Source organism: Gordonia sp. NPDC003585 (assembly GCF_040610755.1).
Classification (GTDB): domain Bacteria; phylum Actinomycetota; class Actinomycetes; order Mycobacteriales; family Mycobacteriaceae; genus Gordonia.
In genome coordinates, this window is record NZ_JBEXMX010000016.1 from 1 (window position 1) to 57,179 (window position 57,179).

Consider the following 57,179-nt stretch of genomic DNA (forward strand, 5'->3'; position numbering starts at 1 on the left):
GGGTGGGCCAAGCGCACCCCGGCGCAGCGTGCGGAGGTGCTCGCCGCCTTCTCCGAGCTGGTCTACGCCAACGCGCAGGAGCTGATGGACATCGCGCAGGCCGAGACCGGCAAGGCGCGGACCTACGCCCAGGAAGAGGTGCTCGACGTCGCGCTGACCGCGCGGCACTACGCGACCGCAGGGCCCAAGCTGCTGGCCGACCGTAAGGTCAAGGGCATGCTTCCCGGCGCCACCAGCGTCCGGGTGCGCTACCAGCCCAAGGGCGTGGTCGGGGTGATCTCCCCGTGGAATTACCCGCTGACGCTGGCCGCCTCCGACGCGGTGGCCGCGCTCCTCGCAGGCAACGCCGTGGTGATCAAGCCCGACAGCCAGACCCCGTACTGCGCGCTCGCGGTGGCCGAACTGCTCTATCGAGCCGGCCTGCCACAGGAACTCTTCGCCGTTGTTCCGGGTCCGGGAAGTGTTGTGGGACAAGCGATTGTCGCGCAGACCGACTATGTGATGTTCACCGGATCGTCGGCGACCGGGGCAACGCTGGCGCAGCAGGCGGGCGCTCGGCTCATCGGCTTCTCCGCGGAACTCGGCGGCAAGAATCCGATGATCATCACCGCCGGCGCCAAGATCGCCGACGCCGTGCAGGGCGCGGCGCGCGCGTGCTACTCGAACTCGGGTCAGTTGTGCATCTCCATCGAGCGGATCTACGTCGACAAGGCGATCGCCGACGAATTCACCGACCGGTTCGCGGCGTACGTGTCGGCCATGAAGCTGTCGGCCAGCTACGACTTCACCGCCGACATGGGATCGCTGGCGTCGGCCGCGCAGGTCGAGACCGCGGAGGCGCATGTCGCCGACGCCGTCGCCAAGGGCGCCAAGCTGCTCGCCGGCGGCAAGCGCCGCGCCGACCTCGGTCCGTTCTTCTACGAGCCGACCGTGCTCGCCGACGTCACCGACGAGATGACCTGCTACGGCGAGGAGACCTTCGGGCCGGTGGTGTCGATCTATCCGGTCGACTCCTCCGACGAGGCGATCAAACTCGCCAACGCGACCCGCTACGGCCTCAACGCCAGCGTCTTCGCCGGTAGCAGCGCCGAGGCCAACGCCATCGCCGACCAACTGCGGGCCGGGACGGTCAACATCAACGAGGGCTACGCCGCGGCGTGGGCGTCGACCGCGGCGCCGATGGGTGGCATGGGTATCTCCGGCATGGGCCGACGCCACGGCGAGGAAGGTCTGCTCAAGTACACCGAGCCGCAGACCATCGCCGAGCAACGGTTCCTCGGTATCGACCGGATGCCGGTGGTGCCGCAGAGCATCTATCGGGCCATCACCCCGGCCTTCGTACGTGGATTGAAGTACCTGCCCGGTCGCTGAGATCGGCCGCCCGATCAGCGCGTTCCGGGTGCATCGTGTTGGATGCAAGGGTGTCGCGTCGGTCGTGGGGTCTCGTGGGTGGTTGCGCCCTGACGGTGGTTGCCGTCGTCGGGCTCGCTGCGTCGTCGTCAATCGTTCCGCTCGGGGTGTCGCCCGCTGCGGTGGTGGCCGCTGAGAAGGCGCCGCCGCCTGCTCCCGTGGTTGCCGACCTGGTGCTGAGCTTCACCGGCGACAACATCCTCGGCACCGACGACAAGTTCTCCACCGCGTCGAGCCTGCCGACCCTCTGGCAGGAGAGCGGCCGCAAGCCCGACTACTTCTTCCGCAACGTCCGCCCGTACTTCGACGCCGACGATCTCACCGTCGCCAACTTCGAAGTGGCGCTGACGAAGTGGCCGGAGAAGCGGTACAAGGGCGAGGGCGAGGTGTACCACTTCCACGGTGAGGCCGCGCTCGCGAAGACGTTGCCCGCCGGTGGGATCGACGTCGTCACCGTCGCCAACAACCACACCTTCGACTATGGGCAGCGCGGATTCGACGACACGCTCGCCGCGCTGCGCGCCGCCGGGATCGGGTACTTCGGTGCCGGCGAGGAGAGCGAGGGGTCGGATTACGACATGTCGCTGCTGCGCACGGTCAAGGGCGTCACAATCGGCTTCGTCGGGTACCAGACGTGGACCGATTCCGACGCGGTCGTCGCGAAGATCCGACGCGACTTCGCGCGGCTGCGGGCCGCGGGAGCCGACGTGGTGATCCCGTTCTTCCACTGGGGCATCGAATCCCAACACACGCCGTATGAGGTGCAGACCCGGTTGGCGCACATCGCGATCGACGCCGGCGCTGCCCTGGTGGTCGGCACGCACCCGCATGTGATCCAGTCGATGGAGATCTACCGCGGCAAGCTCATCGCCTACTCGTTCGGCAACTTCGCCTTCGGCGGCAATTCCAACCCGACTGACAAGCGCACCTTCATCCTGCAGGCGCGCTTGCACACCGTCGACGGCGAGGTGCGATCCGTCGACTATCGGGTGATCCCGACGCGGGTGTCGCGGACCGAGAGCTACAACGACTACGTCCCGACGCCCTACCGCGGCGACGAGAAACAGCAGGTCCTGGCCTTCATCAACGGGTTGTCGCCGACGTTGGCCGGTCGTGCCGCGGATGCGTTCGTCCCTGTCGTGCCGCCCCGGCCGCGCCTGCCGAAGGCGACGCTGCAAGCGCGGCCCGCTGGTTGAGGGTGGTCGAAACCCTTCCCGATGCCGTACCCGGGGCATTAGCGTTGCCCCCATGACTCCCAGCAGAATTCGACGCAAACGGATCGCCATCGCCTGTGCCGTCGCAGCAGTGGCCACCGCGATGACGCCCTGGACTGCCCCGCACGCCGACGCGGCACCACGCCTGCAGGTGACCACGTTGGCCTCGAATCTGAACATCCCGTGGGATGTGGAGGCCGCCCCGGACGGGACCGCGCTGCTGACGCAACGGGCGGGTGGATTCGTCGCGGTACGGCCCGACGGTCGGAAGATCTCCGTCGCCGCCGATCTGTCGCGAGTCTTCGCTGTCAAGGAGTCGGGTGTCATGGGACTCGCCCTTGATCCTGGCTTCGCCCAGAACCGGCGGTTCTACACCTGCCAGGCCGAGGTGACCCGGCCCGGTGCCCCATCGATCCCGGGTGAGCTCGCGAATCTGCCTCTGCCATGGCCCAATACGGGACAGGTCGTGAATATCGTCGCGTGGCGGATCAGCGGGGACTGGATTCGCGCGACTCGGGAGCGCACCGTGCTGTCGGGAATCCCGGTCAACGCGTCGGGGCGGCACGCGGGTTGTGGACTGACCGCGTCGGGCAGGTCACTGTGGATCGGTACCGGCGACAACGCCATAGCCGGTAACCCACAGAGCTGGAACTCACTGGGCGGCAAGGTGTTACACGTCAATCTGAATGGCACTGCCGCAGCGGGGAATCCGAATCCGCGCAGCCCGATCTACAGCTTGGGGCACCGCAACGTGCAGGGCGTCGCGGTGCAGCCCGGCACCGGACGCGTGTACGCGATCGAGCAGGGCACCGACCGCGACGACGAACTGAATCTGCTGCGCTCCGGCGGCAACTACGGCTACCGGCCCGACCGCGCACCCGTCATCTACGACGAGTCGGTGCCGATGACCGATCCCGTCCGCGTTCCGGGCGCGATCGGGGCGGTGTGGCGTTCAGGGTCGTCGACGATCGCCACACCCGATGCGACGTTCCTGCCGTCGACCGGGTGGGGCCCGTTCAGCGGTGGCCTGGTGATCTCGGCGTTGAAGGGCAAGCGTCTCGTGTTCGTGCGGTTGTCCGCGGATGGTCGTCGGACGGTGTCGGTGGTCGAGGCCCTGCAGGAACGATACGGTCGGCTGCGCGCGGTGGCCGTGGCCCGCGATGGGTCGCTGCTGGTGACCACCAGCAACGGCGGCAGCGCCGACAAACTGTTGCGCGTGCGTTGGGTGGGCTGACGCGGATGTGCGACGACTCGGTGGTCCGTCACGCACATGACGAAGCCCGACGACTGTCTCGCCGACAAGCACTCCGTGTGGCGGCCGGGGTCGCGACCGGCGTGTCGGCAGCAGCGGTTGCGGGGAGCGCGGTCGGGTCACCGGCGATGGGTGTGCCGGCCGGGCGTGTGGTGGACCTGACGCATGTGCTGTCACCGTCATTCCCGAGGTGGCCCGGCAATGCTCCGTTCGCGTCGGTGCCGACATCGCGTGTCGGCGCGAGCAATTCGGGGTACGCGACCAACTGGGTGTCGTTCGCCGAGCACTCCGGCACGCATGTGGATGCGCCGGCGCACAAGATCGGAACCGGGATCACCGTCGATCGGATCGACCCGGCCGACCTGGTGGCGCCGCTGGTGGTGGTGAGCATCGCCGGTCGGGCACGACGAGATCCACGGACCGTGCTCACCGAGGCCGATCTGGTGGCATTCGAGAAACGGCATGGTCGAATCCCGCGGGGCTCACTCGTCGCGCTGCACACCGGCTGGCAGCCGCGGACCGGCGGGGCCGACGCCGCGGGCTTCTCCGGTGCGGCCGTGCGAATGCTTGTGGCCGAGCGAGCCGTGGTCGCGATCGGCACCGACACCCTCAGCGTCGACATCCGTGACGCCACCGCCGCGCACACCGCCATCCTCGGTTCCGGTCGGTACGCGGTGGAGGCGCTCGCCAACCTGACCGCGGTGCCGGCGGTCGGGGCGACGGTCGTGGTCGGGGCACCACGGTTCGCCGGCGGGACCGGCGGACCTGCGCGGGTGCTTGCATTGGGCTGAAGCCGTCGCACAGTTTGGGAAGTGGTTTCCTCGCCGGGGTTCAGAGTCGTCCTCGAGAAAATTGGCGGTGACGACTCCAAGGGTAGTGGACGAGTTCTCTTACCCTGCTATTTGTGTTGACTACGACGCACATAGTGCGCACCGCGCTTTTCTCCTCGTAGGTCGAGTTCTCCGGCGTCGGTGAGTCGTTTGAGGACCGTACGAGCTTGACCAGGGCTGAGATGGCAGAGTTCTGCGGTCTTCGCCCTGGTGATGCTGCCGAACTTATCGACATACGACAGGACCATGTGTTCCTGCTGTATCGGGTCGGTGTCTTGGAGCCGCACGTATTCACTGGATTGAGCCAGGCGGTAGAACGCTGCGGTGAGGTGGTGCCTTCTGTTGCGTCCGGGTCCGCGCGACTCGACGAGCCCCATCTCGATGAGCCGCGCAAGGTGTGTGCGGATGGTCGATTCGCTCTCCGTCAGTGCAGCCACAAGCTCGCCTGTCGTCTCTGGCCGCATCACCTTGAGTTCGTGCAGGATCTGAAGTTGGGGGAGGAGAAGGACGCGATTGTTGCGCTCTTCGTACTCCAGAACAAACCGTGCGATCTCCAGGTCGGCGTCGCTGGTACTGATACTCACGACTACGGCGTGCTCGTTGGTTGCCGAGTAGTCGGGTGCGCCACGGCCATTTCGTAGCAATTGGACATACATCTCCCTGATGCCGCGACCCGCGCGGTCGACGATTCCGGCGCGCTTGAATGCCTCTGCCAATATCGGGCTGCGTGGCTTCGAATCGTCAAGGAAGTTGCGGAGAGTGATACCGGGTGGGAAGCCGCCGGGACTTGCAACGCGGAGCGCGATGTCGCTGAGTTGTACTGCAACAGGCCCGTTCTCTGAATAGTCCCGATGAACGAGCGCATTGACGATCGATTCGCGAATGGTTGATGCAGGTACCCGGGGTACACCGAACCGATGCAATCCGATGATCAGTTCCTGTTCTGAGTTCCGAACGTTGATCAGGTCGAAAGCCGCTCAGCCATCCGGAACAGAGGCAGCCGAAGGGTTTCGTTGGCGCTGATGGTTGTCCCTCGAAGCTCCTGGAAGACGGCGTCGGCCGTCGGTACGAAGCGTTCAAGTGCCGGGATCGACGCAAACAACAGGATTGCGCCCAGGGTGAGAGCGTTGTCCTGCTCTGGGAGAACCAGGCGGAGGCTTCGGAGGATCTCTACGTTGCTCAGTTCTGCGAGTGCTCGGTCACCTTTCCCGGTCGAACAGAGGTGTCGGAACCGGTCGAACTCAGCTTCGTCGAGATCATCGAGCACGGCACCTCTCGCCGGGGTTGCGGCGTAGTCGCGGCCCTGTGCTGTCAGGCCGACCGAGAGCATTTCGTGAAGCGGGTACGCGACGCATTCAGGCTTGCCGTCCAGACGCAAGGATCGCCCCATATAGCGTCCGCTCTTCGAGCCGACGGGAACCGAGGCCTTGGGTACATCAATGACACCGACTGGGCGTTCATCGATCGTGAGCACATCGACGGTGGTTCTTTGGCTCACAGACTTCTCCCAGCGTCCCCCCAGCCCTGGGGGAGTCCGAGGCTCCACTCTGGACGCAACGATCCCAGAGAAGGAGCAACGATGACCGCAGTATTGGAGCGGACGCAGACGCCACCCGAGGTGGCGCCGCCGTCCGCCGACGACAGGCCGGACGGCCGCTCGCGCCTGATGCGCTGGAGCCCATTCGCCTTGACCGGCCTGCTGATCAGCACCGCCGTGCTCTATCTGTGGAACCTGTCGGCGAGCGGCTATGCCAACACCTTCTACGCCGCCGCCGCGTGGGCGGGTTCGGAGAGTTGGAAGGCGTGGCTGTTCGGTGCGCTGGACCCCGCGAACTTCATCACGGTCGACAAACCGCCGGCGTCGCTGTGGGTGACCGGCCTGTCGGTCCGCCTGTTCGGCATGAACAGCTGGGCCGTGCTGGTGCCGCAAGCTCTGATGGGTGTCGCAGCGGTTGCACTCGTGTACTGCGCGATGCGACGCACCTTCGCCGATCCGAAGCTGGGTACCGCTGCGGGCCTCATCGCCGGTGTGATTCTGGCGTTCACGCCTGCTGCCGCGCTGATGTTCCGCTTCAACAACCCCGACGCTCTGCTCGTCCTGCTGATGGTCGCCGCGGGCTACGCGCTCACCCGGGCCATCGCGACGAACTCTGGTCGTTGGCTGGCGCTGGTGGGCGTTGCCCTGGGCTTCGCTTTCCTGACCAAGATGCTGCAGGGCCTGCTGGTGCTGCCCGCCTTCGCGCTGGCCTACCTGCTGTTCGCCAACAACGGCTGGCTCAAGCGCATCGGCCATCTGGTCATGGCCGGTGTCGCACTGGTGGTGTCGGCGGGCTGGTTCGTGGTGGTGACCATGCTGGTCCCCGCGTCGTCGCGGCCCTACATCGGCGGCTCGACCGACAACACCTTCATGGATCTGGTGTGGGGCTACAACGGAGTCGGACGCATCAGCGGCGGCAACGGACCCGGCGGCGGTGGTCAGGCCGGCGGATCGTTCGGCGGCGAGACCGGCCTGTCCCGGCTCTTCAGTTCCGAGATGGGCAACGAGATCTCGTGGTTGCTCCCGGTCGCACTGCTGGCCCTCGCCTTTGCGGTCTACGCGATGATGCGCAGCTTCCCCGGCTTCCGATTCACCGGTCGGGTATCGCGGGTCGAGTCGGGAGCGGTGGTCGCGTGGGGCGGCTGGCTGCTGGTCACCGGACTCATCTTCAGCTTCATGAGCGGCACCATTCACCCGTACTACACGGTGGCGCTTGCTCCGGCGATCGGCGCACTGATCGGTATCGGCGCTGTCATGGCGTGGCGTCGGCGTGACCATTGGGACGGTCGCATCACGCTCGCCGGGATGATCGGGCTCGCCGCATGGTGGTCGATCGTGCTCCTCAACCGCAACGACTTCGGACCGCAATGGTGCCGGTGGCTGATCGGTACCGCGGCTGCGGCGGCGGTGATCGGAATCCTCGTCGGTGCCACCCTCGGCATGCGCAAACTGCTCGCGACCAGCCTGATCGTCGGATCGCTTGCCGGTGCGGGCGGAACGGTCGGCTTCGCCATCGCGACAGCCGCGACCCCGCACAGCGGCTCGATCCCGAACGCGGTGAACACCTCGATCGAGGGCGGCATGGGTGGTCCCGGTGGCGCTCGTGACGGTGGCGCTCGTGACGGGGGCGCTCGTGACGGGGGCCAGGGCGCAATGCCTCCCGGCCAGACGGGTCAGACCCAGACCGGTCAGACCCAGTACGGCCAGACCCAGCCGAGCGCCGACGGTGCAGGTCAGCGCCGTGGGGGTATGGGCGGTCCGGGTGGTGACATGTCGTCGAACACCGAGTTGGTGAACCTACTCAAGGCCACCGACACGACGTGGGCGGCAGCGACCAACGGTTCGCAGTCCGCGGCCGGTATCGAGATCGCCACCGGCACTTCGGTGATGGCGATCGGCGGGTGGAGCGGAGACCCCGCGCCGACACTCGACGAGTTCATCGCCTACGTGAAGGCCGGGAAGATCGGCTACTACATCGGTGGCGGCCAGGGAGGTCCCGGCGGCAATTCCGAGATCGCAACCTGGGTTGCCGAGAACTTCACGGCGACCACGGTCGGCGGGACGACGGTGTACAAACTCACCTGATCACGCTCACGCAGCGAGCCCAGACCACGGCATGGTCTGGGCTCGCTTGCTGTTCGGAACCGACGGTTCAGCAACCCACCCGCCGACGTCGTCGGCGATCGTGGAGGCGGGAAGAGTGTGGTTTCTGGGTTCGCGACACGCCGACGAGCACTCGGACGAGGGTGGTCGTCCGGTCGGGGGGTCGCATATGAAAATGGGGGAAGAAGCTTCGTCCCCTACCCCCGGAGTCCTCCCCTAGAAATTTCTCGGGGACGACTGTGAACCTCGCGGAAGAAACTCTTCCCCTAGATTTTGCTAGCACGACACCGATGCATTTCCCCAGTTCAGAGGCTAAACGCAGTACTCTTCACATCAGTTCAGGTCGTAGTGGAAGGTGATCGGGTACCCGTCGTCGCTGTGCCCGGAGATCTCGATCTCGGCGTAGCCGGTCGCATTGGCGAGGCCTCCGGTGCCCAGCCCGGGAATGATGTCGAGCCGTCCGCGGACCTCCATCCCCGCGTGCTCACCCACACTGCGCAGCACGAGGCTGCCCTCGTGTCCGTCGATCGACCCGTCGAACGCCAGGAACGCCATCGTCGGTGCGCTCGACTCCCGGTTGTAGGCGATGAGCGACGCCTCGACGCCGTGTCCGGACACGTCTCCGTGGTAGTCGTATTCGACGTCGGCGCGGGTGAATCCACGTGCCGGATAGGCGACACCACCCATGTCGATGGTCTCGTCGTCGGCCTGGTGCACAGTTGTCTCGTTCCACGAGCTCACGGTGAATTTGCCGGTGCTGATGTGCGTCATGATGTTCTCCTCTCGGTACTCGACCAGTGTGAAACGGCGAGTTGTGCCGGGTATTGAACAAACGCGACACTGGGATAATGGCGAACGGCCTCGGGCGGGGTGAGCGGGCGATCCTGCATCCGTCGCGGGCCGCGGCGATCGATGTTCGACGGTTCACGCCGCCTCCCGACCTCGCCCACTGGGTCGACTACTTCTGGATCGTGCGGTGGCAGGCCGAGGAACCCCACACGCAAGCGGTAATCCCGCAGCCGGTCATTCATCTGGCTGCAGAGACCAGCCGCGTAATGGTGCACGGTGTCGGCGACAATCGTTTCTCGCGCACCCTCACCGGTACCGGTCATGTCCTGGGTGTGGCGTTGCGGCCGGGCGGATTTCGGCCGATCTTGGGGCGTCCGGTGAACTCGGTGACCCGTTCGGTGACCCCGATCGGCGACCTCCTGGGGTTCGACGACCGACCGCTGGCCCGACGTCTGCTGCGCCGTGATGCGACCGACGAGGACATCGTCGCCGTCGCGGAGGAGTGGTTGCGCGGGCTGCGACCGGAGCGGGATCCGATGGTCGACGCGGTGGCCGGCCTGGTGGCCGCCGCCGAGCACGACCACACCATCACTCGAGCCGACCAGCTCGCCGAGCAGGCCGGGATGAGCCTGCGGACCCTGCAGCGAGTGTTCGGCGACTATGTCGGGATCGGGCCCAAATGGGTCGTCCGGCGGTTCCGTCTGCTCGATGCCGCGGCGGCCGCCAACAGCGGTGCCGACGTGGACTGGGCGACGGTGGCAGCCGACCTCGGCTTCAGCGACCAGGCGCATCTCACGCGGTTGTTCACGGAGGTAGTCGGAACACCTCCGGCGTCCTATCATCGGGGCGAGCGAAGCGACGGGGAATGTGACCGGGGCGAGCGAAGCGACGGGGAATGTGACCGGGGCGAGCGAAGCGACGGGGAATGTGACCGGGGCGAGCGAAGCGACGGGGAATGTGACCGGGTCCAGCGAAACACAGGAGATCAGACGTGACCGGACGCATCACCGAGTATCGCAGGGGCTCATGGACATTCGACGTCGTCGACGAGGGTCCGCTCGACGGCATCCCCATTGTGCTGTTGCATGGGTTTCCGCAGCGGGCGGCGTCCTGGGGCCGTGTGGCACCGCTGCTGCATGCGAAGGGTTTTCGGACCTACGCCCCCGATCAGCGTGGATACTCGCCGCGGGCGCGGCCGCGGCGACGTCGTGACTATCGACAGTCCGAATTGGTCGATGACGTTCTCGCGCTGATCGACGAGATCGGAACGCCCGATGTGCACGTGGTGGGTCATGACTGGGGAGCGATGGTCGCGTGGGCGCTGGCCATCCGGGAACCCGATCGGGTGCGCACGCTGACGACATTGTCGGTGCCGCATCCGGGTGCGTTCCTCGCCGCGATGCCGCGCGGTCAGATCCTCAAGTCCTGGTACATGCTGCTGTTTCAGATCCCGTGGCTGCCCGAGAAGTTGCTCGCCCTCGGTCTCCGGCAACCGGGTGCCGCACGGAAGGCTGGACTGCCCGAATCCGACGACGACCACCTGGCAACCGACATCGTCGCCTACGGGGCGTTGCCGGGAGCGCTGAACTGGTATCGCGCGATGCTGATCCCCGACAAGCGCCTGCGTATGCGACGAGTGCACGTTCCCACGACGTATGTGTGGAGCGACGGCGACGTCGCACTCGGACGTACGGGTGCCCGGCTGTGCGGCTCCTGGGTGGATGCGCCCTACGAGTTCGTCACGCTGCGTCGTGCCTCGCACTGGCTGCCCGAGACCCGGCCGGCCGAGGTGGCGAAGGCAATCATCGACCGCGCGGCCACGGCAGACGAACGTGCGATGCAGTCAGCCGTCGATCTGCCGGCGATGACGCCGACGAAGGACGACGAGGAGCGCGCCGAGCAGGCCGATTAGGGCGGCGACGACGACCGGCGCCGTGCGGTTCGGCGTCGGCAACTCGGTGGGTGCGCCCGATCGCAGCTGGGCGAAGGTTGCGCGCTGGGCATCCGACTCGGCAACCACGTCGACCGGACGCGACGAGACGGTCGGGGTGCTCACCTCGTTCGGCGGATTGGTCACCGCGGGTTGGTCGACTTCTGGTTGGACCCCGTCGGACCGCACTTCTGGCGGCGCGGTCTTCGGGGGAGCCGTCGACGCCGGCCCTGACGGTCCGCCCGCAGCCTTCTTCGCGGGTGCTTTCTTGCCCGGCACCGTTTTGGCAGTGGCCTTCTTGGCCGGCACCTTTTTGGCAGTGGCGTTCTTTGCCGGAGCCTTCTTGGCCGGCACCTTCTTGGCCGCAGCTTTCTTCGCGGGTGCCTTCTTCGCAGGTGCCTTCTTCGCCGGGGTCGCCTCCCCTCGGGGTTCCGGGTTGGCTGGTGGGTCCGGCTCGGTCATCTCGATGCGCTCCTCGCGTCGTTGCTGCGCGGTTGGTGCCGATCCTAGTGGTATGCCTCAGGCCCGGACACCGAGTCGTGCCAGGATATCCGCGTCGATGGCGGCCAGCTCGTCGTCGATGGATTGATGCGCGGTCCGCCGCTGATTCGGCGGCATGGATTCGGCGGCGTCGACCGCGACGGCCAGGTTGTCCAGCCGCGCCGTCATCGCCTTGACGAAGTCGTCGGAGTCGGCGCTGCGGTCGGTCGTGGTGACCTTGTCCAATGCGGTGCGGGTGGTGGCGATCCGGGCCGACAACGTTGCGCCGTGTCCTGAGAACTGCCGCAGCACCTCCGGGGACACGCCGGCCCGACCGGCCTGCAACGCGGTGATTCGACCACGGCCGGCCACCGCGGCGCGATACACGATCGGGACGGCGATCGGGGCCACGATCCGCGCGACGGTCAGGTACCGGCGCACACTCGCCGGGCTCAGCGCCTTCGCGTCGGCAGCGGCCTTGGCCGCGACCTCGATCTTCTTCGCCTCGGCCTTGGCCACCTTGGCCTGGTTCTTGCTGATGTGGTCGGAATTCTTGCGCTGGGCCTTGAGCTCCTTCTTGAAGTACTTGTGCTCGGCCTTGCGTCGATCCTTCTCCGAGCGACGCCGATCCTTGGCCTCGAGCTTCGCTTCGAGCTTCGCCTTGGCCTTGAGTGCTTTTGCCTCCGCCTTGCGTTGCGCGCGGCTCTTACCGTCGGACGAGAACACACCCATTCCAATGACCTTTCACTGCCGGCTCACGTTGCTGGTACAAGCATTACATAGGGTGGAAACGCGCCCGGACAAACGGAAAGAAGGTGCCGTGCCTGCAGTGGTGTTGGCGCCCCGTGATCTCGCCGGATGCGAGCACCGGCTGGCGCTCGACTTCGAGCATCCGGTGCTGGTCGGTGACCGACGCGATGCGCCCGGGGTCCTGCGTCGCAAGGAGGCGGCCGCGTCCCTCCGATCCGCGGTAGGCGAGCTGCTGCGCGGCATCCACAGCGACCACCCCGAGACCTTTGTCGCGATCAGCCCCGACGCCGACGCGGCGGCGCGTGCGCGGGCAACGCTCGACGCCTGCGCCGCCGGGGCGCGATGGATCTGGAACGCCACGCTGCCCGTCGACCTCGAGGCCGGCCGACGCGGACACGCGGAACTGTTGATTGCTCACGGCGACGGCTACGTGCCGGTGATCGTGGTGAATCACCGAGTCACGCAAGCGGCCAAAACTATACTGTCAGAAGAGGTTCGCGCACCATCGCTGGTGACGAGTCCGTTGTGGGTGTGGGCGCCGAACCCGGATCCGTACCGGACGGGTCGCCCCAACCGGCGTGATGCACTGCGTCTTGCGCATCTGGTCGCGATGCTCGACGAACTCGGCTTGGGCTCGACCGCCGACCCTCAGGACGCGGTGGGAGGCGTGATCGGCATGGATGCCGACTGCATTGTGGTCCATGCGGTCGGCCGCACGCTCGATGACTACGGACGCGTCCTGGAACGTCGGAAAAGAATTGCTGCTCAAGCAGTTCCAACTGTCGCGCGGCGAGTCGGAGAATGCCGGTCGTGTCCCTGGTGGGGTCGTTGCGAACCCGAACTCGTCGAGCGCCGCGACGTCAGCCTGGTGGCATCGGGAAATCAGTGGAATGCCCTGGAAGACATCGGAATTCAGACGATAGACCAGCTGGCCCACTACCATGGCGATGCGCCGGACAGGTGGCCGGGCAACGTGCGTTTCGACGATGCGATCGTCAACGCGATCGCTTGGTTGACCGACACCGCGCTGGTCCGACGCGTAGATGAACCGACCGTCGTGCGGGCCGACGTCGAGGTCGACGTCGACATGGAGAGCTTTGGCGAGCACGGCGCGTATCTGTGGGGGACGCTGCTCACCGACAACACCGAACCGGACGTCATGGTGCGGTATCGGCCGTTCGTCACCTGGGATCCGCTGCCCACCACAGACGAGGCGCGTTCGTTCGCCGAGTTCTGGAGTTGGTTGATCGGCGTTCGAGAGGCAGCACACGGGGCAGGGAAAACCTTTGCGGCCTACTGCTATTCGGAGCAGGCGGAGAATCGCTGGCTGTTGGCTTCGGCGGACCGGTTCGCCGGTTCGCCGGGCATTCCGTCGCGCGCCGACGTGGAAGCCTTCATCGCATCACCCGAATGGGTCGACATCTATGCCGCCGTCGGCCGCAACTTCATCTGCCCGAATGGCAAAGGCCTCAAGCGCGTCGCGCCGGTGGCCGGCTTCGCCTGGCGTGACGACGACGCCGGTGGTGAAGCGTCGATGGAGTGGTACAGCGCGGCAGTGGGTCTCGGGCCCGGTCCGGTGGACTTGACCCAACGCGCGCGTCTGCTCGAGTACAACGAGGACGACGTGCGCGCCACAAAGGTGTTGCGGGAGTGGATCACCGACAGAGCGGCCAACGACGTCCCCCACGAACGCGAGCTGCTGGCCTTCCGGGCCGGACCGGACGCGGCGTCAGGCCCGCATGTTGCGGAGAGCGTCGAGGAACGAACCGCTGCCCAGGAGGGCGAGCGCGCCGAGTAGCAACAGCGCCCCGGGGGCGATGCCGATGATGAACCGTCGAATCCCGTCCAGGGTGGCGGGTTGGTCGGACGTCGGCGCGAGGGCCTGGGCCGGGTGGGCGGGGGAATTCGGTGCCGCGGGTTGCTGCTCGTTGGCGACAGGTGCCCGCACGCCCGACGCGGGCACGTTCGGGGGGGCCTGCGGCGCCGCGGCGGCCGGACCTGCCCCGCCGGTGTCATCGGGTCCCCGACCACCGGGAGGTGCGACGGCGATCACCGGACCGGCCGGCTGTCTCGATTCCTGCGGTTTCGACTGCTGGGTTTTCGTCGGTTGTGATCTCGACGGGGTCCGGTCGGCGCCCGGCCCGTCGACCCGGGTCTGGGTGGAGGTGGTCGTTGTCTTGGTTGGCGGGGTCTTGGTTGGCGGGGTGTACGTGTGGCCGCCGGCGTGCCCGCTCGTGGCCGTCGGCGACTCGGCCGTTTCGGTGTCGCTTCCCGATGGACCCGAGGTGTCCGACGGATCGGGCGTCGAACCGGTGGGCTGATGACCGCCTGGTCCGTGGTTGCCGTTGCCGTTGCCGTTGCCGTTGCCGTTGCCGTGCCCGTGTCCGTGGCTGCCGGACCCGGGATTGTGGTGCCCGGGACCACCGGGCCCGTGGTTGCCGGCTCCCCCGGGGTCGTGCGGACCACCAGGCGCGCCCGAGTCGTCGTTACTCCCGTCGCTACCGTCGTCGTCGCTGTTGTTGTTGCTGTTCTCGCTGTTCGAGTCGGAATCGTGATGCCCGGACCCGGCGGGTCCGGGACCGCCGGGCCCCGGTGCCGACGCACCCAGGCCCGCTGCCAGCGTGAGCGCCAGAAGCGCGAACACGGCGATCAGGGCAGCGATGAGCCGCTGTCGCACGCGTGGCGAGCGCGAGGGCTCGGCGCGGTGTGTCATGCGTCCTCCGGCGTAGAATGGCGTCTGTATGTACCTTATGTTCACTTCAGCGTTGTCACGGTGTCACCAAAATGCGGCCATCTTGCAACCGTTCGTCGGCCAAAGTGTGAACAACGCCACACCTTGGATCGTTACACCATTGCGAGAGGTGACACGCATCGGGGCATGCCTTCAGGTACGTTCTGATCGTAACGAGCGTTGCAATCGGGCTGCATTGCGGGCTTTAATGTTTGCAAGTTCAAATTTTGGGTTTTGGAGATTTCTGTGATGACTGCAGGAGGGACGGAGAAGCCGATGGTCGACACCGGCCGCACCGACGCCGATATCGCGGTGTCGAACGACAAGGCTGCACTCGATCCGGGCCTGTTTGCGCGACGTCTGGAAGAGTTGTTTCGGACGGTGCCGGGGCCAAACGGCCGCGCGTACAGCGCGAAGGCGATCGCTCAGCGGTCGACCGAGCGCGGATTCCGGCTCGGAGAGTCGTATCTGAGCCAACTGCGGTCGGGTAAGGCCAAGTCGCCCTCGTTCCGCACCGTCGAGGGCATCGCCGCCGCGTTCGGCGTCGACGTGCACTACTTTCTCGAGGATCGCGCCGCCCAGCGCACTCGCGACGAGATCGATCTGATGCGCCTGCAGGCCGACACCAACGTTCAGCTCGCCGCCTTCCGACTCGCGGGCCTGTCCAGCGACTCGGTGACCGTGGTCAACGAGCTGATCAAGGTCCTGCGCGAGCAGCAGGGTCTGCCCAAGGATCCGCCGGATGTGATCGCGGCTGGACTCACCGACGACGAAGCACTGGCCGATTCTCGGCTGCGTGTGGTGGGCGGGCAACCACACGAGGACTGACCTCATGTGGTGACCCGGGGGGATCCCATGCGTCGGAGCGTTCGTGAGTTGCGCGCACTGTGTCGTAACACGCTGCGCGGTCTCGACCTCGACCTGCCGCTCGACGTCACCCAGTTGTGCGATCGCCACGGCGAACGACGCGGCAGGCCGATCCATCTCGTGGCGCATCCGCTCCCCGTGGGCGCCCCCAACGGCGTCTGGCTGGTCGCCTCGGATGCCGACTACTTCTTTCACCAGGCAAACACCTCCCGGCTGCATCGCGACCAGATCGTCATTCACGAATTCGGGCATCTCATCGCCGGACACCAGGTACTCGGCGACCTGTCCGCGCTGACCGACGCCGGGCCGACGCGCGACGAATCCGAGGCCGCGCTGCGTCACACCTGCTACTCCGACGACCGTGAGTGGGAAGCGGAAATGCTGGCGTCGATGATCCTGAGCTGGGCAGAAGAGGCCGGTGCTGCGGTGGGCACAACGGCAACACACGACGGTTTACGAGGGCTGCAGAAACTCTTCGGCGGCCATCGTGGATGGTTGTAGGTGTGTCGGTCAGCATCGGTGTCGTCAACGTCGTCGCGTTGGTGGTCTTCGCGGTGGCTTTTTGCTGGCGACTCGACCAGATCCGTCGTCAGGGTTGGGGGCTGCAGCCGCTGGCCATGACGATCGCGATCACCGCGCTCACGCTGGCATTTGTGGTGTCGGAGTCGTCGGTTGCCGCAGCGCTCGACGCGGCGCTCTTCACGGGTGCCTCTCGAGTGGTCTTCTACGCTCTGCTCGCGCTCGGGGTTGCCGCCCTCGTTGTGGTGTTCTTCTTCCCGGGGCAGCTGTCGCGGGAACGCCGCGCGGGTATGGAGGCGCTGCCGCTCGTGGTGGCGTTGATCGGGCTGCAGGTCACGATGCTGGTGATCCCGGTGGAGATCCGCACCGCGTCGATGAGCGAGTGGACGGCGAAGAGCTGGAGTTTCGCGGTATTCTTCCTCATCGCGAGTGGCTACCTCGCGTATGGCTTCATCGCCTGTGTCCGCAACGTGCGGAAGTTCTTTCTGGAGGCCGACGGTTATCTGCGGGTGTCGCTGGGCCTGCTCGTCGTCGGCCTGGGTCTTCTGGCGCTGGGCTCGCTGGTGCAGATCGTCTTCGTGATCGGCTCGGCCGCGGGATTCCTCCGCGTGCCCTGGCTGCTGAGTACGAGCGGGGTGCTCGCGGTCCTCGGCGTGGTCGCGTTCCTGGTCGGCGTCAGCTATCCGATGGTCTATGCGAAAGTGCAGTCGACTCTGGCCAACCGTCGTCGGAGACGCGTCGACACCGAACTCCTGCCGCTGTGGCGACTACTGACCGACGCGGTACCCGAGGTGGTGCTACCCGACACCGGACAGATGACCCCCACCACCCGCGTGCATCGTCGAGTGGTCGAGATCAGGGATGCGCTGACCCAGATAAGTCCCTGTCTGCCAAGGGCTTTCGAGTATGCGGAGCCGGCGGTGCAGGCGCGGATGCTCCGGGGCGCGATCACCACCTACACCACGGAGCCGGTGAGCGGCGCGGTGCGTGACGTCGTGCCCGACGAGGGTGTGGGGCTGGAAGACGACGCCGCACCCCTCGTCCGACTCTCGCAAGCACTCGCCGACGACGCGATGGATCTGGCGAGATAGCCACCGCCACTCCCGTCGGTTATCTGTACGCCTCAACCCGACCAAGTGCACTATGTACTTGGCCAGCCTCCCAGGTACAGATTTCCGGAGGTCGCTGCAGTGGTCACCCAACTCCCCGAATCAGCGCGGCGCCATCCGGATGGCACCGTCCATCCGGATGGTCTCGCCGTTGAGGTAGTTGTGCGTCACGATGAACTCCGCCAGCTGCGCGTACTCGTCGGGCTCGCCCAGACGCTGCGGGAAGGGGATGGCCTCGGCCAGCGTCTTCTGGAACTCCGGCGTCACCCCGGCGAGCATGGGGGTGCTGATGGTGCCGGGAGCGATGGTGCACACTCGCACGCCGATCCGGGCCAGGTCGCGGGCAGCGGAGATGGTCATCGCGTGCACGCCACCCTTCGACGCGGCGTAGGCGATCTGCCCGATCTGGCCCTCGAACGCGGCCACCGATGCCGTGTTGATGATCACGCCGCGCTGGCCGTCACCGTCGATCGGGGACTCCTCCTGCATGCGGTTGGCCGCCAGGCGCAGGACGTTGAAGGTGCCGACCAGGTTGATGTTGATGATCTTCTGGAAGAGATCGAGTTCATGCGGACCCTGCTTGCCCAGGATGCGGGCCGCCCAGCCGACGCCCGCGCAGTTGACCGCGACGCGCAGCGGTGCGCCCGACTCGGCGATCGTGTCGATGGCGCCCTGGACGTCGGATTCGCTGGTGACGTCGGCGGCGATCAGGGTGACACCGCCGACGGGTGCCGCCTTGTCGATGGAGGCCTGCAGGTCGAGGCCGAAGACCTGTGCGCCGGCAGCGGCGAATCGTCGTGCGGTAGCGGCACCGAGGCCGGAAGCACCACCGGTCACCAAGACGGATGAACCCGAAACGTCCATGTTTCTACGCGTCCTTTCGAGACGATGAGACCGGAATTCCGGTCGCGATCACCCTCACCCTAAACAGTCGTCGGGTCCGGTTCGGCAGCAACCCCCGCAATTACCGAGCGATCGGTCGGGATTCGGCGTCCTCGGTGCTGTGCTCACTGCGGTGAACGCGATGGATGTAGAACGCCCCGAGTCCGACGATCACCACAGTGGCAGAGACCGTCGCAGCGATGGCCGGCGCCGACGCACCGATGAGGCCCTCGGCGATCAGCCAGGCGGCGAAACCGAAGAACAGGACGGCGGCGCCGATCGCGATGGTGCGTTCGGGCAGGTGCTTGCCGAGTACCGCCCCGATGCCGATGGCGAGTGCGTCGGCGGCGACCATGCCCAGCGTCGAGCCGATCCATACGCCCAGCCAGTCGTGGCCGGTCGAGAGGGTGATGGTGGCGAGCATCGTCTTGTCGCCGAGTTCGGCCAGGAAGAACGCCGACATCACCGCGAAGAACACCGACGCGCCGACCCGGTTCGCCTTCGACGATTCGTCGTCGTCGAGGTGATCGCCGCGCAGCGTCCACAAGCCAAAGATCAGCATGGCCAGACCGGCCAGCACCGACATCAGATCGGTGGGGATCGACAATCCCAGGAAGTGCCCGAAGAACACCGACACCGCATGCACCGCGGTGGTGGCCACGGTGATCGCGGCCAGCACCACCCACCACCTATAGCGGAGGGCATAAGTCATCGCCATCAGCTGTGACTTGTCGCCCAGTTCGGCGACGAAGATCACGCCGAAACTCAGTAGCAGGGCAGCAATCATGTTCGCCAGGTTAGATAACCCTCACTTCGACGCGCAACTCATCGCGCAGCCTCATTTCCGCAGGTAGGAGGCACAAAAATCAAAGTTCGGGGACCCGGAAACGCGGGTTCGGAAGCTCTCAGGCCGCGAGCAGCATCGCCAGGACAGCGGTGTCGGGGTCGGCGTTGGGGTCGATGCCCACCTGGTTGCGCAGGTTCACCACGGTGCCGTCGGCCTCCGCCTCGGCCCATCCGGCCCGATGCTCCAGACCCAATTCCGGCAGGCCGGGCAGGAGGACACACCCCGACGCCACGTCCGCGCATTCGGGCAACGACGGACGGGTTCGCGACGGCGGATGCAGCATGAACAGCGCGGGCGGGTTGGTGAGGAAACGTCCGGCTTCGATGAAGCTGTCGTCGACGACGTTGCCGACGGCGAGCATCATGCCGACGGCGTCGTCCTCCGCGTCGTCGGGCCGCTCCTCGACCACGCCGAAGATCGTGGTGGTGGGCAGAAAGCCTGGGCGGCAGGCAATGCGGACGGATGCGACCAGCGTCTGCGTCCACTCGAGAGTCGACTCGGGCCAGCGGCCGGAGATCAGAATCCCGTTCAACAGACCCTCCTGATGAAACGGGGTAAGGCCGATCGGAATGGACTGCATCAGATCCTCCCTCCACAGCGCGGCCGGGGCTCATTCGGCCCGCTCGCTCCCGGGTTCGATGCGGCCCGCTCGCTTCGCTCCCGGCGCCGGGTGTGAACCCGGTCTCGTGAATATGCCTCCGGCAGGGACTGTGGACAACTCGAAACACCGGGTTGTGACGGTTCTTTTACACGCGGTAAACCGATCAGTAGACGGACAGGGCGCGGGGCAGTCTGCTTGACCAGGCACACTGGATCGGGTGAAGAACTCGCCACCACTGCGGCCGATGGAGATCGCGTCCATCGCCATCTTCGGTGGTCTGACGGTTGCCGCGGTGGTGGTTGCCGCGGTCATCCCCCTGGCCCAGGCCGCCGGCCTGCTCGCTCCGGTGCCGCTGGCGCTCGTTGCGGCGCGCACTCGCCCGCGCGCACTCATCGCCGCAACGGTGGCGACCACGCTGGTTGCCTTCGCGATGGCCGGGACGGGTGCGATGGCCACCGTCGTCGGGTCTGCGCTGGTCGGTGGAATCGTCGGTGACCTCAAACGGCGCGGCCGGGGGCTCGGCAGCATCCTGCTCGCCACGCTGATCGCGTCGCCGCTGATCGGTGGGCTCTCGGTGATCGCGCTCCTGATCCTGGTGCCGCTGCGCAACCTCGCGATCGAGGCCATGACCAATTCGATCAACGGTGTCGCCAAGTGGCTGCACCGCTGGGACCCGCTGTCGTGGCTGGGGGACTGGCTGGAGACGGTGAGTCAGAGCCTCGCGTCGCATTGGTGGGTGTGGATCTGGGTGTCGGGCACCGTCGGAACCGCGGTGTCGTTGCTGGTGGCGTGGTGGATTCTGGGCGCCGTCATCCGGCGTCTCGCGGATGTGCCGAGCGAGGACACCCTGGCGTCGGACCTGACGTCCGACGACGAGCACGACATCGCGCCGCTGCCCTTGCGCGCCACCGATGTGGGTTTCGCCTACCGGGCGGGTGCCCGCCAGGTGTTGCACGACGTCGACCTGACGATCGAGAAGGGCGAGTTCGTCGCGATCGTCGGCGCCAACGGTTCGGGCAAGTCGACGCTGGCCAAGGTGCTGGCCGGTCGGGCGCCCACCACCGGCTCGATCACCCGGCCGGGACTGGCGGGCCTCGGGCAGCGCGGGGGTACCGCGATGGTGCTGCAGCGACCGGAGACCCAGATGCTGGGTTCCCGTGTCGCCGACGACCTCGTCTGGGGACTTCCCGCGGATGCCGACGTCGACGTCGAGGCGTTGCTCGCGGAAGTGGGGTTGGCCGGGCTCGGCCAACGCGAGACCAGCGATCTGTCCGGCGGGCAGCAGCAGCGTCTCGCGATCGCCGCCGCGCTCGCCCGCGATCCGGCTCTGCTCATCGCCGACGAGGTGACCTCGATGGTCGATCCGCTCGGGCGCGAACAGTTGCTGGAGTTGCTGGCCGGGTTGCCGGCGCGGCGCGGGATCACGGTCGTGCTGATCACGCATCGTGGAACCGAGGCCGCACGGGCCGACCGCGTCATCCACCTCGTCGACGGTCGGGTGGTGCCGCACGCACCGGATTGGGTGCCGACCGGCGTGACCGAGGACGAACCCGTTGCAGCTTCGACGCTGCACGTGCGGCCCCATCACGCGCCCCCGGAACCGCTGCTGGTGCTCGACCACGTGGGGCACGCGCATCTGGCGGGTTCGCCGTGGGAAGTGGTTGCGCTGCAGGATGTCTCGCTGACCGTGCATCGTAGCGACGGGGTGTTGATCGTCGGCGGAAACGGTTCGGGGAAAACAACTCTCGCGTGGATCATGGCAGGTTTGATCGCGCCGGGATCGGGCACGGCCACGCTCGACGGCGCTCCGGTGACCGGTCAGGTGGGCAAGGTCGGACTCGGCTTCCAGCATGCGCGGCTGCAACTGCAGAAGGCGACGGTCGGCGACGAGATCATGGCGGCCGGCGGCGACAAGGTGGGCACGGCCGAGGTGGCCCGGGTGCTCGAACTCGTGGGCCTGCCCCGGGAGATGGCGACCACCGGCGTCGACGCGCTGAGTGGTGGACAGATGCGCCGCGTGGTGCTGGCCGGTCTGATCGCCCGGACCCCGCAGGTGCTGGTTCTCGACGAACCGCTCGCCGGGCTCGATCCCTATGCGCGACAAGAGATCGTCGACCTGCTGGCCCGGCTACGACGCGACGGGCAGACGATCGTGATCATCTCGCACGATTTCGAGGCGCTGGACAGCGTGTGCGATAGGCGGGTTGAACTCGTCGACGGTCGGCTCGACGCAGGGGCCGCGCTTGCCGGAGGTGCCCGATGACACGCACCGGAGGTCTCCGATGACACGCACCGGAGGTGCCCGATGACAATGCGGATGGTGCCGCTTCGGCAGGTGCCGGGCAACTCGTTTGTGCATCGGCTGTGGGCCGGGACGAAACTCCTGATCGTGCTGATCCTGGGGATCATGACCTGGGTGCTGCCGTCGTGGCCTGCCCTCGGGATGGTGGCCGCGGTCGTGTTGCTGACCGCACTTGCCGCGGGAATTCCGTTGGGCGCGTTGCCGCGTCCGCCGTGGTGGTTCTGGGGTCTGATCGGTGTGGGGGTCGCGGTCAACGCGTCGTTCGCCGGTCTGCCTGCGGTGCTGGTCTTCCTGCGCGCCGTGGCATTGGGCCTGGTGTTGGTGGGGATCTCCATCCTCGTCATCTGGACCACCCCGATGGCCGAGGTCGCACCTGCTCTCGCGCGGCTCATGCGGCCGCTGCGCTGGTTCCGGCTCCCCGTCGACGAGTGGGCGGTCGCGATTGCGCTGTGCCTGCGTGGTCTGCCGATGCTCATCGAGGAACTGCGCATGCTGCGCGCCGCCCACAAGCTGCGCCCGGTCACCAAGGGCCGCACCGATCATCCGTCGGCCGAGATGGGGATCATGGACATGATCACCGCAGCGATGTCGTCGGCCCTTCGACGCAGCGCCGAGATGGCCGAGGCGATCACCGCGCGTGGCGGCACCGGCCGGCTCACGGCGTATCCATCGGGGCCGAAGCGTGCGGATTTTGTTGCGCTGGCGGTGGTCGCGGTCGCGTGTGGGGTGGCGATCGTGGCGACGATCCTGCTCTGATCCCATCCGCGCCCTGAGTGCGGGCCTCACGACCGTCGGCCTGGCCGACAGGTCGGATATGTCCGTCCCTGCACTCGGTCCTCTACGGTAGGAACGTCGTTCACTATCGAGACGAGGTGCGTCATGCTGACGAAGTACGTTCGTCGGGCCCGGGACCGAGCGCCCGAGGTCACGACGATGGAACTGTTCTTCGACCTCGTCTACGTCTTCGCCATCACCCAGCTCGCGGCGCTCCTCGCGCATCACCTCACCTGGGAGGGCGCGCTCCAGACGCTGGTGCTGTTCGGCGCGGTGTGGTGGGTGTGGAACTACACCACGTGGGCGACCAACTGGATCGACCCCGACCGCCTGCCCGTGCGGGTGCTGCTGGTGATCCTGATGGGTCTGGGGCTCATCATGTCGAGCGCCATCCCGGAGGCCTTCGACGAGCGCGGCATGCAGTTCGCGGTGGCGGTCGCGGCGATGCAGATCCTGCGCCCACTGTTCATGGCAATCTCGTTGCGCGGGGACCCCATTGGCCGTAATTACGTCAACCTCGGGGTGTGGTCGACGGTGGCCGGCGCCGTGTGGATCACCGGCGCCTTCGTCGACGACGCGAAGCTCCGGCTACTCATCTGGGCGGTCGCACTGGGGATCGACGTCGCCGGACCCATGGTCGATCTGTGGGTTCCCGGCTTGGGTTCGACGCCGATGGAATCCTGGACGCTGTCGTCGGGCCACCTGGTGGAGCGCAATCGGCTGATCTTCATCATCGCGCTCGGCGAGACGGTGCTGTCGGTGGGACGCGAGTTCTCGGAGGTGCCCGCCACCACGATCGCCTACGTGTCGTTCGTCGTCGGCTTCGCGCTCACCGTCTCGTTCTGGTGGCTGTACTTCGCCCGGCACGCCGATATCGCCGAGGAGCGACTCGCGGATTCGAGCAATCCCGCCGCCGTCGCCCGAGGTGCCTACGCCTACTCGCATGCGATCTTGGTGGGCGGCGTGATCGTCGCTGCCGTCGGCACCGAGTTGATGATCGCCCATCCGCACGAGCACGCCATCACCGGAACCGCCGTGGCCATTGCGGGCGGCCCGGCGATCTTCCTGGTGGGCCTCGCGTTGTTCGTGTACTCGACCGGCGGCATCGACCGTTTCGAAGGGCTCGTCGTAGCCATCAATCTGGCGGTTCTGGTGGCCATCGCGGTGATCGCCGACGTCGCAGACCTTCAACTCTGGATCGTCTCGCTGCTCGTCCTGGTCCCCATGTACGCGATGGTCGGCCTGGCCGCGCTACATGCCGCCCAGAATCCCGAGCCCGACGACGAGGGCACACACAAAACTCCCACTTACACATGAGATCTCGTGTGTAAGTGGGAGTTTCAGGTGTAGCAGTCAGGCGGAGACGACGAGTCCCGGTCCCTGGCTCGTCGCGGTGGCGTAGCGCTCGCCCGCGTCGGCCCAGTTGACCACGTTCCACCAGGCCTTGACGTAATCCGGCTTCACGTTCTGGTAGTCGAGGTAGAAGGCGTGCTCCCACATGTCCAGCATGACGACCGGGATGATCGCCGCCGGGATGTTGCCGCTCTGGTCGGTGAGCTGCAGGATCACCAGGTTGCCGCCGATGGTGTCGTAGCCCAGAATGGCCCAGCCCGACCCCTGCAGGGTGGTCGCGGCCGCGGTGAAGTGGGCCTTGAACTTGTCGAAACCACCGAACTGCTCGGTGATCGCGGTGGCGAGAGCACCGTCGGGCTCACCGCCGCCGTTGGGCGACAGGTTCTTCCAGAAAATGGAGTGGTTGGTGTGCCCACCGAGGTGGAACGACAACGTTGCCGAGAGGCCGTAGACCTTGCCGGCGATCGACTCGTCGTCGCGCGCGGCGGCCAGCTTCTCGAGGGTGTCGTTGGCGCCCTTCACATACGTTGCGTGGTGCTTGTCGTGATGGAGCTCCATGATCTTGCCAGAGATGTGGGGCTCGAGGGCTCCATAGTCGTAAGGGAGATCCGGCAAGGTGTATTCAGCCACGGTATTCCTCTCTGAGGTGACGCTCGTTCTCACTGTTCACGCGCGGTCTTCGACGGTGTCGTCCCTGGCCGCGCGGGCACTTCCACCCTTCCGCAGAGCATGGGGGATTGCAACAAACGGGCGAAAAAGACTTCAAGTGGGGTTGAACTACACGAACCCGATCGGCCGACGAGATTCTACGGAAATATGTTGTCGGCCTTGGTGATTGGACTCGGTGATCGGACTCAGATGAGGACGAGCACGACGAACAGAACCAGAAGGGCGGCGATGCTCAGCGCCGTGGTGCGACAACGGGCACCCACGTTGTAGGCGGCACGCGGAACGGCCGGACGCGACGGTCGGAGAGCGCCACGGAGATCGCCGCTTGCGTGAGTCGCCATCGTCACCTTCCGCACTGCCTTGTGGGCGGGACGAACTGCGTGAGCCCCGTCACAGATGTGATGGACGCCATTAAAACAGAGTCGGTCAATCGACTCAACCCGGCGATCGGGGCTCCGCGTAGACTTGGCGCATGTCGTGGCTTGACCAGCTGTTATCCGGACGCGCACACAAGCAGGAACTCGTCGCAGCCGACGCCGCCCTGGCCGGACGCGAGATCGCGCAACCGCTCGCCTCGGAGAACATCGTCCTGCATCATCCGATGCGCGGAACACCGGATGAGAACTGCGGCGGTGTCGGTCGCTTCGACGGCTACCAAGCGGTGATCCTCGCGGGCGGGTGCTTCTGGGGCGTCGAGGAGATCTTCTGGCAGGTCCCCGGCGTGTACACGACCGCGGTCGGCTATGCGGGCGGGTACACCCCCAACCCCACGTACGAAGAGGTCTGTTCGGCCCGCACCGGACACACCGAATCCGCGCTCGTCGTCTTCGATCCCGCTGAGATCGACCTCGAGGGCATCCTCAAGACCTTCTGGGAGACCCACGACCCGACCCAGGTGATGCGACAGGGCAACGACGTCGGCACGCAGTACCGGTCGGCGATCTTCACGCTCACCGAGGCCGACGCCGAGCTGGCGCGCGGCACCGCGGAGAAATTCGCGACAGCGCTTGCCGAGGCAGGCCTCGGCAAGATCGCGACCGAGATCGCTCCGCTCGCCAAGGCCGGTGACGGGCACTTCTACTACGCCGAGGACTACCACCAGCAATACCTGGCGAAGAACCCGCACGGCTATCGCTGCCACGCGGCGACCGGAATCCACTACCCCGCGTAAGTGCCGGTGACCGAACAGATTTCGCGGCGGCAATGGAATCGCACGCTGCTGCATCGTCAGCACCTGCTCGAACGCGTCGAGGAAGACGCCATCGAGATCCTCGACCGATGCGTCGGACTGCAGGCCCAGGATCCACGTGCGCCGTTCTTCGGATTGCTGTCGCGGATCGAGGGATTCGATTCGAGCGAACTCGACGACCTGCTCACCGAACGCGAGGTGGTGCGCATCGCCTTGCTGAGGTCGACGCTGTTCGTCGTCGACGCCGAGGACGCGCGGTGGATCCGACCCCTCGCCCAGCCGGTGCTCGACGCCGAACTCCGCCGCAACCACGCGTCGAAGCTGGTCACTGCGACGGCCGAGCAGGTCCTCGCCGACGCCGACGAGCTGTTGGCCGGCCGGGAATTGCGCGGTGCCGAACTTGGTGCAGCCCTCGCGACTCGGCACCCCGACGAGCAGCCAACGGTGCTGACCGCCATCGCACGATGCGGGCTGCCGCTGGTGCAGGTGCCGCCGCGCGGGCTGTTCCGTGGGAAGCAGGCGGTGACCTACCAGCGCTTCGACGACTGGGTCGGACCCGGCGAACCCGCGATCGCGGGCGACGAGGCCCGTAAGGATCTCATCCGGCTCTACCTGCGGGGTTTCGGGCCGGCGACCGTGCAGGGCATCCAGACGTGGTGCGGACTCACTGGGCTGCGACCACTCGTGGTGGCGATGGAGGCCGATTGGGAGCTCGCGCGGCTCAGCGGCCCCGACGGCGAGGACCTCTACGACCTCGAGGGTCTCGACATCGTCGACGACGGCCCGGTGCCGCCGCGTCTGGTCGCACCCTTCGACAATGTCCTTGTCGCACAAGCAGATCGACGACGCATCGCCGACGAGGAAGTCTATCGGCGCACGGTCACCGCCAACGGCGCATCGCCGGGCTTCGTTCTCGTCGACGGTTTTCTGGCCGGCACCTGGCGCGTCCGGAACGACGGCACGGTGGGCGTGGAGTACTTGCGCGAGGTGTCGGCGAAGGCACGACGGGATGTCGATGCGGAGGTCGATCGGGTGGAGACTTTCGTCGGCTAACTGCCGGTCCGCGGGTTCCGGCTGGTGATGCAGTAGCGGCGACCCACCGGGTCGGCCATCACGGTCCACCGGTCGTGGGCGACGATCACCCGGGCGCCCCAATCCTCGTGGCGGGCCACCTCATCGGCCACCGAATTGGTGGCGACGTCGAGGTGGGCACGAGTGCGCGTGGGCACGCCCTGCGCGTCGCGGGCCGGCTCGTCGAGCCGTTGAAGCAGGATGCCCAGCGTGAGCTTGGGGTCACGGCGCAGCGCAACGAGCTCGGGTCTGCTGGTCGCCTTGGTGGCGGCACCGGTGATCTGCGACCAGAACAGCACCTCCGCGTCGAAGAGATCCCGCGGGCAGTCGATGCACACCTGGTCGATGATGCTGATCGCGTCACCCGGCCACCGGATCGGCCGTGACTTGCGTGCTTCGCCCTCCCACGGCACGAGGCAGAACACCATCCCGCCGGGCGAGGCCAAGGTGAGGTACTTGCCATGGTCGGCCACCGACGCGGCGCCGAGGGCAAGTGCTTCGGTGGCGGCACTGCGTGGATCGTCGGTGTGAATGTCGAGGTGGACGCCACCCGGACCGTCGTCGATGCGTTGCACGCGCAGGTGGGGATCGCCGAAGAAGGGTTCGAGTGAGGCGAACTCGCGGTGCTCACCCCGCGGCGGCGACACGGTGCTGCCCGCGATGGCCCGCCAGAACGTGACCTCCGGACCGAACTGTTCGGCCGGGAAATCGAGGAATGCGCTCAGCCACCGCACCTGCATGCGCAAAGTGTAGGTCCGACCTCATTACACTCGACGCAATGAACGCAGGAGTCCTGGGCAAGCTGGGCAAAAAGCTCTCGAAGTCGCACACCGAGCAGGTCGCGGTGGTGCGCCTCGACGGCCCGATCGGCGCGTCGCCGGTCGGACGACCCGGCCTCACCACCGACACGGTGGAACCGATCCTCAAGCGCGCATTCGCGACCGAACGGCTCAAGGCCGTCGTCGTGGTGATCAACTCGCCGGGTGGCTCACCGGCACAGTCGGAGTACATCGCCGAGCGGATCCGGCAGCTCGCCTCGGAGAAGGGTGTGCCGGTCCTGGCGTTCTGCGAGGACATCGCGGCCTCGGGCGGGTACTGGATCGCCTGCGCTGCCGACGAGATCATCGCCGCCCACACCTCCATCGTCGGATCGATCGGTGTCGTGTCCTCGGGATTCGGACTCGCGGACGTGTTGTCGCGGTTCGGTGTGGAGCGTCGGCTCTACACCTCGGGCGACAACAAGGCCCGGCTCGACACCTTCTCGCCGGAGACGGCCGAGGATGTGGAGTGGCTCAAGGGACTACAGCGACAGCTCCACGAGTCGTTCATCACCTGGGTGCGGCAGCGCCGCGGCAAGAAGCTCAACGGGCCCGACGACGAGCTGTTCAGTGGAGATGTCTGGGTGGGCGCCAACGCGGCCGAGGTTGGCCTCGTGGACGGCATCGGCGTGATGCGGTCGGTGATCGCCGAGCGTTACCCGGATGCCGAGATCACCGTCGTCGAGGCGCCCAAGCCGTTGCTCGCCCGAGTGATCGGCGGGCAGATGTCGATGAGCGGAGGCGGGTCGGTGGACAGCGTGCTCACGGTGCTGGCAGAAAGCATCACGACCGGTGTACTGGCCGCCGTGGACCGGGCCCAGACGCTGCGAACCACATACTCGACTCGGCTCTGAAGCGCAATTTTCCCCAGGTTTATCCACAGGCTTTCTCAACGGGAAGATTCTGCGAGACCCGACAGATCCATGCACTCATGTGAATTTTGTGTGCGCAGGCTGCACCTTTGTAGTGACGCCCGTCACATAGCGGATGGCCTTGGCCAGCATGTTTCCACAGTTTCCACAGTCTCATCCACAGGTTGACCGTCAGGGTTGATTGTTCTGAGCGGCGTCGATCGTTCACATGTGGATAGAAGTATGATGGTCGACATAGTCGGCTGTTCGGACGGTGTGGTCCGCGTCGGGAGCTCGCTGTGCCACCATGGAATGCGTGAGCATGGGCGACATTGCATCGGTTGCGGTCAACGAACTCCCGGACGACTTCAGCGGAGTTGCCGACGCGGTGATGCTCGACGTCCGCGAGGACGATGAGTGGGCAAACGGACACATCCGTGGCGCGGTGCACATCCCGATGGGCGATGTCCCCTCCCGACTCGAAGAGATCGACCTCGACGCGGAACTCTTCGTGGTCTGCCATTCCAGCGGCCGGTCGATGCGGGTGCTGCAGTACCTGGCTCAGGTCGGCTACGAAGGGTCCTGCGTGGAAGGCGGCATGCTCGCCTGGGTGCAGCAGGGACGTCCGGTCGAGGTGGGTGGCCCGGCCGGGAACGACGATCGCGGATGATCGATCTCTGCCCGCGGTGCCGCATTCAGGCGCCGCACCGCCCGGGCCGTGTACGGTGCCCCCGATGCGGTGGCCAGGCAGGTAATCGGCAGCGGACTCGAGATGGCGGCGTTCTGCGGGCATGTCGTCGCGCACCGCGACACCCGGTTCGGACTGCCCGAACTCGGCATCGGATTGATCCCGGGTGCGGGCGGAACCTACAGCATCCCGCGTCGGATCGGACGATGGCGGAGTGCCTACCTGGTCTTGTCGGGGATAACTCTCGACGCCCCGACTGCGCTGCGATGGGGGTTGGTGGACGAGGTCTCGACAATCTGATCATCGGGGTGGTGCAGCGGTGGTCGCGCGGACCATGAGTTTCGGGGGAACCACGATTCGGCGTGGGGTTTCGTTGTCGGCCATGGCCACGACGGCCTCGAGGGCATGACGTGCCAGCCCGTGCGCGTCCTGGGACACCGTCGTCAGCGGCACCGGCAAGAGCGACGCGAATCGCGCGTCGTCGTATCCGATCACCGAGATGTCCTCGGGCACACGTTTGCCGGCCCTGACGAGTACGTCGATGACACCGGTCGCGCATTCGTCGTTGAAGGCGAGGATCGCCGTCGGAAACTCGTCGGCGGCCGACGTTGCTTCGAGCAATCCGCGGATCGCGCGAGCACCGTCGACGGCCGTGATCCCGCCACCGATCACCGACGCCGACCTCGTGTGTCGATGCGCGGCCATCGACCCCGCAACCGCCATCGACCGAACGAAGGCCTCCCGGCGCACGCGGCTCCCCGGCGCATCACCGCCGTCGATATGGGCAATCCGCCGGTGGCCCAGTGAGACAAGATGATCGACGGCCAACTGCACGCCGTGGGCATCATCGCCGCGAACGTCGCCGGCGCCGGCCGGCGCTGCTTCGCTGACGACCAGGGTCACCGGAATGCGTTCGGTGAGACGCTCGATCTCGCCGGGGTTCGATCGCGAGCCCACCAGGATCGCTGCTTCACACCTCTCACGCAGGAGGGTCTGCAGGGCAACGGATTCGGGACGTCGCGCGGTCACGGCGCTGATGAGGACGTCGCGTCCGGCATCGGCCGCCGCCCCGTAGATCTCATCCACCAGGTCGCCGTGGAACGGTTCCCGCAGTTCGAAGGTGACCCCGAGGACGCCCGTGGCCGTCGAACGGAGATTGCGAGCACGCTGATCCGGCACGTAGCCCATCTCGGCAGCAATCCGCAGCACACGTTCCCTGGTGGCGGCGCCGGCGCCGGGTGCGCCTCGCATCACGATGGACACCAGCGCCTTGGAGACTCCAGCGGCTTCCGCCACGTCGATCAGCGTCGGCCGCTGCCGTCGGGCCACGTTGCCAGCTCCTTCTTGACCGTTGTGAGGTGCGTCGCCTACTCTAAACTGGCCGCATCCGGCGCACAGTTCTCCTCGATGACGGGCTATCTCACCGGCAACCTCACCGAGCCCGACGGCATCGCAGCGCTGCTCGACTCGGCCGAGGAGTCGATCAAGGTAGCGTCGATCCTGGACTGCCCGCGCCTGAATGTGCATGGGACGGGCCTTGATTCGAGTGGCCTGCCGGTGATCCCGATCGAGGTGACAACTCCGGACATGTGGCTGACGGCGGCGAATACGCTGCAGCGGCTCGCGGAACTCGGCGAACGCCACGGTCGAGTGTTCACACTCGAGAACCTCAACCTCGCTGTGGATCATCCGGGGACACCGTTTGCACGGGCCGCCGACACCATGGCGCTGGTTCGGGCCGTCGACTCGCCGTTCCTCCGCATGAATCTGGACCTCTATCACGCCCAGATCGGCGAAGGAAACCTCATCGAACTCGTCAGGAGCGCACTGCCTTTCATCGGCGAGATCCAGGTGGCCGACGTCCCCGGACGCTGCGAACCCGGCACCGGAGAGATCAACTATCCGGCCATAGCGGCAGCGCTCAAGGACGTGGACTACACCGGCGTCATCGGCCTGGAAGGCTGGGCGAAGACCGACCCCGACACCGCGATCGACGCGTTCGTCGCGGCCTTCGCCTGAGGCGGCGACTCACACCCCCGCGTTGGCGTCCTGCTTCTTCTTCAGCTCGAGCGCGATGTCGATGAGCTGATCTTCTTGACCACCAACGAGTTTGCGATTGCCGGCCTCGATGAGGATCTCGGCCGCTGACACGTTGTATCGCTCGGCATGTCCCTCGGCGTGCTTGAGGAACGACGAGTAGCAACCGGCGTAGCCCATCATCATCGCCGAACGATCAACGAGGCACTCGCTGGGCATCGCCGGCCGAACAACGTCCTGTGCTGCGTCAGCGATCTTCATGAAATCGATGCCGGTGGTGATGCCGAGCTTGTCGCACACACCGACAAACGCCTCGGTCGGCGTATTGCCCGCTCCCGCACCGAATCTACGGATCGATCCGTCGATCTGCTGGGCGCCCGCGCGGACCGCGTTGATCGAATTCGCCACCGCGATATCGAGATTCTCGTGCCCGTGGAAACCCACCATCGCATCATCGCCCAGTTCGGCGACCAGTGCCTGTACACGCACCGTCACATCCTCGAGGACCAGCGCGCCGGCCGAATCCACAACGTACACGCACTGACACCCGGCGTCGGCCATGATGCGGGCCTGCTCGGCCAGCTTCTCCGGACTCTGGGTGTGGCTCATCATCAGGAAGCCGACGGTCTCGAGTCCGAGGTCGCGCGCGAGCCCGAAGTGCTGGATCGAGACGTCGGCCTCGGTGCAGTGGGTGGCTATGCGGCAGATCTGCCCGCCGTTGTCCTGCGCGGCGCGGATGTCGTCCTTGGTCCCGAGGCCCGGCAGCATCAGAAAAGCGATCTTGGCCCGCTTCGCGGTCTCTGCTGCCGCCTTGATCAGTTGCTGCTCGGGGGTTTTGGAGAATCCGTAGTTGAACGACGACCCACCGAGTCCGTCGCCATGAGTCACCTCGATGACCGGCACACCGGCGTCGTCGAGCGCGCCCACAATCGAGCGGACCTCGTCCTCGGTGAACTGATGCCGCTTGTGGTGACTGCCATCGCGCAGCGACGAGTCGGTGACCCGAATGTCGAGAGTGTCGGAGTACTTGCGCGCGTTGGCCATCAAATCGGTACTCATGCGTTGACTCCCAGCTTCTGCTTCGCGATCTCTTCGCCGACCTTGGTGGCGGCGGCGGTCATGATGTCCAGGTTTCCCGCGTAGGGCGGCAAGAAGTCGCCGGCGCCCTCGACCTCGACGAAGATCGAGACGCGGGCGTGGCCACCGTTGAGGACACTCGGTGGGTCGAACTGCGGGTCCTGCAGGAGCCGATACCCCGGCACGTACTGCTGGATCTCCTTTTCCCGCTTGTGGATCGACGCAGCGATCGCGTCGGTATCGGCATCCTCGGGAATGGCGCAGAAGATCGTATCGCGCATGATCATCGGCGGATCGGCCGGGTTGAGGATGATGATCGCCTTGCCGCGTTGGGCACCACCGATCGTCTCGATACCCTTCGAGGTAGTGCGGGTGAACTCGTCGATGTTCGCCCGCGTACCCGGGCCGGCGGATACCGACGACACCGACGCGACGATCTCCGCATACGGCACCGGCACAACCGAACTCACTGCATGCACCATCGGGATGGTCGCCTGACCACCGCAGGTGATCATGTTGGTGTTCGGTGCGTCGAGGTGTTCGCGCAGATTCGCCGGCGGTACCACCGCCGGTCCCACGGCGGCCGGCGTCAGGTCGACGGCGGTGATGCCGGCCTCCTGATACTTCGGCGCATACTCGCGATGCACATAGGCAGACGTGGCCTCGAAGATGAGGTCGGGCTTCTCACTGGAGCCGAGCAGTTCGTCGGCCCCGCCACTCATGGTGATGAGGCCATGATCGGCCGCCCGTTTCATACCCTCGGAGTCGGCGTCGATGCCCACCATCCAGCGTGGCTCGATCACCTCGGATCGTTCCAGTTTGTACATCAGATCGGTGCCGATGTTGCCCGACCCGATGATCGCTGCGGTCAGCTTGGCTGCCACCTGCGCCTCCTGTGATTGTCCTGCGTTCAAAGTGTTGTTACTCGAAATCCAGTGTCACGCTGCCGAGTCCGGCGAACTCGGCGACGAAATGATCACCCGCGTCGATGTCTATCGCGTGGGTCGCGGTGCCGGGCAAGATCACGTCGCCCCTGCGCAGCCGCACGCCGAAGGCCTCGACCTTGCGCGCCAGCCAGCTCACCGCGTTCAGCGGATGTCCCAGCACCGCAGACGAATTGCCCTTGGCAACCACCTCGCCGTTGCGATGCAGGACGGCGTCGATGTCGCCGGTGTCTATCTCGCTGATCGGCACCCGCTGCTCACCGAGAATCCAGCCGCACGACGACGCGTTGTCGGCGATGGTGTCGCAGAGGGTGATCTTCCAGTCCTTGATCCGAGAATCGATCAGTTCGATCGACGGGACCACCCACTCGACGGCCTCGATGACGTCGTCGTTGGTACATCCCTCACCCGGCAGGTCTGCGCCCAGGATGAAACCGACCTCGACCTCCACTCGCGGATAGCAGAGCTTCGACCGGTCGATCGGCGTCGACTCGAAGTACTGCATCTCGTCGAGAAGATGCCCGTAGTCGGGCTCGTCGACGTTCATCATCTTCTGCATCGCCTCGGACGCGAGGCCCACCTTGTGTCCGGCGACCTTGGCCCCGGCATCGAGCCGTTTGCGGATGTTGATGAGCTGGATCTCGTAGGCGTCGACGACGTCGAGTTCGGCATGCGAATCGGTCGGTCGGTCGATCGCGACCGCCGACTGCTCCGCGTTCCACAAATCGAGAGCGATGCGCTCACGAATTGCCTGGTCGACCGCCATATCGTCCCCATTCCCGTCGAGTGAACGTGTTCTAGTTTAGGGCATGACGCCGCGTGGCGGGAGGGGCACTCGAGGGCTCGTCGATCTGCCGGCACGCCTCGTGGCTCAGACGTTACGACGCGGACGGCCGAGTTCGTGCCCCATCGCCCGCCCAGTGGGACTCGAGGCCCCGAGCTTGCTTTGGATCTCATTTTGTATCCAATCTGCTAGTCTGCATGCTCATGACAACTGAGCAGGACGGCACCGACGCCGCGTCACAACCCCCGGTGATCATCGATGTCACCGATGGCGTCGCGACGCTCACCTTGAACAACCCGCGCCGAAAGAACGCCATCACGCTGGAGATGGCGGCGCTCATCGACGACTTCTGCGACCGCGTCGAGCGAGACATGCGGATCGGCGTGGCGGTCGTCCGTTCGAACGGCGCCTACTTCTGCAGCGGTGCGGATACGCGCGACCTCGCGGCGTCGTCGTCGGATCCGGCCTCACCCGAGGCCGTGTCACGCACCTCGGCGGTCTACCGCACCTTTGTCCGGATCGGCGAGCTGCCGGTACCGACCATCGCGCGCGTCGTCGGCGGTGCAGTCGGGGCGGGCCTGAATTTGGCGTTGGCCGCCGACATCGTGATCGTCACCCCGGATGCTGTGATCGACAGCGGGTTCGCGGCACGAAGCATTCACCCTGGTGGCGGACATCTCTCGCTTCTGGGACGCGCCACAGGCTGGTCGACGACCCTCGCGATGGCGACATGCGGCCAATCGTTCACCGGAACCCAGGCGGTCGACCGCGGCCTCGCCTATGCAGCGGCCCCGGAGAACGAGATCGACGGACTGATCGCCGGCCTGACAACAGCGCCGGCCGCCGATCCCGAACTGACCCGACGGATCAAGCAGAGCGCTCGACTCGAACTCGGACCGCCCGCGGTCAGTTGGGCATCGGCGCTGGAGATCGAGCGCGGCGTGCAGATGTGGTCGATGTCGCGAAAGGGGCAGGGCGCCTGGTCGTCTCGCGGTCCCGCGAAGTCATGACCGCCGCCACGCGGCTTCGCCCCTCAGACGCCGACCTGGCCGCATTGCGCGCCGAGGTTCGCGCATTCCTGCGAACGGAACTGGCGGCGGGGAGGTTTGAACCCGTCTCGGACAGTTGGATGACCGGATTCGACGGCGACTTCAGTGCGCGCGTGGCCGCACAGGGCTGGATCGGCATGACGATGCCGACCGAATACGGCGGCCACGGACGCTCCCCCATCGAACGGTTCGTCGTGACCGAAGAGATGCTCGCCCACGGCGCACCGGTTGCCGCACATTGGATCTCGGACCGTCAGATGGCTCCGGGAATCCTTGCCAACGGGACCGAGGTCCAGAAGGCCCGCTACCTGCCGGCGATCGCGGCGGGTGAGCGATTCTTCGCGATCGGGATGAGTGAGCCGGACGCGGGATCGGACCTCGCGGGTGTGCGGACGCGCGCCGTTCTCGGCGACGACGGGTCATGGACGATCACCGGAACCAAGGTCTGGACCACCGGTGCACATCTGGCCGACGCGATGGTTCTGCTCGCCCGCACCGACGGCGGCCCCGACGACAGGCAACGGGGCCTCTCCCAGTTCGTGGTGGATCTCCCCCACCCCGACATCGAGATTCGACCGTTACGCAGCATCGACGGCGCCGAACATTTCAACGAGGTGATCTTCCACGACGCACGGGTCGGGGCAGATGCGCTGCTGGGCGTCCGCGGACAGGGCTGGGCACAGGTCATGGGAGAGCTGGCCTTTGAGCGGTCCGGACCCGAGCGATACCTGTCGACGATGCCGCTGCTGCGCGCCTGGGCCGATCTTCTCCGCACCACCGGAGCTACACCCGAGCAGCGAAAGACGTTGGGCATGGTCACCGCTCGGGCGTGGGCGCTGCGTCGAATGTCACTGGCTGTCGCGCATGAACTCGATGCGGGTGGCCGCCCCGACGTGCTGGCCGCGATGGTCAAGGACGTGGGGTCCACCTTCGAGGGCGACCTGGTCGAAGCCGTTCGCACGTCGAGCGGCACTGTTGCAGCGCGAGGAGGTCACGACCCGTTTGCACGTCTGCTCGCGGCCAGTGTGCTGCACACACCGGCGTTCACCCTGCGGGGCGGGACCAATGAGATCCTCCGCGGAATCGTGGCTCGGGGAATGGGATTGCGATGACCTATCCCAACAACGAGATCACCGAGGTTGTCGACGCGATCGTCGATCGCGTGGGCATCGACACCACCACGCCCGCCGCGGTGCCCGACCGAGATCTATGGGCGGCGCTGGCGGAGGCCGGCTTCACGGCGATCGGAATCCCCGAGAACGTCGGTGGTTCCGGCGGGAGCATGGCCGACGCCGTCACCCTCGCGGCGGCAGCTTCGGCGCACGGCGCACTGACGCCGGTGATCGAGCACACCGTCCTTGCTGGATGGCTCGCTGCGAGCGCCGGTTTCGATGTGGAGTCGGCCATCGCGACCATTGCCGTGGGCGATAGTCGTTGTGCCCTCAGTGATTCCTCCGAGGCCATGGTGATCGACGGATTGGTCACCGGGGTGGTCCACGCCGACATGGCCGACGTCGTGGTCGTCCTGGTCGAACCGGCTGGGTCGGGATCTCCACAACTCGCAGTAGTCTCGACATCCGCGCAGGGGATCACCGTCGATGAACGAACCGATCTGATCGGAGCGACCGTCGCCGACCTGACGTTCGACTCGACTCCTGTTCTCTTCCAGGCACCGTCACCGATCGGCATTGATGAGCTGCAGACACGTGCAGCACTGGCCTACTCGGCGGTCATGGCAGCCTCCGCGGGCGCGATCCGGGACCGCACGATCCGATACGTCAACGAGCGAACGCAGTTCGGACGGCCCTTGTCGAAATTCCAAGCCGTCCAACATCGTCTCGCCTGGTTGGCCGCTCTCACAGCCCTGTGTGAGATTGCGGCTACCGCGGCCGTCGACGCATCTCAGAGTTCTTCCACCGAAGCGGCCCAAACCGCAATCGCCGCCGCCAAGACCGTGGCGTCGTCGAGCGCACGAGAGATCACGGCTGCGGCGCATCAACTCCACGGCGCCATCGGTTTCACCGCAGAGCATCCGTTGGGCCGGTTCACCACGTCGCTCTGGACATGGCGCGACCGGTATGGGAGCGAACAGGATTGGGCTGCGGTGCTGGCCGCCCAGATCCTCGATGACGGGACCGATGTCTGGGATGTGATTGTCGGAGAACACACGGACGCAGGGGGCAATGCATGAACGCACACGACGACCGCATCGACGGCCGCAAGGCGTGGCGGACCGCGGACAGTACCGAGAACCATGGCGTCCTGAGCGGTGTCCGAGTCCTGGATCTGAGCCGGGTGCTGGCAGGGCCGTACACCACGCAGACGCTCGCCGACCAGGGCGCCGAGGTGATCAAGGTCGAGGCGCCGACTGGTGACGAGACCCGGGGATGGGGTCCGCCGTTCATCGAATCAGGCACGAGCAGCGCCTATTACGCGGGACTCAATCACAGCAAGGAGAACATCAGCCTGGACCTGCGGACAGACCAGGGACGCGGCATCCTCCGTGAACTGCTGGCCGGCGCCGACGTGGTGGTCGAGAACTTCAAGGCGGGAACCATGGCGCGCTGGGGTTTCGACTACGACGATGTGCTCGCGCCGATGAATCCCGGGCTGGTGTATTGCCGCATCACCGGCTTCGGGGTGGACGGACCACTGGGTGGGCTTCCCGGATACGACGCCGTTCTGCAGTCCTTCGGCGGATTGATGAGTATCAACGGGTATCCCGACCGCAAACCGCTGCGCATGGGTGTCCCGATCGTCGACTTGATGGCTGCCAATCACGCGGTTCAGGGGATTCTTCTTGCGATGCTCGAGCGCGGCCGTAGCGGCCGCGGGCAGCTCGTCGATATCACCCTGCTCGATTCGGTGATCTCCATTCTGCATCCGCATTCCGCGAATTGGCTTACCAGCGGCTCGGTTCCGCAACGAACGGGCGATGTTCATCCCACTGTGGTGCCCTATCAGGTCTTCACGGCCCGAGACGGCGACCTGTTCATCAGCGCCGCCAACGATCGCCAGTTCCGGTCACTGGCCTCGGCACTCGGCGCTCCCGAGGTGGGGTCCGATCCGCGTTTTGCCACGAATGCCGATCGGCATGCGCACCGTGACGAGCTCATCGCAACGCTCAGCGAACGCATCGCCACGCATCGTCGCGAGGATCTCGCTGTGCGACTCGAAAAGGCCGGCGTCGCCGCCAGCGCCGTGCACACCGTCGACGAGGCGCTGCAGTCCGAGCAGGTGCGCCATCGTGGACTCTTCCTGGACACCGAGGAGTACCGCGGAATCGGCGTTCCGGTCTCCCTGAGTCGTTCAGCGCACCGGAGTCCGCGTCCCGCGGCGCCGCGCGGCCACGACACCCGAGCCGTGCTGCGGGCGATGGGCTACACCGAGGAGACGGTCGAGGAGTTTGCGGCGTCGGGTGTTCTCGGCGAGCCACTCACCACGGAATCCGCACTGTGACAATCGATTCGGATCGGACCATGGGGAAGGTCTCCGGTCGGGTCGTCGGCGGGATCGAGCACCTCATCGTCACCGGCGAACTGCTTCCCGGCCAGCCGATCCGACAGGAGTTGATGGCACAGCGTTTCGGTGTCAGCCGGCTACCCGTGCGAGAGGCACTGCGACAACTTGCCGCATCGGGACTCGTCTCTCATGAGCCGAATGTCGGCTACACGGTTGCGCGGTTGAACAAGACCGACTTCGACCAGATCTACCTCATGAGATCCCTACTGGAACGCGAAGTGCTACTCAGCCTTCCGAAACCCGATGACATCACCCTTGCCGAGGTCGTTCGTCTGGGCACCGACGTCTCCGACAGCGCTGCACACGACGACATCGTCACGATGCGTCTGCGCAACCAGAATTTTCACTTCGCCATGTTCGGGCAGTCACCACTGACGCTGATTGTTGCCGAGCTCCGTCGACTGTGGACCATGGCGATGCCGTATCACGCTGCTTACCTGCATGATCCGGCAGCGCGGGCCCGAGTGTTGGCCGAGCATGACCAGATCGTCGACGCCTATGCCACCAACGACACGACGAGAATGGTCGAACTGATGAACCTGCATCGTGAGGGTGGCGAAGCGAGTACGGGACTCATGCTGCAGGGCGGCTCCCAATAGACTCTGTGTCGTCTGCGCTTTCGTGCTCGCCGCCGAATTCAGCTGCGTACGCCGCCCGACCAAGCACTCGGCCGAGTTCCACGTACGCGGCGAACTGTGCTTCACCGAACCACTGGTCGGATGTGCTGTCATGCGGGAAGGTCGGGCTTTCTGCGGCATAACGTTTCAGCCATCCCGGACATTCATCGGTGAGCACGGCTTTGGCGAAGATCAGCAAGCCGGTGTCATGGTTCTCCGGAAGACCCGCGGCTGCCGGATACATGATGTCGCCCACGATGATCGGTGACAGGGCAACACGCTTGGCGAGTTGGTCCTCCATTCCATCGATCTCGGTGGGCTTTTCCTCTGATCCCGGAACGATGTCGCGCAGACCGCCCTCACGTAGGACGATTCGCACGCCGAGTTCGTACTCGGCCAGGCGGATGGCCTCGTGCAGGGTGCTCAGCGTCGGAGGTGGATCACCACTGGCATCGACGCAGTAAATGGTTCGACACTTGCGTCGGAGACATTCGACCAAACCCAGGTTCTCGTAGTGTCCACCATCGGTGACCTGCAGAAGACGGGCACCACGATGATTGCAGCCCAGCACTTCTCGATAGAGATAGGACACGCCACGGAACAACGGGAACCGCAGGGGAACACTGCGGTCCCGGCCGCGATGGAACAATCCACCGCCTGCTTCCAGCTCGTCCTGGTCGGCGGCCCGGACCTCTCGGACGAACTCGGGATTGGGTAGCCATGTGCCGAGGCGTGCCCCGGACAGCGCGAGCAGTTTCTGGTACCAGCGGCCCTGCCGCCCCATCGAAGACGCGAAAGCCGCCCCGCTGGTGGCCATCGCGGCTTGCACCGTCAGATCGCGGCGTAGGCGGGGCGAGCAGGTCGACGCAGCGGCCTTGGTCGGGAGGTACCCGAATTCGGGTCCACCGATGTGGTCGGCCGACATCGTGTACGAGTAGGCACTCAGGCCGGGCGCCGGCTTGTCGGTGCCTGTGACCGCTGCGGCGCAGGCGAACACGAAGTGCGGCAGGTCCTCTCCGGTGGTCCCATGAGTCGAGAGGTCGGTGGATTCCTGGTAGTGGTACGGCTCTGCCACATTCGCCCCTCGTCGCACCGCGAAGGCCGCCGCAAGGCGTCGACGATAGAACGGGTGCAAGCTCACCGACGTGACGTCGAGTGCTGCGACGACGAGGATCAGCCCGGCAGCGACTGCCATCGTGGTGACGAACGGCCCGAGTGGGCGATCGCCCACGATCACCTCCAGCCCGCTCGCGGCGACGCCGCCCGCCACCATCAGCCAGGTCACCCCCAGCAAGATCAGGGACAGCGCTGTCGTGATCAGCGAGATGACGCCGCGCGGCACCGCTCTGACCACACCTTGCTTTCCGCCCTTGCCGACCAGACCCTTGGCCCGCTGCCACCACGAATCCTTGTGGCGCCATAGCATCGCCACCAGTGTCGCGACGTACTGAACGAGGAACAGCGCGGTCACGCCACCAACGGCCGATGGAAAGTCAGAGGAACCGGAATCGTTGTCGTGCACGATGTTCCAGCAGGTGTGCATCAACGCGGGAATGGCGAAACAGAGAGTGACCAACAGGATCACCGACCCGGCGCTGAACTGCACCATCCGTAGCCCGGCCTCATTGATCCGGATGGCCGTGGACACCCCATTGCGACTCGTACGCTTCGACTTTGGATCGAAGACCTCGGCGAAGACCGAGATGAGCAGGGCCACCACACCGGCGGCCACGAACACTCCGATGGCCCACATCACCATCGGAACGTGTCCCGCGGTCGTATCGGAACTCATCACGCCCGTTGGGACGATGTCGATCGCCGACAGTGGAATATCGGCGAACAGGAGGGCGATCAGACCACCGGCGATCACGGCAGGGGCGAACAGGCTGACCAACGCCACCACGAGGTTCCGGAAGACCACGCCGAGCGCCACCGCGAGACCGCCCGCGGAGTCGGCGATGAAGCTGGAGTGACGACGGATGTGGTCGAACTCCATCGACCCCTCGGTGAAACGATCGGACAGTTTGGGCGGAGGCGGCGTTGTCACCGGTGACGTTTCGCGATCTGCGGCCGTCGCAAGTGCAGGACGCGGCGCGTTCGGCTTCTCGTGCAGCGCAAGGAGATAGGCACCGGCGGTGTAGCCACCACCGGAGACCGAGACGATGTGATCGAAGGTGTCGAGAACCTTGGGACTGCGTCCCGGGTTCTGCTCGTCCGGACAGAGCTCCCTCCTTGCCAGTGTCTGCATCGCCCCCATCGCCACGCACGCCGAGCGAATTCCGCCGCCGGAAAGGCACAAACCGCGCGGCTCGTCGCCGCTGTTCTCGCCACGCCCGGCGGGTGGTGGCACGTCAAAGCCCTTGGCCCACCTCGTCTCATCGCCGGCGACCTCGATGGTGTCGACGACGTCGAGCATGGCGGGCTCGTTCTCGCCGTCCTTCTTTCGTGGCTTGGCGACCCGGCCGACCGTGATCCACGAGGTCAACAGTCGGAAGAGGACGTGCCCGAATCCGAGTACCACCGGGATCGAGGCGACCAGCATGCAGAACTTGATCGTCGCCGCCACCGACACCGCGAACCGCCAGTGGGGTCCGCCGAGAAGCAGGACGTTCTCGGTGACGTCGGCGACCACTACGACGGCCGCGACACCCATCGACACCAGTGCCATCACGCGGGTCGCATCCGCGAATGCGTACAGGTACACAAAGATCGAACAGACCGCCAACACGATCGCGTAGCCGACGATCACAAACCAGTCGGCAAACACGGCATCATTAACCTGGATCGAGCTGGTCGGATCGTTGAAGGTGTACGCGAGCAGCCCCGGCGGCGATGCCTCGCCCCAGTTGAGGGCGATCAGCACCACACCTGCGCTGATCGCGAGTACCGGTAGCGTGACGATCCACACGATCGGCGCCCTGCGCGCGCGGTCGACCAACGGCGTTGACTTCTCGTCATCCATGACGATCTCCCGACATCGGCGGCGACGTGCGGGGAACGGCACGACGTCCGTCGTCTCAGCCTCGTCCCCGTCGAACCGGGGTGCACGAGTAGACGGCTACGCGAAACCCGCGGCTCGGTGCTACTCGGTGCTCGCGGCCGACGGCGACGGAGTGTCCGGCGCCGAGGCCCCTACCCAGTCCCGCTGCGAGGCGACCTGCGCCAGCTGCCGTTTGGGCGCCCACTGTTGCGTCACTCCGACACCGACCATCCACACCGCGATCGGGAGCAGGTCGAGGATCGGCGTGTGGAAGACGTGTTCGAACCACCACTGCAGCAGCCCTGCGAGGATCGCCAGACCGGCGGCCGCAAGGATGGCGAACCACCAATTGGCCCAGAAGGTGAAGGAGAGGAGCGTGAGCCCGAGCACGGCTGCTGCGGCCACGAAGCCCGCATAGCCAGCCGTGTCGTAGCCGGGGATCCAGTCGACGATGACATGCGCGAAGCGGCTGTCGCATGTGGCCTTCGAGTTGTTCATCATCTGGCGCACGCACTCACCGTTCGCCGCGGCGAAATACGCGAAGATGCCCGTCCCGGCAAAGATGACCCAGGTGGCGCCGATGAGGAACAGACGCCAGCCGCCTCGCTTCGGAGGCACGGTCCGGACCTTGAGCGATTCGGCGTTGAGGTACCACAGTGCGAGTACCACTCCAACCGTGGCCAGGACCATGAACTCCAGTCCGATACCGAGCGTCGTGTCGGCGTCGACCCATTTCGCGAAGTTGTTGATCCACCAGGCAGTTCCGATCGCGATGAGCACCACCGCGAGTGCGGCGGCCGCGATCTGGTGGTTTCTGGCGCGCGGCCACGCCTTGGTCACACGGCTCTGCCAGCGCTCCGGCCGAGTGGTGTCGAACCCGCGTGGCGCGGCGTAGATCGCAGCTCTCACCCGCGACCATCGTTTGTGAACCCGGAATCTGCGCCACAGGAGATACCCGCCGGCCGCCGCCAACAGCGTCACGAAGACTCCCTGGCCCACCGACTTGGTCGCACCAGAACCCAGGAGGGTAGCGGCAAGCATCGCGACCCCGACAGCCGCGACGAGACGCAGGAGGTCTGCGGCCAGGGTGACGACCGGCACCAGCGGCCGCACGGCAAGCAAGGCGATTCGGGTGGACAGGCCCTGGATTCCACCTGCCGAGGACTCCGCGGGCCAGAGCGCGCGCAGCAACAACGGCACTGTTCTGGCGACCACCCCGAACCGGTATCCGATCGGCAGATTGTCGATGGTCTCGCCGCTCACCGTGTCGATGACCCGCAGCACCGTCTCGCTCGGTGGGGCGTCGTCCGCAGAGCAATCACCCTCGGGAGCCTTCTGGATCTCGCTCTGGAGATCACGGATCGCCTGCTCCCGAACTTGCTTGCCCACAGCGGGTTTCATCAGCAATTCGACGACGCCGGCCGCGGCATCCAGCCGCCCCCAGCACCAGTCGTTGCGCCGCCATCCCGCGTCCAGGAAACCACCGAACCGGGCAAGCACCGTGCCGGCCAGTTTGACGTCGGCGCGCTTCAGCTGTTCCGCCTCGTCGATCGCCCGCTTCCGACGCTCGGGCGTGAGCACCGCCGGATCGGTACCGGCGCGCAACCATGTCTCGAGTTGGCTGTCGATGGCGGCATTCACGAGTTTGGGAAACGCGGCCCGCGGTGTGGTGTCACCGGTGATCTCGGTGAACCGCACAGTGGATGCGGTGTTAGGTATACCGGACTGCGCGCACAGACGGGTGATACCGGCGATCGTCAGATCCATCCCGCGGATTGCCGCGAACAACGACTCGTTCCAGGCGGACAAGTCCGGGTCCGCGGCGTCGCCACCATTGTCATTCACGACGGCCCATGCCTGCACATGCGAGAGATAGTCGACCAGTCGCGTCCGCAGACACGCCAGAAGCGAAGACCCTGGCGGCGGCGTTGGCGCGCCCTTCTCGCACACCCCTATTCCCGTCACACCGCTGCCGGGCGCAGCCAGTGCGGCATAGAACTCCTCTTCGGCGACATCAGCCGGTTCCGGCGCAAGGACGCCTGCTACACCGGTTGATATCCACAGTCCGTCCTGCCTCGCGATACCCCTGATCATCCTCGTGCTCATGGGCTCGTCGTCGGGACCTCCGGCGGGAAGGGACACGAGCATCGCGTCCGTGGTGATGCGACGCCCCTCCCGCAGCACGGTCAAACATCGGTAGAGACCGGCCTTCAGATCCCGCAGTGCGGGCGTCGCCTCGGCGGCCGAGAGTTGCTCGTCGCCAAGCCTTTGCAGTTGTTGAACCCACGCAATGAGAATGCGACACGCCTCGCCCAGCCGGACGACATCGCCAAGGCGATAGACCTCTCTGGCCGATCTCACCTCCTCGGGTGACGGCCCCATCGGGATCGATCCGTCGGCCGGATATGAGTCGATGAACCCATAAGCCCTCAAGACCTCCCGACGGATCGGCAGGATCGTGCTGTTCTTGAATCGCGGATAGGGCCTCGAATCAAATGGCCGGGAACACATCTGGGCCACCGGATCCGCAAGCAGTTCACCGATGCGTTCCGTCTCGTTTCCGATCCGGCAGTCGAGATAGCCGGCTTCGCTTCCGAAGTCGACACCGTCAGCGGGCGACCCGAAGCCACCGAGCGCATTCATCCGATCCCGGACCTGCGTCTCGGAGGCGTTGTAGCGCCATATCTGTGCCACCTCGTCTGCGGCACTCTCCTCGCGCTTCTGAAGTTTCTTCGCTCCCAACACAACCGAGAGCCATGAGACCGAACTCGCGGTCTGGGCGTCCGCTCCTCGCGTCCCGCCTACTGGTGCTGCCGGTGACTCGTCCTGGCGTGGCGGTTGCGGATCCAGGTAGATCAGATGCCGCTCAGACGGATCCGACGCCGGAGCACGTTGAATCGCCCGCAGCGCGCGATCGATCGGGATGTTGTCGAAAACTCCACCATCGATGACCTTGAATGTGTCGACGGGGCGACCCAGCCGCTCGTTTGCGTCCGTGCCGTCGGCGCCCTGCCGAGCGAACGGAAACACCGAGACCATGTTGACGACCGCATCCTTCGCGCTGCCCTCGACGAGTTCTCCGCCGTCGGTGCGTACGGGTCCCGTCGCGTCGGCTCCGAGAACGGAATGCACCGCCGCCGGCTCGAAAGCGCCTGGAAACGACGAGGTCGACCGGGCGGCGAGTGCCATGCGCCTCCTCGCAAGGTCGGGAGCGTCGTCGGCGGCGTCCGGAGCTCCGGGGATCGTGCTGAATGCCGACTTGAGTCCGCCTGGCCGTCGCGCGAACGAGAAGTTGGCTCGGTTGCCCAAACGTTGCTCGCCGTCGGTCAGCAGGGTCGCCGCAAGTTCCACGGCGATCTGATCCTGCTGCGGCGCGCGTTCAAGCTTCGCCGCGTCCCCAATCTTGTTCAACGTGTCCGTGGCGAGCGCCAAGAATCGACCATCGCCATCCAGCAGGGACGGCACAGACCCCCAACCCTGGTCGCGAATCAGGTCCCACAGATCACCGTCGTTGGACCACATCCGCCCGACCGTCCGGTCACTGACCACGCCATAGCTCTGCGTGAGCGCGTACAGAATCGCGTTCAACCCGCCCGCGCTGGCGCCGGCCAGGATGTCGAACTCGACGGGACCGAAACCTGCGCTGTCCAGCATCTGGCGGTACAGATGCGCTCGTCGACGACGCTCGTCGCCGGGCGCCGGGCACCTGGGCGACGCGAGTTCCGGCGACCCGTTCGTGCAGCCACATTTCTCCGTCCCCCACGCCGCACGCCGCATCAGGTCCAGCTCGGCGACCGCGCCGCCGATCCACACCGCCATGCTGACGCCACCGCGCATGGCGAGCGCGATGCGCAGGGTCTTGCCTTCCAGGGCCGCGGGCGCGGTGGATGGATCGCCCGATGGAGCGTTCGCGGGTTTCGACAGTTGCTGCGCTGGCGTTTCGGGCACGGGACTCCTCAGGTCGGCATGCGAAAACGACTGGTCAGGCGGGATCGCTACCAGGATCACCGATGTGCAACCCCGGCGCCCGAGTAACGCGCTACTCGATTTCACTCCGTGACCTGCGGAGAGCTGTACCTGGGAGGCGCGCCACGCGCACAGTGCACACGGTCGGACTCCCACGTACAGATTTCCGCGCAGGTACCGCCACCCCTGGCGCCACATTTCTGCAACGTGTTCTAATTTGTAGGTAGAACACGTTGCACCCGCGGCGCACGAAGGGACCCACATGGCCGACGCGACCGAACCAGCAGTCAAGGAGAACGGCGAGGAGTTCGACGTCATCGTCGTCGGCGCCGGAGCGGCCGGTATGAGCGCGGCCATCACCGCGGCCAACAAGGGTCTGCGCACGGTGCTGATCGAGAAGTCGCCGTACTGGGGAGGCTCGACCTCCCGCTCCGGAGGTGGCGTCTGGATCCCCAACAACTCCGTGCTCAAGCGCGACGGCGTCGAGGACACTCCCGACAAGGCTCGCGAGTACGTCCACGCCATCATCGGCGAGCACGCGCCGGCCGACCGCATCGACGCCTACATCGACCGCGGCCCAGAGGCGCTGGACTTCCTGATGGCGCACGCGCCGCTGGACCTCGAGTGGGTCAAGAACTACTCCGACTACTACCCGGAGGCGCCCGGCGGTCGGCTCGGTGGGCGCTCGATCGAACCCCGGCCGTTCGACGCGCGCCGCCTCGGCGACGACCTCAAGACGCTGCACCCGCAGTACACCAAGGCCCCGCTGAACATGGTGGTGCTCCAGTCCGACTATCGCTGGCTCAACATCGGGATGCGGCATCCGAAGGGCATAGGGCGGATGGGCAAGGTGGCGGCACGCTTCTTCTGGTCGCGCAGCCGCGGCAAGAAGAACATCGCCATGGGCGCCGCCCTCGCCGCCGAACTGCTGCTCGGGGTCCGCTCGGCGGGCGTGCCGATCAGGTTCGACACCGGACTCAAAGACCTCGTCACCGAGAACGGTCGGGTCACGGGTGTCATCGCCGAATCCGACGGCGCCGAGGTCACCATTCGCGCCCGACGCGGCGTGATCCTGGCGTGCGGCGGATTCGAGCACAACGCGGAGATGCGCAAGAAGTATCAGCGCGACCCGATCGGCTCGGAGTGGACGACCGGAGCAACCTCCAACACCGGCGACGGCATCAACGCGGGACTCAAGATCGGTGCGGCCGTGTCGCACATGGACGACGCCTGGTGGGGCCCGACCATCCCGCTTCCCCGCGGGCCGTGGTTTGCGCTCTCGGAACGTTCGGTGCCCGGCACGTTCATCGTCGACATGGCCGGCAAGCGGTTCATGAACGAGTCGCTGCCGTATGTCGAAGCGGTACACCAGATGTACGGCGGCGAGTTCGGCCAAGGCGACGGCCCGGGTGAGCATGTGCCAGCCTGGATGGTCTTCGACCAGCGCTGCCGCAACCGCTACCTGTTCGCGGGAATCAATGCACGCCAGCCACTTCCGAAAAAGTGGTTCGAATCGGGTGTCGTCGTCAAGGCCGGCAGCATCGCGGAGCTGGCCGAGAAGATCGGGGTGCCCGCTGATGCACTGAAGGCCACCACCGACCGCTTCAACGGTTTCGCCAAGACCGGCACCGACGAGGACTTCCACCGCGGCGCAAGCGGATACGACCATTACTACGGCGACATCACCAACAAACCGAATCCGAGTCTCGGCGCCGTCGACAAGGCGCCGTTCTACGCCGTGAAGATGGTGCCGGGCGACCTCGGCACCAAGGGTGGCATCGACGCCGACGCGAGCGGGCGGGCCCTGCGGGCCGACGGATCGGTCATCGACGGTCTGTACGCGGCCGGCAACACCAGTGCGCCGGTGATGGGCCACACCTATGCCGGCCCTGGCGCGACGATCGGACCCGCGCTCGTCTTCGGTTATCTCGCCGCACTCGACTGTGCGCGCGAGTCCGAAACAGCCGGTGCCGCAACCCCGTCGACAGGAGCCTGAACCGTGCCCATCGATCCCGGCGTCGCCCTCGGCGCCGAACTCCCCGAGGTCACCTTCTCCTGGACGCCGTCGGACGTCGCGCTCTATCACCTCGCGGTGGGAGCGGCGGCCGACCCCATGGATGTCGCGGGGTTGGCCTACGTCGACGACGCGACGCCGAAGGTGTTGCCCACCTTCGCCACCGTGGCGGCGAGCTTCCATGCGACCGAACCGCCCAAGGTCTCCTTCCCGGGCGTCGACATCGACCTCGCGAAAGTGGTGCACGGCAGTCAACAGATCACCGCGCACCGGCCGCTACCGCCGGGCGGCAAGGCGACCACCCGCACCCGCATCGCCGAACTGCAGGACAAGGGTTCGGCCGCGGTGATCGTGCAGGAATCGGTGACCACCACCGACGACGGTGAGCCGCTGTGGACGGCCCGGTCGTCGATCTTCGCAAAGGGCGAGGGCGGCTTCGGGGGCGAGCGGGGCACGTCGTCGAAGATCGCCTACCCCGACCGTGACCCCGACCACCGACTCACCGTGGCCACCCTGCCCCAGCAGGCTCTGCTCTACCGACTCTGCGGCGATCGCAATCCACTGCACTCCGATCCGGAATTCGCCTCACGCGCCGGCTTTCCGCGTCCGATCCTGCACGGCCTCTGCAGCTACGGAACCGTCTGCCGGGCAGTCACGGACGCCGTGCTCGATGGTGACGTCGCGGCGGTCGGCGAGTTCTCGGCCACCTTCGCGGGGGTCGTCTTCCCCGGCGAGACTCTCAGCGTCATCGTCTGGGAGGCCGACGACCGGCTGCTCGTCACCGCCACCGTCGGCGATCGTGACGACGCACCCGCACTCGGCAATGTGGTGCTCCGCCGCGCGCAGTAACCTCGACGCGGCGGCCACACCGGCCACCACACCGAGTTTCGAGGAGATCTGATGAGCGATTCGCTGACCCCTTTGCTGGAGAACAACCGCGAAGCCGTGGTTGCGGACCTGGTGGGGGTGATCGACGCGGAGGTCGCCGACCAGAAGGGTCTGTCCGGCGCCGCGGTCAAGACGGCATATGCCGCCGCGCAGAAGATCAAGCCGGGCGTCGTCTCCAACGCCACGAATCTGATGCTGCCCGATTTCCTGTCGGCACTGGCACCGTTCTGGGACAGCAAGCCCGACGGCGTCGCGTTCGGCGACCACCTGGTTGCCAACGACGACGCGGCTGCCGAAGCCCTGCTGACGGTCACCGACGACCAGGCGGAGTCGGCGAAGCCCGCACTCGCCAAGGTCTATGGATCGCTACGGGGAAAGGGGAAAGGCCATGTCGTCGCGGCACTCCCACGGGTCGGTGCCGCGATCGAGCGTCACGCGGGTTGATATCCGCGTGAAACGCTATGCCGCCGAGGTGACGATGATGAGCAAGCCGACGACCACCGCGACGAGCGCGGCGAGCATCGACAGCACACGCCAAACGTGCACTCGTGCAGGCGAGTAGTCGGTACGTTGTGAAGGAGCGACCTGGGGAGAGGCCATGACCTGTCACCGCTTTCGGTTGTCCGGACAACGTGGGCCGGTGGTCCACATCACCGGGTTGGTACAGCAGTGATAAATGTGTCACATGTTGCGACGCTGAGCACAGCATGAGACGCGCGTGTCGCGGTAACGAAACCGCAACGCACTCATTACCGCTCCTTGAGGTGCGCCCTTCGATACGCTCGCAGGCTCGCTACTCAGGACCCGCGCAGCGAGCCTCGAAGGGCGGTCACTCATGAAGCAGCGAACCATCGGCGGCATGGACCTGCGCTCTGCGTGGCTCATCCTGATCGCCTGCGCCGCGGTGAGTATGGTCGTCGCGGCCATGGCGGCGCTCAACACCGCGCTTCCCCAGATCGCGATTCACACCGGCGCCGACGCCGGGCAGATGACCTGGATCATCGACGGCTACACACTGGTTCTCGCTGCGCTGCTGCTACCGGCGGGCGCGATCGGCGACAGATTCGGACGACGCGGAGTGCTCATCGTCGGTCTGGTCCTGTTCGCCATCGCGTCGCTGGTGGCCATCTGGGTCTCCGGCCCCAATCAGCTCATCGCGACCCGGTGCTTTGCCGGCGGCGCGGCGGCGCTCATCATGCCGACGACGCTCTCGTTGATCACCTCGGGTGTGCCGCGAGATCGACGTCCCATCGCGATCAGCATCTGGGCCGCGGTCGCCGGTGCCGGCGCGATCGCCGGCTTCCTCGTCACCGGCCTCCTCCTCGAGTTCTTTTCGTGGCGTTCGATTTTCATCGCCTTCGCGATCTCGGCCGCCGCAATGGCGTTGCTGTGCCTCACAATTGGGACGTCGAAGGACCGCGACCCCGGCAAGTTCGACTTCCCTGGCACCATCACCTCGATCCTCGCGGTCACCGGCGTCGTGCTCGGACTACTCGAAGCGCCGCACCGCGGGTGGGATGACCCGCTGGTGTTGATCGCCCTCATCGGCGGTGTCGCCTTCGGCGCGGCGTTCTGCCTGATCGAACTCCGTCGCACCGACAAGCTTCTCGACGTTCGTCTGTTCACCAATCGCGCGTTCGGCGCCGGATCCCTCTCGGTTGCACTGCAGTTCTTCGCCTCCTTCGCGGTGTTCTACCTGTATCTGCAGCGGCTGCAGCTCGTCTACGGCTTCACGGCGTTGCAATCGGCGTTCGCCCTCATGCCGATGGTCGCCGGCACGGTCATCTTCGGTCTGCTCGGCAATTGGCTTGCGGTTCGGTTCCACTCACTTCGGTTCGTGTTGGCCAGTGGGATCTTGCTCGCCGGTGTCGGCCTGATCCTGCTCGGTGCCGTCGACTACGACACCTACTGGCAGTCGATCTGGATGATCTCGATCTGCGCGACCGGGATCGGCATCGCGACCGCACCGTCGACGACGGCCATCATGTCCAACACCCCGCTCGACAATCAGGGCATCGGGTCGGCGGTCAACGACACGGCTCGCGAGTTGGGTGCCGCGATCGGCATCGCACTCGCCGGCAGCATTCTGGCCGCGGGTTACACGTCTCGGATCGAACCGACAGCTGATCTCGCGCGCGAGCAGTTGACCGCGGCCGGTCAGCAGCGGATCGCCGCCGGTGATACGGCCGGCGGTCAGGCCCTCATCGACGCAGCCAACGAGGCGGCCGACCGGATATCGAAGTCGCTCGCCGAAGCCGTCGAGGTGATCGCCCGACTCCCCGCCGACGCTGCTCCCCTGGCGCAGCGGCTTGCGCAGGGCGCCCAGGGCGCCTTTGTGGCGCCGATGAACCAGGCGTGTGTGGTCCTCGGTTCGGTGCTCGTCGTCGGCTCCGCCGTCTTGTTCTGGTTCGCGCCGCGACGCGTGATCGAGGCAAACCCGGTGCCTTCGGACATCGAGACCAGCTCCGACGACGACGATGCCGCACCGTCGACTGCCGACGAACACGCTCTCGAATGACCCCGGCGTACCCTGTGCACGGTGCTGACCACCGATAGCATCGCCGGCTCGGTGGTCGCCATCGCAGTCCTGGTGGTGGTCATCGTCGTGACCGTCAGCGTGCGACGCGTCCCGCCCGCGGTGGTCGCCGTTCCCCTGGCGGGCCTTGTCCTCGTGCTGGGCCTGACGACGATGTCCGCCGCCGCCGACGAACTCACGTTCATGGCACCCACCATCGCGTTTCTCGCGGCGATGTTCGTGGTCGCCGACGTCTGCGCGCGGACAGGTGTGTTCACCTGGGTGGGGCACGTCTTGGCCCGACGCAGCCGGGGGTCGCCGACACGCCTCCTCGGCATCGTGTTCGTGGCGGCCGCCGTCACCACCGCGGTCCTGTCCCTCGACACCACCATCGTGTTGCTCACTCCGGTCGCGGTGCTGACCGCGCGTCGGGTGGGAGCACGAGTCGCACCCGTCGGGTACGCGAGCAATCATCTCGCCAACACCGCGTCGACCTTGTTCCCGGTGTCCAACCTCACCAACCTGCTCGCCTTCTCGGCGACCGGGCTCGGGTTCCTGGAGTTCACCGGACTGATGGCGGCACCGTGGATCGTGGCAATCCTGGTGGAATACCTGATCTTTCGGTGGTTCTTCGCGGGTCAGCTCGACGTGCCGGTCGTGCATCGTCGCGATGACGCGGACGACGTAGCGCCCACCCCGTTGTTCTCGCTGATCTCGTTGGGAGCGCTGCTGGCCGCGTTCGTGGTGGCCGAGCCGGTCGGGCTGCCGCTCTACGCGGTCGCGTGGATCGGTGCAGCGGTGATGCTCGTCGAATCGATGCGTCGTGCACCCGTCGCGGCGTTGCGATCGGCCGCGCGATCGATCAACATCCCGTTCCTCGCCTTCGTCGCCGCACTCGGCATCATCATCCTGCCGGTACGCGAGGGGGCGGTCGGCGATGCGGTCGCCGATCTCATTCCGAGCGGAACCGGACTGCTCACGCTGCTCGGTGTGGCCGTCCTCGCCGCCGTGCTCGCGAATCTGCTCAACAACCTGCCCGCGACTCTCCTTCTGGTGCCGCTGGTCGCCGACCGCCCGGGCGTGGTCCTCGCCGTGCTGCTCGGCGTCAACATCGGCCCGAACCTCGCCTACTTCGGTTCACTGGCAAACCTGTTGTGGCGCGACATCATGCACCGCCACACCGGCTCCCCGACGTCGCGCCAGTACCTGACGCTCGGTCTGTTGACAGTTCCGGCAACACTTCTCACCGCCGTGGTCGCGCTGTGGGTAGGGCTGTCGCTCACCTGATCGAGTAATCATCGGCTGCCCGAGGTGCGACGAGCGCTGTCCTCCCATCCGCTGCCTGAGGTGCGACGAGCGCTGTCCTCCCATACGCTGCCTGAGGTGCGACGAGCGCTGTCCTCCCATACGCTGCCTGAGGTGCGACGAGCGCTAGCGAGGAGCCTCGAAGGCCTGGTGAGACGACAATGTCCTCCCACCAAGGGCTTCGAGGCTCGCAGGCTCGCACCTCAGCCAGCGGAGGGGGATTCGCGGAAGGGGTTTCCCGACGCCTCAGGGAGCGGAAAAGGCGACGGAGAGAGGATTCAACGGATCAGACTGCGGCGGTGGGCTTCTCCGCAGCGGCAGCGGCGTTCTTGGCCCAGCGGTAGTCGGCTTTGCCGGCCGGCGTGCGTTTGACCTCGTCGACAAAGACGATGGTGCGCGGAACCTTGTATCCGGCAAGGGTTTCCCGGCAGTGCTGCTGGATTTCGTCGAGCGACGGCTCGACCGCGCCGTCGGCGACGCGGGCCACCGCAGCCACCCGCTGCCCGTACTTCTCGTCCGGCACCGGAACCACCAAGGCGTCGGCGATCGCCGGGTGCGCGTGCAAGGTCGCCTCGACCTCCTCGGCGTACACCTTCTCGCCGCCGGTGTTGATGCATTGCGATCCGCGTCCGAGGAAGACGATGCTGCCGTCGGCCTCGACGGTCCCCATGTCGCCGAGGATGGAGATCCGACGACCGTCGGGCAGCGTCGGGAACGTCTTGGCGGACTTCTCCTCGTCCTTGTAGTACCCGAGCGGGACGTTGCCGATCCGGGCGATGTACCCGACATCGCCGGAGCCCGGCTCGATCTTGTTGAGCCGATCGTCGACGACCATCATCTTGTCGGTCGGCGGCACCTTCAGGTTGCCGTTGTCGTCCATCATGATCTCGCCGTCGTTACCCGATTCGGAGGCGCCAAAGTTGTCCCGCAGCACCAGATCCGGTTTGACTGCCAGCATGCGGTCACGCACATGCTGTGACCAGATTGCGCCACCGGAGGTGATGGAGAACATCGACGACAGATCGACCTCACCCTTGGTTCGCTCCATCTCTTCGACGAGCGGCATACCCATGGCGTCGCCGACGATCAGCACGATGTTGACCTTCTCCTTCTCCACCTCCCCGACGATGGCCGCGGGATCGAAGTCGCGCTGGATCACCAGCCGGCCACCGAGCGTGAAGAAGGTGAACAACGAGTACGACGCCGCGCCGTGCATCAGCGGCGCCGCCAGCAGGAAGGCGATGGAACCGAAGTCCTTGACCGCGGAACCCAATTCGGCCAGATCCTTGCGGGCCTCGCCGTACGGGTTACCGCCGGAGAGCGGCTTGCGGAAGAAGTCGTCGTGCTGCCACATCACACCCTTCGGGTATCCCGTGGTGCCGCCGGTGTAGAGCAGGTAGAGCTCCTCGCCGGTGCGTGGTTCGAAGTCCCGCTCGGCAGGCTTGGACTCGTAGTCTCCAAAAGACACGATCTGCACGGTTCGTCCGTCCGGCAACGACGCTGCTGCGCTTCGCAATTCGTCGGCGACGTCGCCGATGACGAACACGACGCGCACGGTTGGGACGTCGGGGAGCAATTCCGCGACGCTGCGCTGGTGATCGGGCAGTTCGACGATGATGGCGCGTGAGTCGGAGTTGTCGAAGATGTATTGCAGTTCGGTGTTGGTGTAGCGGTAGTTGATGTTCACCGGGACCGCGCGCACCTTGAGCAGACCGAGCAGACTCGTCACATGCTCGACGCTGTTCTTCAGGAAGAGGGCGACGTTGTCGAAGGCCCCGATCCCCGCGTCGGAGAACAGGTGTGCGACCTGATTGGCGAGGCCGTCGAGCTCGGCGTAGCTGATCTGACGTCCCTGATAGCTGAGCGCAATCCGCTCGGGTACCGAATCGGCAACCGTCTCGAAGACATCGGCGAGGTTGAACTTCATCGTGCGCACTCCTTGTTGACCGTCGGGCTGTCAGATGTCCTGTGGTCACTTGTCATGTGGTCAATTGTCATGTGGTCAAGACCAATCCGGATGTGGGAACACCGGTTCCGGCGGTGACGACGACGCGCTCGGCATTCGCCACCTGGTTCACGGAGGTTCCGCGCAGCTGGCGGACCGCTTCGGCGATCCCGTTCATGCCGTGGATGTAGGCCTCGCCGAGCTGGCCGCCGTGGGTGTTGAGCGGGAGCCGACCACCCACTTCCAGCGCACCCGGTTCGCGAACGAAATCCTTGGCCTCCCCGCGACCGCAGAATCCCAACTCCTCCAACTGCATCAGTGTGTAGGGGGTGAAGTGGTCGTAGAGGATCGCGAGGTCCATGTCGTCGGGTCCCAGGCCCGACTGCGCCCACAATTGCCTTCCCACCAAGCCCATCTCCGGGAGTCCGGCCAGCTGGTCGCGGTAGTAGCTGGTCATGATGAACTGATCGTCGGCGCTTCCGGCCGCCGCGCCGGCGATGACCGCCGGCGGATGGGGCAGATCCCGGGCTCGCTCGGCAGATACGACGACGATCGCCACCCCACCGTCGGATTCTTGGCAGCAGTCCAGCAGGTGGAGGGGTTCGGCGATGTAGCGCGAGTTCTGGTGATCGTCGAGGGTGATCGGTTTGCCGTAGAAGAAGGCTTTGGGATTGACCGCGGCGTGTTTGCGGTCGACCACCGCCACCTGACCGAAATCCGCACTGGTGGCGCCGAAGTCGTGCATGTAGCGCTGCGCCACCATCGCGACGAAGGCAGCCGGCGTGGACAGTCCATGCGGATAGCTGAAGGCGTTGTCGGTGCCCGACGAATTTTCCTGATTGGCGACCGCACTGTTGACCTGACCGAACCGCAGACCCGAACGCTCATTGAATGCGCGATAGGCAACCACGACGTCGGCCACCCCGGTGGCCACGGCCATCGCGGCCTGCTGCACCGTCGCGCAGGCCGCGCCGCCGCCGTAGTGGATGCGCGAGAAGTAGGTCATCTCACGGATACCCAGCGCCCGCGCCACCGCGATCTCGGCGTTGGTGTCCATGGTGAAGCTCACCAGGCCGTCGACGTCGGCGGCAGTGAGACCCGCGTCGGCGATCGCCGCCGACACGGCCTCGGCGGCGAGCCGGAGTTCGCTGCGCCCGGAGTCCTTGGAGAATTCTGTTGCCCCGATACCTGCGATGGCGGCCTTACCCGACAGTGAACCCATCAGTTCTCTTCCCCCAGTTCGACTGTCACCGTGGAGATGACGTGCTTGCCGAGTGAGTTGGTGCCCGTGACCGCCACCGTGACCAGGCGGCCGTCGACCTCGGTGACCTCGCCGGTGAAGGTCACCGAATCGTAGGCATACCACGGGACTCCGAGTTTGAGTGCGATGGAACGGATTCGGGCCGACGGTCCCGCCCAGTCGGTGACGAACCGCTCCACCAAGCCGGTGTCGGTGAGGATGTTGACGAAGATGTCCTTGGACCCCTTGGCCTGCGCGAGGTCCCGGTCGTGGTGGACGTCCTGGAAGTCACGGGTCGCCAGCGCGGTTGCGACGACGAATGTCGGCGTTGCGTCGATGATCAGGGGCGGGAGGGTGTCGGAGACCTGCACAGGTTGTGGCGCAAGACTTGTCATCGTGCTCCGTCCGTTGTTGCGGGACGCCAGGCATGCAAGGTCCAAGCCGGTTGCCCGGCGGCGTCGTCGGCGGGGAAGTCGAGGAAGATAGCCTCCACCGGCATTCCGATCCGCACCTGAGCGGGGTCGACATCACGCAGCTCCCCGAGCATCCGTACCCCTTCGGCCAGTTCGACCAGCGCGACGACGAACGGCAACTCGCGGCCCGGAACCCTGGGCGCCCGGTGGACGACGTAGCTGTACACGGTTCCGGTGCCCGAGGCGACGACGTAGTCGGTGGGTGGCACGGTCCCGTCGTCGAGCCGCGGCTTCCACGTCGCGGGGATCGGCGGGTG

General features: G+C 66.1%; 51 protein-coding genes and 2 pseudogenes (1 of these 53 running past the window's edge). 30 read left to right on the plus strand and 23 right to left on the minus strand.

Annotated elements, in window-relative coordinates; genetic code table 11:
* From ABZW74_RS06185 to ABZW74_RS06200, 4 genes are all read left to right on the plus strand, one after another.
* Nucleotides 1-1,371, plus strand: a 1,371-nt coding sequence (locus ABZW74_RS06185) for a succinic semialdehyde dehydrogenase (protein WP_355274936.1), incomplete at its 5' end; no start/stop codon positions are given.
* Nucleotides 1,372-1,421: 50 nt separating this feature from the next.
* Nucleotides 1,422-2,606 carry a CapA family protein gene (locus ABZW74_RS06190; RefSeq protein WP_355274939.1) on the plus strand — a complete coding sequence of 395 codons (1,185 nt, stop codon included), beginning with the start codon at nt 1,422-1,424 and terminating at the stop codon, nt 2,604-2,606.
* 52 nt (nt 2,607-2,658) lie between these two features.
* Entirely contained in the window at nt 2,659-3,858 is a 1,200-nt protein-coding gene (locus ABZW74_RS06195; protein WP_355274942.1) for a PQQ-dependent sugar dehydrogenase, read from the plus strand.
* A 5-nt stretch (nt 3,859-3,863) separates the two neighbouring features.
* A complete protein-coding gene (locus ABZW74_RS06200; protein ID WP_355274945.1) occupies nt 3,864-4,667 on the plus strand; it encodes a cyclase family protein in 804 nt (267 codons plus the stop codon).
* Nucleotides 4,668-4,774: 107 nt separating this feature from the next.
* On the opposite strand, the gene ABZW74_RS06205 is transcribed toward ABZW74_RS06200, so the two are convergent.
* Complete coding sequence (locus ABZW74_RS06205) at nt 4,775-5,629, minus strand: ATP-binding protein (RefSeq protein WP_355274947.1); 855 nt, start codon at nt 5,627-5,629, stop codon at nt 4,775-4,777.
* 38 nt (nt 5,630-5,667) lie between these two features.
* Complete coding sequence (locus ABZW74_RS06210; RefSeq protein ID WP_355274949.1) at nt 5,668-6,180, minus strand: hypothetical protein; 513 nt, start codon at nt 6,178-6,180, stop codon at nt 5,668-5,670.
* A 105-nt stretch (nt 6,181-6,285) separates the two neighbouring features.
* Between ABZW74_RS06210 and ABZW74_RS06215 the strand changes: the two genes are divergently transcribed.
* Nucleotides 6,286-8,328, plus strand: a complete 2,043-nt coding sequence (locus tag ABZW74_RS06215; protein ID WP_355274952.1) for a glycosyltransferase family 39 protein — start codon at nt 6,286-6,288, stop codon at nt 8,326-8,328.
* Between the two features lie 351 nt (nt 8,329-8,679).
* On the opposite strand, the gene ABZW74_RS06220 is transcribed toward ABZW74_RS06215, so the two are convergent.
* Complete coding sequence (locus ABZW74_RS06220) at nt 8,680-9,117, minus strand: DUF3224 domain-containing protein (RefSeq protein ID WP_355274955.1); 438 nt, start codon at nt 9,115-9,117, stop codon at nt 8,680-8,682.
* 77 nt (nt 9,118-9,194) lie between these two features.
* Here ABZW74_RS06220 and ABZW74_RS06225 point away from each other — a divergent pair, with 77 nt between their 5' ends.
* Together ABZW74_RS06225 and ABZW74_RS06230 are read left to right on the plus strand one after the other, a co-directional pair.
* The gene (locus ABZW74_RS06225; protein ID WP_240857387.1) at nt 9,195-10,130 is read left to right on the plus strand and encodes a helix-turn-helix domain-containing protein; all 936 of its coding nucleotides are present in this window, start codon (nt 9,195-9,197) and stop codon (nt 10,128-10,130) included.
* A complete protein-coding gene (locus tag ABZW74_RS06230; protein ID WP_355274959.1) occupies nt 10,127-11,047 on the plus strand; it encodes an alpha/beta fold hydrolase in 921 nt (306 codons plus the stop codon). Before ABZW74_RS06225 ends, ABZW74_RS06230 begins: the two co-directional genes overlap by 4 nt.
* On the opposite strand, the gene ABZW74_RS06235 is transcribed toward ABZW74_RS06230, so the two are convergent.
* Together ABZW74_RS06235 and ABZW74_RS06240 are read right to left on the minus strand one after the other, a co-directional pair.
* Nucleotides 10,979-11,527 (minus strand): histone H1-like repetitive region-containing protein, encoded by a 549-nt coding sequence (locus ABZW74_RS06235; protein ID WP_355274962.1) that lies wholly within the window; start codon nt 11,525-11,527, stop codon nt 10,979-10,981. The two genes, ABZW74_RS06230 and ABZW74_RS06235, sit on opposite strands and share 69 nt — an antisense overlap.
* Nucleotides 11,528-11,584: 57 nt before the next feature.
* Nucleotides 11,585-12,277 carry a DUF6474 family protein gene (locus ABZW74_RS06240; protein WP_355274965.1) on the minus strand — a complete coding sequence of 231 codons (693 nt, stop codon included), beginning with the start codon at nt 12,275-12,277 and terminating at the stop codon, nt 11,585-11,587.
* A gap of 88 nt (nt 12,278-12,365) precedes the next feature.
* On the opposite strand from ABZW74_RS06240, the gene ABZW74_RS06245 reads away from it, so the two are divergent.
* Entirely contained in the window at nt 12,366-14,093 is a 1,728-nt protein-coding gene (locus ABZW74_RS06245) for a TM0106 family RecB-like putative nuclease (RefSeq protein WP_240857383.1), read from the plus strand.
* On the opposite strand, the gene ABZW74_RS06250 is transcribed toward ABZW74_RS06245, so the two are convergent.
* On the minus strand, nt 14,025-15,008 hold the full coding sequence (locus tag ABZW74_RS06250) for a hypothetical protein (protein WP_355274968.1): 984 nt from the start codon (nt 15,006-15,008) through the stop codon (nt 14,025-14,027). The genes ABZW74_RS06245 and ABZW74_RS06250 overlap by 69 nt on opposite strands.
* 294 nt (nt 15,009-15,302) lie before the next feature.
* Here ABZW74_RS06250 and ABZW74_RS06255 point away from each other — a divergent pair, with 294 nt between their 5' ends.
* The 3 genes from ABZW74_RS06255 to ABZW74_RS06265 are packed head-to-tail and all read left to right on the plus strand — an operon-like array spanning nt 15,303 to nt 17,503.
* Complete coding sequence (locus ABZW74_RS06255; RefSeq protein ID WP_355275049.1) at nt 15,303-15,854, plus strand: XRE family transcriptional regulator; 552 nt, start codon at nt 15,303-15,305, stop codon at nt 15,852-15,854.
* A 27-nt stretch (nt 15,855-15,881) separates the two neighbouring features.
* Entirely contained in the window at nt 15,882-16,394 is a 513-nt protein-coding gene (locus ABZW74_RS06260) for a hypothetical protein (RefSeq protein ID WP_355274971.1), read from the plus strand.
* Nucleotides 16,385-17,503, plus strand: a complete 1,119-nt coding sequence (locus tag ABZW74_RS06265) for an MAB_1171c family putative transporter (RefSeq protein ID WP_240857380.1) — start codon at nt 16,385-16,387, stop codon at nt 17,501-17,503. The genes ABZW74_RS06260 and ABZW74_RS06265 overlap by 10 nt, the downstream gene beginning before the upstream one ends.
* 120 nt (nt 17,504-17,623) lie before the next feature.
* Here the strand turns inward: ABZW74_RS06265 and ABZW74_RS06270 are convergent, their stop codons facing one another.
* From ABZW74_RS06270 to ABZW74_RS06280, 3 genes are all read right to left on the minus strand, one after another.
* Nucleotides 17,624-18,385, minus strand: coding sequence for an SDR family NAD(P)-dependent oxidoreductase (locus ABZW74_RS06270; protein WP_240857379.1), 762 nt, complete (start codon nt 18,383-18,385; stop codon nt 17,624-17,626).
* Nucleotides 18,386-18,485: 100 nt separating this feature from the next.
* Nucleotides 18,486-19,190, minus strand: a complete 705-nt coding sequence (locus ABZW74_RS06275) for a TMEM165/GDT1 family protein (protein ID WP_355274976.1) — start codon at nt 19,188-19,190, stop codon at nt 18,486-18,488.
* Nucleotides 19,191-19,308: 118 nt separating this feature from the next.
* A complete protein-coding gene (locus ABZW74_RS06280; protein ID WP_240857377.1) occupies nt 19,309-19,830 on the minus strand; it encodes a peptidase in 522 nt (173 codons plus the stop codon).
* 265 nt (nt 19,831-20,095) lie between these two features.
* Between ABZW74_RS06280 and ABZW74_RS06285 the strand changes: the two genes are divergently transcribed.
* From ABZW74_RS06285 to ABZW74_RS06295, 3 genes are all read left to right on the plus strand, one after another.
* The gene (locus ABZW74_RS06285) at nt 20,096-22,114 is read left to right on the plus strand and encodes an ATP-binding cassette domain-containing protein (protein ID WP_355275051.1); all 2,019 of its coding nucleotides are present in this window, start codon (nt 20,096-20,098) and stop codon (nt 22,112-22,114) included.
* Between the two features lie 42 nt (nt 22,115-22,156).
* On the plus strand, nt 22,157-22,909 hold the full coding sequence (locus ABZW74_RS06290) for an energy-coupling factor transporter transmembrane protein EcfT (RefSeq protein WP_240857376.1): 753 nt from the start codon (nt 22,157-22,159) through the stop codon (nt 22,907-22,909).
* A 123-nt stretch (nt 22,910-23,032) separates the two neighbouring features.
* The gene (locus tag ABZW74_RS06295; RefSeq protein WP_240857375.1) at nt 23,033-24,244 is read left to right on the plus strand and encodes a low temperature requirement protein A; all 1,212 of its coding nucleotides are present in this window, start codon (nt 23,033-23,035) and stop codon (nt 24,242-24,244) included.
* Between the two features lie 36 nt (nt 24,245-24,280).
* On the opposite strand, the gene ABZW74_RS06300 is transcribed toward ABZW74_RS06295, so the two are convergent.
* The gene (locus ABZW74_RS06300) at nt 24,281-24,910 is read right to left on the minus strand and encodes a superoxide dismutase (RefSeq protein WP_355274980.1); all 630 of its coding nucleotides are present in this window, start codon (nt 24,908-24,910) and stop codon (nt 24,281-24,283) included.
* A 224-nt stretch (nt 24,911-25,134) separates the two neighbouring features.
* On the minus strand, nt 25,135-25,290 hold the full coding sequence (locus ABZW74_RS06305) for a hypothetical protein (RefSeq protein WP_240857373.1): 156 nt from the start codon (nt 25,288-25,290) through the stop codon (nt 25,135-25,137).
* A 131-nt stretch (nt 25,291-25,421) separates the two neighbouring features.
* Here ABZW74_RS06305 and msrA point away from each other — a divergent pair, with 131 nt between their 5' ends.
* Both msrA and ABZW74_RS06315 read left to right on the plus strand, forming a co-directional pair.
* Entirely contained in the window at nt 25,422-26,120 is a 699-nt protein-coding gene (msrA, locus tag ABZW74_RS06310) for a peptide-methionine (S)-S-oxide reductase MsrA (RefSeq protein WP_355274983.1), read from the plus strand.
* A 6-nt stretch (nt 26,121-26,126) separates the two neighbouring features.
* On the plus strand, nt 26,127-27,191 hold the full coding sequence (locus ABZW74_RS06315; protein ID WP_355274986.1) for a winged helix DNA-binding domain-containing protein: 1,065 nt from the start codon (nt 26,127-26,129) through the stop codon (nt 27,189-27,191).
* On the opposite strand, the gene ABZW74_RS06320 is transcribed toward ABZW74_RS06315, so the two are convergent.
* The gene (locus tag ABZW74_RS06320) at nt 27,188-27,949 is read right to left on the minus strand and encodes a VOC family protein (protein WP_355274989.1); all 762 of its coding nucleotides are present in this window, start codon (nt 27,947-27,949) and stop codon (nt 27,188-27,190) included. The two genes, ABZW74_RS06315 and ABZW74_RS06320, sit on opposite strands and share 4 nt — an antisense overlap.
* Before the next feature lie 38 nt (nt 27,950-27,987).
* On the opposite strand from ABZW74_RS06320, the gene ABZW74_RS06325 reads away from it, so the two are divergent.
* From ABZW74_RS06325 to ABZW74_RS06335, 3 genes and pseudogenes are all read left to right on the plus strand, one after another.
* Complete coding sequence (locus tag ABZW74_RS06325; protein WP_355274991.1) at nt 27,988-28,881, plus strand: S49 family peptidase; 894 nt, start codon at nt 27,988-27,990, stop codon at nt 28,879-28,881.
* A gap of 319 nt (nt 28,882-29,200) precedes the next feature.
* Nucleotides 29,201-29,548 carry a rhodanese-like domain-containing protein gene (locus tag ABZW74_RS06330; RefSeq protein ID WP_355275053.1) on the plus strand — a complete coding sequence of 116 codons (348 nt, stop codon included), beginning with the start codon at nt 29,201-29,203 and terminating at the stop codon, nt 29,546-29,548.
* A 78-nt stretch (nt 29,549-29,626) separates the two neighbouring features.
* Nucleotides 29,627-29,866: pseudogene (locus ABZW74_RS06335) on the plus strand (enoyl-CoA hydratase/isomerase family protein); the annotation flags it as partial.
* On the opposite strand, the gene ABZW74_RS06340 reads toward ABZW74_RS06335, so the two are convergent.
* Nucleotides 29,867-30,895: a LacI family DNA-binding transcriptional regulator gene (locus tag ABZW74_RS06340; protein WP_355274994.1), complete on the minus strand. Its 1,029-nt coding sequence runs from the start codon at nt 30,893-30,895 to the stop codon at nt 29,867-29,869.
* Between the two features lie 48 nt (nt 30,896-30,943).
* Between ABZW74_RS06340 and ABZW74_RS06345 the strand changes: the two are divergent.
* Nucleotides 30,944-31,585, plus strand: a pseudogene (locus ABZW74_RS06345) (TIM barrel protein); the annotation flags it as partial.
* A gap of 9 nt (nt 31,586-31,594) precedes the next feature.
* On the opposite strand, the gene dmpG reads toward ABZW74_RS06345, so the two are convergent.
* Genes dmpG through ABZW74_RS06360 form a run of 3 tightly spaced genes read right to left on the minus strand, consistent with a single transcriptional unit; the run spans nt 31,595 to nt 34,390 of the window.
* Nucleotides 31,595-32,662 (minus strand): 4-hydroxy-2-oxovalerate aldolase, encoded by a 1,068-nt coding sequence (dmpG, locus tag ABZW74_RS06350; RefSeq protein WP_355274997.1) that lies wholly within the window; start codon nt 32,660-32,662, stop codon nt 31,595-31,597.
* Entirely contained in the window at nt 32,659-33,564 is a 906-nt protein-coding gene (locus tag ABZW74_RS06355) for an acetaldehyde dehydrogenase (acetylating) (protein ID WP_355275000.1), read from the minus strand. The genes dmpG and ABZW74_RS06355 overlap by 4 nt, the downstream gene beginning before the upstream one ends.
* Nucleotides 33,565-33,601: 37 nt before the next feature.
* Nucleotides 33,602-34,390, minus strand: a complete 789-nt coding sequence (locus ABZW74_RS06360) for a 2-keto-4-pentenoate hydratase (protein WP_355275003.1) — start codon at nt 34,388-34,390, stop codon at nt 33,602-33,604.
* A gap of 221 nt (nt 34,391-34,611) precedes the next feature.
* Between ABZW74_RS06360 and ABZW74_RS06365 the strand changes: the two genes are divergently transcribed.
* From ABZW74_RS06365 to ABZW74_RS06385, 5 genes are read left to right on the plus strand one after another with little or no spacing between them, the layout of a single operon-like run.
* Nucleotides 34,612-35,418 carry an enoyl-CoA hydratase-related protein gene (locus ABZW74_RS06365; protein ID WP_355275006.1) on the plus strand — a complete coding sequence of 269 codons (807 nt, stop codon included), beginning with the start codon at nt 34,612-34,614 and terminating at the stop codon, nt 35,416-35,418.
* Nucleotides 35,415-36,569 (plus strand): acyl-CoA dehydrogenase family protein, encoded by a 1,155-nt coding sequence (locus ABZW74_RS06370; protein ID WP_355275009.1) that lies wholly within the window; start codon nt 35,415-35,417, stop codon nt 36,567-36,569. The genes ABZW74_RS06365 and ABZW74_RS06370 overlap by 4 nt, the downstream gene beginning before the upstream one ends.
* Nucleotides 36,566-37,648 (plus strand): acyl-CoA dehydrogenase family protein, encoded by a 1,083-nt coding sequence (locus ABZW74_RS06375; protein WP_355275012.1) that lies wholly within the window; start codon nt 36,566-36,568, stop codon nt 37,646-37,648. The genes ABZW74_RS06370 and ABZW74_RS06375 overlap by 4 nt, the downstream gene beginning before the upstream one ends.
* Nucleotides 37,645-38,916, plus strand: coding sequence for a CoA transferase (locus tag ABZW74_RS06380; protein WP_240861916.1), 1,272 nt, complete (start codon nt 37,645-37,647; stop codon nt 38,914-38,916). The genes ABZW74_RS06375 and ABZW74_RS06380 overlap by 4 nt, the downstream gene beginning before the upstream one ends.
* Entirely contained in the window at nt 38,913-39,578 is a 666-nt protein-coding gene (locus ABZW74_RS06385) for a GntR family transcriptional regulator (RefSeq protein WP_355275015.1), read from the plus strand. The genes ABZW74_RS06380 and ABZW74_RS06385 overlap by 4 nt, the downstream gene beginning before the upstream one ends.
* Here the strand turns inward: ABZW74_RS06385 and ABZW74_RS06390 are convergent.
* Both ABZW74_RS06390 and ABZW74_RS06395 read right to left on the minus strand, forming a co-directional pair.
* Nucleotides 39,553-42,558, minus strand: coding sequence for a hypothetical protein (locus ABZW74_RS06390; protein ID WP_355275017.1), 3,006 nt, complete (start codon nt 42,556-42,558; stop codon nt 39,553-39,555). The genes ABZW74_RS06385 and ABZW74_RS06390 overlap by 26 nt on opposite strands.
* A 120-nt stretch (nt 42,559-42,678) precedes the next feature.
* The gene (locus ABZW74_RS06395) at nt 42,679-46,524 is read right to left on the minus strand and encodes a DUF3376 domain-containing protein (protein WP_355275019.1); all 3,846 of its coding nucleotides are present in this window, start codon (nt 46,522-46,524) and stop codon (nt 42,679-42,681) included.
* A gap of 280 nt (nt 46,525-46,804) precedes the next feature.
* Between ABZW74_RS06395 and kstD the strand changes: the two genes are divergently transcribed.
* From kstD to ABZW74_RS06410, 3 genes are read left to right on the plus strand one after another with little or no spacing between them, the layout of a single operon-like run.
* The gene (kstD, locus tag ABZW74_RS06400) at nt 46,805-48,538 is read left to right on the plus strand and encodes a 3-oxosteroid 1-dehydrogenase (RefSeq protein WP_355275021.1); all 1,734 of its coding nucleotides are present in this window, start codon (nt 46,805-46,807) and stop codon (nt 48,536-48,538) included.
* 3 nt (nt 48,539-48,541) lie between these two features.
* The gene (locus ABZW74_RS06405) at nt 48,542-49,405 is read left to right on the plus strand and encodes a MaoC/PaaZ C-terminal domain-containing protein (RefSeq protein ID WP_355275023.1); all 864 of its coding nucleotides are present in this window, start codon (nt 48,542-48,544) and stop codon (nt 49,403-49,405) included.
* 51 nt (nt 49,406-49,456) lie between these two features.
* Nucleotides 49,457-49,888 (plus strand): hypothetical protein, encoded by a 432-nt coding sequence (locus ABZW74_RS06410; protein WP_355275025.1) that lies wholly within the window; start codon nt 49,457-49,459, stop codon nt 49,886-49,888.
* Nucleotides 49,889-49,903: 15 nt separating this feature from the next.
* Here the strand turns inward: ABZW74_RS06410 and ABZW74_RS06415 are convergent, their stop codons facing one another.
* Complete coding sequence (locus ABZW74_RS06415) at nt 49,904-50,044, minus strand: hypothetical protein (RefSeq protein ID WP_240861904.1); 141 nt, start codon at nt 50,042-50,044, stop codon at nt 49,904-49,906.
* Nucleotides 50,045-50,279: 235 nt separating this feature from the next.
* On the opposite strand from ABZW74_RS06415, the gene ABZW74_RS06420 reads away from it, so the two are divergent.
* Nucleotides 50,280-51,962 carry an MFS transporter gene (locus ABZW74_RS06420; RefSeq protein ID WP_355275027.1) on the plus strand — a complete coding sequence of 561 codons (1,683 nt, stop codon included), beginning with the start codon at nt 50,280-50,282 and terminating at the stop codon, nt 51,960-51,962.
* Nucleotides 51,963-51,983: 21 nt separating this feature from the next.
* Nucleotides 51,984-53,246 carry an SLC13 family permease gene (locus ABZW74_RS06425; protein WP_355275029.1) on the plus strand — a complete coding sequence of 421 codons (1,263 nt, stop codon included), beginning with the start codon at nt 51,984-51,986 and terminating at the stop codon, nt 53,244-53,246.
* Nucleotides 53,247-53,550: 304 nt separating this feature from the next.
* Here ABZW74_RS06425 and ABZW74_RS06430 read toward each other — a convergent pair whose 3' ends face one another.
* The 4 genes from ABZW74_RS06430 to ABZW74_RS06445 form a co-directional block, all read right to left on the minus strand.
* The gene (locus tag ABZW74_RS06430) at nt 53,551-55,191 is read right to left on the minus strand and encodes an AMP-binding protein (protein WP_355275031.1); all 1,641 of its coding nucleotides are present in this window, start codon (nt 55,189-55,191) and stop codon (nt 53,551-53,553) included.
* 67 nt (nt 55,192-55,258) lie between these two features.
* Complete coding sequence (locus ABZW74_RS06435; RefSeq protein WP_240861898.1) at nt 55,259-56,431, minus strand: lipid-transfer protein; 1,173 nt, start codon at nt 56,429-56,431, stop codon at nt 55,259-55,261.
* Entirely contained in the window at nt 56,431-56,844 is a 414-nt protein-coding gene (locus tag ABZW74_RS06440) for a MaoC family dehydratase (RefSeq protein WP_240861896.1), read from the minus strand. The genes ABZW74_RS06435 and ABZW74_RS06440 overlap by 1 nt, the downstream gene beginning before the upstream one ends.
* On the minus strand, nt 56,841-57,179 hold the 3' end of the coding sequence (locus ABZW74_RS06445; RefSeq protein ID WP_355275034.1) for an OB-fold domain-containing protein. It continues 672 nt past the right edge of the window; the window shows 339 of its 1,011 coding nt (coding positions 673-1,011); the start codon falls outside the window, past its right edge; the stop codon is at nt 56,841-56,843. The genes ABZW74_RS06440 and ABZW74_RS06445 overlap by 4 nt, the downstream gene beginning before the upstream one ends.

Excerpts from the sequence above, each read along its gene's own strand:
- msrA (WP_355274983.1), top strand. The coding sequence starts at position 25,422 with ATGTCGTGGCTTGACCAGCTGTTATCCGGACGCGCACACAAGCAGGAA.
- dmpG (WP_355274997.1), bottom strand. The coding sequence starts at position 32,662 with ATGAGTACCGATTTGATGGCCAACGCGCGCAAGTACTCCGACACTCTC.
- ABZW74_RS06200 (WP_355274945.1), top strand. The coding sequence starts at position 3,864 with ATGTGCGACGACTCGGTGGTCCGTCACGCACATGACGAAGCCCGACGA.
- ABZW74_RS06240 (WP_355274965.1), bottom strand. The coding sequence starts at position 12,277 with ATGGGTGTGTTCTCGTCCGACGGTAAGAGCCGCGCGCAACGCAAGGCG.
- ABZW74_RS06250 (WP_355274968.1), bottom strand. The coding sequence starts at position 15,008 with ATGACACACCGCGCCGAGCCCTCGCGCTCGCCACGCGTGCGACAGCGG.
- ABZW74_RS06440 (WP_240861896.1), bottom strand. The coding sequence starts at position 56,844 with ATGACAAGTCTTGCGCCACAACCTGTGCAGGTCTCCGACACCCTCCCG.
- ABZW74_RS06435 (WP_240861898.1), bottom strand. The coding sequence starts at position 56,431 with ATGGGTTCACTGTCGGGTAAGGCCGCCATCGCAGGTATCGGGGCAACA.
- ABZW74_RS06295 (WP_240857375.1), top strand. The coding sequence starts at position 23,033 with ATGCTGACGAAGTACGTTCGTCGGGCCCGGGACCGAGCGCCCGAGGTC.
- ABZW74_RS06360 (WP_355275003.1), bottom strand. The coding sequence starts at position 34,390 with ATGGCGGTCGACCAGGCAATTCGTGAGCGCATCGCTCTCGATTTGTGG.
- ABZW74_RS06305 (WP_240857373.1), bottom strand. The coding sequence starts at position 25,290 with ATGGCGACTCACGCAAGCGGCGATCTCCGTGGCGCTCTCCGACCGTCG.
- ABZW74_RS06380 (WP_240861916.1), top strand. The coding sequence starts at position 37,645 with ATGAACGCACACGACGACCGCATCGACGGCCGCAAGGCGTGGCGGACC.
- ABZW74_RS06265 (WP_240857380.1), top strand. The coding sequence starts at position 16,385 with ATGGTTGTAGGTGTGTCGGTCAGCATCGGTGTCGTCAACGTCGTCGCG.
- ABZW74_RS06420 (WP_355275027.1), top strand. The coding sequence starts at position 50,280 with ATGAAGCAGCGAACCATCGGCGGCATGGACCTGCGCTCTGCGTGGCTC.
- ABZW74_RS06415 (WP_240861904.1), bottom strand. The coding sequence starts at position 50,044 with ATGGCCTCTCCCCAGGTCGCTCCTTCACAACGTACCGACTACTCGCCT.
- ABZW74_RS06215 (WP_355274952.1), top strand. The coding sequence starts at position 6,286 with ATGACCGCAGTATTGGAGCGGACGCAGACGCCACCCGAGGTGGCGCCG.
- ABZW74_RS06235 (WP_355274962.1), bottom strand. The coding sequence starts at position 11,527 with ATGACCGAGCCGGACCCACCAGCCAACCCGGAACCCCGAGGGGAGGCG.
- ABZW74_RS06285 (WP_355275051.1), top strand. The coding sequence starts at position 20,096 with ATGGAGATCGCGTCCATCGCCATCTTCGGTGGTCTGACGGTTGCCGCG.
- ABZW74_RS06290 (WP_240857376.1), top strand. The coding sequence starts at position 22,157 with ATGACAATGCGGATGGTGCCGCTTCGGCAGGTGCCGGGCAACTCGTTT.
- ABZW74_RS06430 (WP_355275031.1), bottom strand. The coding sequence starts at position 55,191 with ATGAAGTTCAACCTCGCCGATGTCTTCGAGACGGTTGCCGATTCGGTA.
- ABZW74_RS06410 (WP_355275025.1), top strand. The coding sequence starts at position 49,457 with ATGAGCGATTCGCTGACCCCTTTGCTGGAGAACAACCGCGAAGCCGTG.
- ABZW74_RS06260 (WP_355274971.1), top strand. The coding sequence starts at position 15,882 with ATGCGTCGGAGCGTTCGTGAGTTGCGCGCACTGTGTCGTAACACGCTG.
- ABZW74_RS06325 (WP_355274991.1), top strand. The coding sequence starts at position 27,988 with ATGAACGCAGGAGTCCTGGGCAAGCTGGGCAAAAAGCTCTCGAAGTCG.
- ABZW74_RS06365 (WP_355275006.1), top strand. The coding sequence starts at position 34,612 with ATGACAACTGAGCAGGACGGCACCGACGCCGCGTCACAACCCCCGGTG.
- ABZW74_RS06375 (WP_355275012.1), top strand. The coding sequence starts at position 36,566 with ATGACCTATCCCAACAACGAGATCACCGAGGTTGTCGACGCGATCGTC.
- ABZW74_RS06390 (WP_355275017.1), bottom strand. The coding sequence starts at position 42,558 with ATGGATGACGAGAAGTCAACGCCGTTGGTCGACCGCGCGCGCAGGGCG.
- ABZW74_RS06195 (WP_355274942.1), top strand. The coding sequence starts at position 2,659 with ATGACTCCCAGCAGAATTCGACGCAAACGGATCGCCATCGCCTGTGCC.
- ABZW74_RS06370 (WP_355275009.1), top strand. The coding sequence starts at position 35,415 with ATGACCGCCGCCACGCGGCTTCGCCCCTCAGACGCCGACCTGGCCGCA.
- ABZW74_RS06270 (WP_240857379.1), bottom strand. The coding sequence starts at position 18,385 with ATGGACGTTTCGGGTTCATCCGTCTTGGTGACCGGTGGTGCTTCCGGC.
- ABZW74_RS06330 (WP_355275053.1), top strand. The coding sequence starts at position 29,201 with ATGGGCGACATTGCATCGGTTGCGGTCAACGAACTCCCGGACGACTTC.
- ABZW74_RS06275 (WP_355274976.1), bottom strand. The coding sequence starts at position 19,190 with ATGATTGCTGCCCTGCTACTGAGTTTCGGCGTGATCTTCGTCGCCGAA.
- ABZW74_RS06225 (WP_240857387.1), top strand. The coding sequence starts at position 9,195 with ATGGCGAACGGCCTCGGGCGGGGTGAGCGGGCGATCCTGCATCCGTCG.
- ABZW74_RS06220 (WP_355274955.1), bottom strand. The coding sequence starts at position 9,117 with ATGACGCACATCAGCACCGGCAAATTCACCGTGAGCTCGTGGAACGAG.
- ABZW74_RS06280 (WP_240857377.1), bottom strand. The coding sequence starts at position 19,830 with ATGCAGTCCATTCCGATCGGCCTTACCCCGTTTCATCAGGAGGGTCTG.
- ABZW74_RS06255 (WP_355275049.1), top strand. The coding sequence starts at position 15,303 with ATGGTCGACACCGGCCGCACCGACGCCGATATCGCGGTGTCGAACGAC.
- ABZW74_RS06320 (WP_355274989.1), bottom strand. The coding sequence starts at position 27,949 with ATGCAGGTGCGGTGGCTGAGCGCATTCCTCGATTTCCCGGCCGAACAG.
- kstD (WP_355275021.1), top strand. The coding sequence starts at position 46,805 with ATGGCCGACGCGACCGAACCAGCAGTCAAGGAGAACGGCGAGGAGTTC.